At 69.8% G+C, this 55,797-nt stretch carries 52 protein-coding genes (2 of these 52 cut by a window edge); 17 read left to right on the plus strand and 35 right to left on the minus strand.

Features of this window, described 5'->3' with window-relative positions:
• Together K8640_RS08615 and K8640_RS08620 are read right to left on the minus strand one after the other, a co-directional pair.
• Positions 1-174, minus strand: the start of a protein-coding gene (locus K8640_RS08615) for a TlpA disulfide reductase family protein (protein WP_223746629.1). It extends 342 nt beyond the left edge of the window; 174 of the gene's 516 nt are visible here — the first part of the coding sequence; its start codon is at positions 172-174; the stop codon falls past the left edge of the window.
• A 208-nt stretch (positions 175-382) separates the two neighbouring features.
• Positions 383-1,054, minus strand: a complete 672-nt coding sequence (locus K8640_RS08620) for a hypothetical protein (protein WP_223746630.1) — start codon at positions 1,052-1,054, stop codon at positions 383-385.
• Between the two features lie 96 nt (positions 1,055-1,150).
• Between K8640_RS08620 and K8640_RS08625 the strand changes: the two genes are divergently transcribed.
• Complete coding sequence (locus K8640_RS08625; protein ID WP_141323050.1) at positions 1,151-1,807, plus strand: MBL fold metallo-hydrolase; 657 nt, start codon at positions 1,151-1,153, stop codon at positions 1,805-1,807.
• Between the two features lie 67 nt (positions 1,808-1,874).
• Here K8640_RS08625 and K8640_RS08630 read toward each other — a convergent pair whose 3' ends face one another.
• Positions 1,875-2,597, minus strand: a complete 723-nt coding sequence (locus K8640_RS08630; RefSeq protein ID WP_223746631.1) for a hypothetical protein — start codon at positions 2,595-2,597, stop codon at positions 1,875-1,877.
• Positions 2,598-3,188: 591 nt separating this feature from the next.
• A complete protein-coding gene (locus K8640_RS08635; protein ID WP_046712749.1) occupies positions 3,189-3,926 on the minus strand; it encodes a M50 family metallopeptidase in 738 nt (245 codons plus the stop codon).
• A gap of 140 nt (positions 3,927-4,066) precedes the next feature.
• Between K8640_RS08635 and K8640_RS08640 the strand changes: the two genes are divergently transcribed.
• Both K8640_RS08640 and K8640_RS08645 read left to right on the plus strand, forming a co-directional pair.
• Positions 4,067-6,244, plus strand: a complete 2,178-nt coding sequence (locus K8640_RS08640) for a S46 family peptidase (protein ID WP_223746632.1) — start codon at positions 4,067-4,069, stop codon at positions 6,242-6,244.
• A complete protein-coding gene (locus tag K8640_RS08645; RefSeq protein WP_223746633.1) occupies positions 6,244-6,906 on the plus strand; it encodes a high-potential iron-sulfur protein in 663 nt (220 codons plus the stop codon). The genes K8640_RS08640 and K8640_RS08645 overlap by 1 nt, the downstream gene beginning before the upstream one ends.
• 5 nt (positions 6,907-6,911) lie before the next feature.
• Here the strand turns inward: K8640_RS08645 and K8640_RS08650 are convergent, their stop codons facing one another.
• Positions 6,912-7,421 (minus strand): RNA polymerase sigma factor, encoded by a 510-nt coding sequence (locus K8640_RS08650; protein ID WP_141323075.1) that lies wholly within the window; start codon positions 7,419-7,421, stop codon positions 6,912-6,914.
• A 135-nt stretch (positions 7,422-7,556) separates the two neighbouring features.
• On the opposite strand from K8640_RS08650, the gene K8640_RS08655 reads away from it, so the two are divergent.
• A complete protein-coding gene (locus tag K8640_RS08655) occupies positions 7,557-8,003 on the plus strand; it encodes a hypothetical protein (protein ID WP_223746634.1) in 447 nt (148 codons plus the stop codon).
• A 53-nt stretch (positions 8,004-8,056) separates the two neighbouring features.
• Here the strand turns inward: K8640_RS08655 and K8640_RS08660 are convergent, their stop codons facing one another.
• The 19 genes from K8640_RS08660 to K8640_RS08750 all read right to left on the minus strand — a co-directional run bounded on the left by K8640_RS08660 (position 8,057) and on the right by K8640_RS08750 (position 30,014).
• Positions 8,057-9,697, minus strand: coding sequence for a sigma 54-interacting transcriptional regulator (locus K8640_RS08660; RefSeq protein WP_223746635.1), 1,641 nt, complete (start codon positions 9,695-9,697; stop codon positions 8,057-8,059).
• 93 nt (positions 9,698-9,790) lie between these two features.
• Positions 9,791-10,762: a type II secretion system protein GspN gene (gene gspN, locus K8640_RS08665; protein WP_046712754.1), complete on the minus strand. Its 972-nt coding sequence runs from the start codon at positions 10,760-10,762 to the stop codon at positions 9,791-9,793.
• Between the two features lie 4 nt (positions 10,763-10,766).
• Positions 10,767-11,321, minus strand: coding sequence for a type II secretion system protein GspM (gene gspM / locus K8640_RS08670; RefSeq protein ID WP_223746636.1), 555 nt, complete (start codon positions 11,319-11,321; stop codon positions 10,767-10,769).
• Between the two features lie 2 nt (positions 11,322-11,323).
• Entirely contained in the window at positions 11,324-12,928 is a 1,605-nt protein-coding gene (gene pilM / locus K8640_RS08675; protein ID WP_223746637.1) for a pilus assembly protein PilM, read from the minus strand.
• Between the two features lies 1 nt (position 12,929).
• Positions 12,930-14,315 (minus strand): general secretion pathway protein GspK, encoded by a 1,386-nt coding sequence (locus tag K8640_RS08680; RefSeq protein ID WP_223746638.1) that lies wholly within the window; start codon positions 14,313-14,315, stop codon positions 12,930-12,932.
• Entirely contained in the window at positions 14,315-14,986 is a 672-nt protein-coding gene (locus tag K8640_RS08685; RefSeq protein WP_223746639.1) for a type II secretion system protein GspJ, read from the minus strand. The genes K8640_RS08680 and K8640_RS08685 overlap by 1 nt, the downstream gene beginning before the upstream one ends.
• Positions 14,983-15,897, minus strand: a complete 915-nt coding sequence (locus K8640_RS08690) for a prepilin-type N-terminal cleavage/methylation domain-containing protein (protein WP_223746640.1) — start codon at positions 15,895-15,897, stop codon at positions 14,983-14,985. The genes K8640_RS08685 and K8640_RS08690 overlap by 4 nt, the downstream gene beginning before the upstream one ends.
• Entirely contained in the window at positions 15,894-16,622 is a 729-nt protein-coding gene (locus tag K8640_RS08695) for a prepilin-type N-terminal cleavage/methylation domain-containing protein (RefSeq protein WP_223746641.1), read from the minus strand. The genes K8640_RS08690 and K8640_RS08695 overlap by 4 nt, the downstream gene beginning before the upstream one ends.
• The gene (locus K8640_RS08700) at positions 16,619-17,065 is read right to left on the minus strand and encodes a type II secretion system protein GspG (protein WP_223746642.1); all 447 of its coding nucleotides are present in this window, start codon (positions 17,063-17,065) and stop codon (positions 16,619-16,621) included. Before K8640_RS08700 ends, K8640_RS08695 begins: the two co-directional genes overlap by 4 nt.
• A gap of 37 nt (positions 17,066-17,102) precedes the next feature.
• Positions 17,103-17,531, minus strand: coding sequence for a type II secretion system major pseudopilin GspG (gene gspG / locus K8640_RS08705; RefSeq protein WP_223746643.1), 429 nt, complete (start codon positions 17,529-17,531; stop codon positions 17,103-17,105).
• A 58-nt stretch (positions 17,532-17,589) separates the two neighbouring features.
• Positions 17,590-17,745: a hypothetical protein gene (locus K8640_RS08710; protein ID WP_170300454.1), complete on the minus strand. Its 156-nt coding sequence runs from the start codon at positions 17,743-17,745 to the stop codon at positions 17,590-17,592.
• A gap of 12 nt (positions 17,746-17,757) precedes the next feature.
• Positions 17,758-19,014, minus strand: coding sequence for a type II secretion system inner membrane protein GspF (gene gspF, locus K8640_RS08715; protein ID WP_223746644.1), 1,257 nt, complete (start codon positions 19,012-19,014; stop codon positions 17,758-17,760).
• Positions 19,015-19,054: 40 nt separating this feature from the next.
• Complete coding sequence (gene gspE, locus K8640_RS08720) at positions 19,055-20,869, minus strand: type II secretion system ATPase GspE (RefSeq protein WP_223746645.1); 1,815 nt, start codon at positions 20,867-20,869, stop codon at positions 19,055-19,057.
• 5 nt (positions 20,870-20,874) lie between these two features.
• Entirely contained in the window at positions 20,875-23,487 is a 2,613-nt protein-coding gene (gspD, locus tag K8640_RS08725) for a type II secretion system secretin GspD (RefSeq protein ID WP_223746646.1), read from the minus strand.
• A gap of 24 nt (positions 23,488-23,511) precedes the next feature.
• Complete coding sequence (gene gspC, locus K8640_RS08730) at positions 23,512-24,414, minus strand: type II secretion system protein GspC (protein ID WP_046712766.1); 903 nt, start codon at positions 24,412-24,414, stop codon at positions 23,512-23,514.
• A 195-nt stretch (positions 24,415-24,609) separates the two neighbouring features.
• Positions 24,610-26,001, minus strand: a complete 1,392-nt coding sequence (locus K8640_RS08735; protein WP_141323066.1) for a sigma-54 dependent transcriptional regulator — start codon at positions 25,999-26,001, stop codon at positions 24,610-24,612.
• A gap of 33 nt (positions 26,002-26,034) precedes the next feature.
• A complete protein-coding gene (locus K8640_RS08740) occupies positions 26,035-27,045 on the minus strand; it encodes a ParB N-terminal domain-containing protein (RefSeq protein ID WP_223746647.1) in 1,011 nt (336 codons plus the stop codon).
• Between the two features lie 125 nt (positions 27,046-27,170).
• Positions 27,171-28,517: a TldD/PmbA family protein gene (locus tag K8640_RS08745; protein ID WP_223746648.1), complete on the minus strand. Its 1,347-nt coding sequence runs from the start codon at positions 28,515-28,517 to the stop codon at positions 27,171-27,173.
• 18 nt (positions 28,518-28,535) lie between these two features.
• Positions 28,536-30,014 carry a TldD/PmbA family protein gene (locus K8640_RS08750; protein WP_223746649.1) on the minus strand — a complete coding sequence of 493 codons (1,479 nt, stop codon included), beginning with the start codon at positions 30,012-30,014 and terminating at the stop codon, positions 28,536-28,538.
• 254 nt (positions 30,015-30,268) lie between these two features.
• Here K8640_RS08750 and K8640_RS08755 point away from each other — a divergent pair, with 254 nt between their 5' ends.
• Genes K8640_RS08755 through K8640_RS08765 form a run of 3 tightly spaced genes read left to right on the plus strand, consistent with a single transcriptional unit; the run spans position 30,269 to position 34,158 of the window.
• Positions 30,269-32,287: an FHA domain-containing protein gene (locus K8640_RS08755; protein WP_223746650.1), complete on the plus strand. Its 2,019-nt coding sequence runs from the start codon at positions 30,269-30,271 to the stop codon at positions 32,285-32,287.
• A gap of 37 nt (positions 32,288-32,324) precedes the next feature.
• The gene (locus tag K8640_RS08760) at positions 32,325-33,656 is read left to right on the plus strand and encodes a cyclic nucleotide-binding domain-containing protein (RefSeq protein WP_223746651.1); all 1,332 of its coding nucleotides are present in this window, start codon (positions 32,325-32,327) and stop codon (positions 33,654-33,656) included.
• Positions 33,657-33,663: 7 nt separating this feature from the next.
• Positions 33,664-34,158, plus strand: coding sequence for a hypothetical protein (locus K8640_RS08765; protein WP_046712773.1), 495 nt, complete (start codon positions 33,664-33,666; stop codon positions 34,156-34,158).
• Positions 34,159-34,176: 18 nt separating this feature from the next.
• Here K8640_RS08765 and K8640_RS08770 read toward each other — a convergent pair whose 3' ends face one another.
• The gene (locus K8640_RS08770) at positions 34,177-35,757 is read right to left on the minus strand and encodes a tetratricopeptide repeat protein (protein ID WP_223746652.1); all 1,581 of its coding nucleotides are present in this window, start codon (positions 35,755-35,757) and stop codon (positions 34,177-34,179) included.
• 92 nt (positions 35,758-35,849) lie between these two features.
• Here K8640_RS08770 and K8640_RS08775 point away from each other — a divergent pair, with 92 nt between their 5' ends.
• Positions 35,850-36,821, plus strand: a complete 972-nt coding sequence (locus tag K8640_RS08775) for a homoserine kinase (protein WP_223746653.1) — start codon at positions 35,850-35,852, stop codon at positions 36,819-36,821.
• Between the two features lie 4 nt (positions 36,822-36,825).
• Here K8640_RS08775 and K8640_RS08780 read toward each other — a convergent pair whose 3' ends face one another.
• The 3 genes from K8640_RS08780 to K8640_RS08790 all read right to left on the minus strand — a co-directional run bounded on the left by K8640_RS08780 (position 36,826) and on the right by K8640_RS08790 (position 40,319).
• The gene (locus tag K8640_RS08780) at positions 36,826-37,293 is read right to left on the minus strand and encodes a nuclear transport factor 2 family protein (RefSeq protein WP_141332359.1); all 468 of its coding nucleotides are present in this window, start codon (positions 37,291-37,293) and stop codon (positions 36,826-36,828) included.
• A 72-nt stretch (positions 37,294-37,365) separates the two neighbouring features.
• Positions 37,366-37,893 carry a hypothetical protein gene (locus K8640_RS08785; RefSeq protein ID WP_223746654.1) on the minus strand — a complete coding sequence of 176 codons (528 nt, stop codon included), beginning with the start codon at positions 37,891-37,893 and terminating at the stop codon, positions 37,366-37,368.
• A 65-nt stretch (positions 37,894-37,958) separates the two neighbouring features.
• Positions 37,959-40,319: a hypothetical protein gene (locus tag K8640_RS08790; RefSeq protein ID WP_223746655.1), complete on the minus strand. Its 2,361-nt coding sequence runs from the start codon at positions 40,317-40,319 to the stop codon at positions 37,959-37,961.
• A gap of 25 nt (positions 40,320-40,344) precedes the next feature.
• Here K8640_RS08790 and plpQ point away from each other — a divergent pair, with 25 nt between their 5' ends.
• The 4 genes from plpQ (at position 40,345) to K8640_RS08810 (ending at position 43,515) form a co-directional block, all read left to right on the plus strand.
• Entirely contained in the window at positions 40,345-40,746 is a 402-nt protein-coding gene (gene plpQ, locus K8640_RS08795) for a motility regulator PlpA (RefSeq protein WP_046712779.1), read from the plus strand.
• Positions 40,743-41,297 carry a DUF192 domain-containing protein gene (locus K8640_RS08800; protein ID WP_223746656.1) on the plus strand — a complete coding sequence of 185 codons (555 nt, stop codon included), beginning with the start codon at positions 40,743-40,745 and terminating at the stop codon, positions 41,295-41,297. The genes plpQ and K8640_RS08800 overlap by 4 nt, the downstream gene beginning before the upstream one ends.
• An 851-nt stretch (positions 41,298-42,148) precedes the next feature.
• Entirely contained in the window at positions 42,149-42,304 is a 156-nt protein-coding gene (locus tag K8640_RS08805) for a DUF839 domain-containing protein (RefSeq protein ID WP_223746657.1), read from the plus strand.
• A 416-nt stretch (positions 42,305-42,720) separates the two neighbouring features.
• On the plus strand, positions 42,721-43,515 hold the full coding sequence (locus K8640_RS08810) for a hypothetical protein (RefSeq protein ID WP_223746658.1): 795 nt from the start codon (positions 42,721-42,723) through the stop codon (positions 43,513-43,515).
• Positions 43,516-43,796: 281 nt separating this feature from the next.
• Here K8640_RS08810 and K8640_RS08815 read toward each other — a convergent pair whose 3' ends face one another.
• Positions 43,797-44,999: an EAL domain-containing protein gene (locus K8640_RS08815; RefSeq protein ID WP_223746659.1), complete on the minus strand. Its 1,203-nt coding sequence runs from the start codon at positions 44,997-44,999 to the stop codon at positions 43,797-43,799.
• Between the two features lie 135 nt (positions 45,000-45,134).
• Positions 45,135-46,340, minus strand: a complete 1,206-nt coding sequence (locus K8640_RS08820) for a hypothetical protein (protein WP_223746660.1) — start codon at positions 46,338-46,340, stop codon at positions 45,135-45,137.
• Positions 46,341-46,413: 73 nt separating this feature from the next.
• Between K8640_RS08820 and K8640_RS08825 the strand changes: the two genes are divergently transcribed.
• Positions 46,414-47,442: a zinc-binding dehydrogenase gene (locus tag K8640_RS08825; RefSeq protein ID WP_174816724.1), complete on the plus strand. Its 1,029-nt coding sequence runs from the start codon at positions 46,414-46,416 to the stop codon at positions 47,440-47,442.
• 13 nt (positions 47,443-47,455) lie between these two features.
• On the opposite strand, the gene ybaK is transcribed toward K8640_RS08825, so the two are convergent.
• Genes ybaK through purE form a run of 3 tightly spaced genes read right to left on the minus strand, consistent with a single transcriptional unit; the run spans position 47,456 to position 49,573 of the window.
• A complete protein-coding gene (ybaK, locus tag K8640_RS08830; RefSeq protein ID WP_223746661.1) occupies positions 47,456-47,932 on the minus strand; it encodes a Cys-tRNA(Pro) deacylase in 477 nt (158 codons plus the stop codon).
• 4 nt (positions 47,933-47,936) lie between these two features.
• On the minus strand, positions 47,937-49,079 hold the full coding sequence (gene purK / locus K8640_RS08835) for a 5-(carboxyamino)imidazole ribonucleotide synthase (RefSeq protein ID WP_223746662.1): 1,143 nt from the start codon (positions 49,077-49,079) through the stop codon (positions 47,937-47,939).
• Positions 49,076-49,573 (minus strand): 5-(carboxyamino)imidazole ribonucleotide mutase, encoded by a 498-nt coding sequence (gene purE / locus K8640_RS08840; protein ID WP_046712787.1) that lies wholly within the window; start codon positions 49,571-49,573, stop codon positions 49,076-49,078. The genes purK and purE overlap by 4 nt, the downstream gene beginning before the upstream one ends.
• Before the next feature lie 318 nt (positions 49,574-49,891).
• Here purE and K8640_RS08845 point away from each other — a divergent pair, with 318 nt between their 5' ends.
• On the plus strand, positions 49,892-50,998 hold the full coding sequence (locus K8640_RS08845) for a hypothetical protein (RefSeq protein ID WP_223746663.1): 1,107 nt from the start codon (positions 49,892-49,894) through the stop codon (positions 50,996-50,998).
• Positions 50,999-51,090: 92 nt separating this feature from the next.
• Here the strand turns inward: K8640_RS08845 and K8640_RS08850 are convergent, their stop codons facing one another.
• Both K8640_RS08850 and cglC read right to left on the minus strand, forming a co-directional pair.
• Positions 51,091-52,506 (minus strand): VWA domain-containing protein, encoded by a 1,416-nt coding sequence (locus tag K8640_RS08850; RefSeq protein WP_223746664.1) that lies wholly within the window; start codon positions 52,504-52,506, stop codon positions 51,091-51,093.
• Positions 52,507-52,593: 87 nt separating this feature from the next.
• Complete coding sequence (gene cglC / locus K8640_RS08855; protein WP_141332137.1) at positions 52,594-53,127, minus strand: adventurous gliding motility lipoprotein CglC; 534 nt, start codon at positions 53,125-53,127, stop codon at positions 52,594-52,596.
• A 265-nt stretch (positions 53,128-53,392) separates the two neighbouring features.
• On the opposite strand from cglC, the gene K8640_RS08860 reads away from it, so the two are divergent.
• The 3 genes in view from K8640_RS08860 to gltC are tightly spaced (each overlapping or abutting the next) and all read left to right on the plus strand, a layout consistent with a single transcriptional unit that may run on beyond the window.
• Positions 53,393-54,217: an outer membrane beta-barrel domain-containing protein gene (locus K8640_RS08860; RefSeq protein WP_141333108.1), complete on the plus strand. Its 825-nt coding sequence runs from the start codon at positions 53,393-53,395 to the stop codon at positions 54,215-54,217.
• Positions 54,214-54,996 (plus strand): outer membrane beta-barrel domain-containing protein, encoded by a 783-nt coding sequence (locus K8640_RS08865; protein ID WP_223746665.1) that lies wholly within the window; start codon positions 54,214-54,216, stop codon positions 54,994-54,996. The genes K8640_RS08860 and K8640_RS08865 overlap by 4 nt, the downstream gene beginning before the upstream one ends.
• A protein-coding gene (gene gltC / locus K8640_RS08870) for an adventurous gliding motility protein GltC (RefSeq protein WP_370640327.1) crosses the window boundary here: on the plus strand, positions 54,993-55,797 show its 5' portion. It continues 1,268 nt past the right edge of the window; 805 of the gene's 2,073 nt are visible here — the first part of the coding sequence; it begins with the start codon at positions 54,993-54,995; its stop codon lies off the right edge, out of view. Before K8640_RS08865 ends, gltC begins: the two co-directional genes overlap by 4 nt.

Genomic DNA, 55,797 nt, shown 5'->3' on the forward strand with positions numbered 1-55,797 from the left:
CCACGTGGCCCAGAAGACCACCAGCAGGGCCCGCGAGTCGGGGACCTCCGCGAGCCGTGGGGCCGGCCCTTCGACCCGGAGATAGCTCGGAGGTGGTGGCTCCGTCCGACACGCGGTGAGCGGCGACGAGAGGAGCAGTGCGGCGACACCGGCACCGAAGCGGGAGCCGCGCACCCGAACTCGAAGGTGCGACGGACCCGTGTGAAGCCGCGAGTACTGGGAGCCTCGCGCGAGCACCTTCACCGCGCACCTCCGGAGGCGATGACGTGATGGCCCCCCGGCACCCGCCGCTCGATGGCCCCACCCCCGGACGGGCCCCGACGCACGCGCCCTGCGAGCCCATCGCGGGCCCGAGGACGCGACACGTGTGGGGACGGGAACGTCAGGGGTCGGCCTTGGGCGCCTTGCCCCAGTTGCCGTCCTTGAAGATCTTCACGTTGCCCTTGGAGCCGCCTCCGCCAATCAGGCCCGTCACGTTGGCCTGGATGGGCTTGCCACCGGGCGGCTGGTAGACGACGCGCGCCTTGCGGCCGGCGGGGATGGACGGGTGGGTGCTGTCGATGAGCAGGTAGACGGTCTTCCCATCGGACTGGATGCGGTCGGTGTCGTGCTTGTGGCTCAGCTCGGCGAGCAGCTCGCCGTCGTCCACGCTGCTCGCCTCGTTGTTGAGCAGGCGCACCTTGACGCGCAGCCAGTTCTTGGCGCCCTTGCCGCTCTCCGTCGCGTACTCCCGCACGCCCTGGATGATGACGGCCAGGTCGGCGCCGTTGCCTGGCGCCCCCGCCGCGAGCTTCAGGCCCGTCTGTTTGCTGGAGTCCGCGTCGATGAGCAGCGTGGCATTGGCACAGCGGTTCTTGCATTCCTCGCCCCACGGCTCCTTGTCGAAGCGCAGGCGCATGGCGAAGTCGCTGCCCTGGGGTGCGATGACGGCGTCGACGATGACCGGACGCTCGCCGTCCGGAGGCGCGGTGTACTTGAAAGTGGACCGTTCCTTGGCGACGACGCTCGAGCCGGCGAGGAGGGTACAGGCGAGCAACGGCAGAGAGCGCTTCACGGGGTGTGGACCTCCAGGGAAAAGACGTCCATTCAAGTGGGAAGCGCCCGTGCCTTCAAGTCTTGGGCGTTAGAGTCTCCCCGGGAGGTGTGAGAGATGCGGAATCCCTACGTACGTCAGCTCAAGTTGGGCCCCATGGACAACTTCGTCTACCTCGTCGGCGCGGCGGACTCGCCCGACGTCGTGGTGGTGGACCCGGCGTGGGACGTGGATGCGATTGAACGGGCAGTGGAAGAGGACGGCAAGCGCCTGGCGGGCGCGTTCGTCTCGCACTGCCACTTCGACCACATCAACGGCCTGCCGGACCTGCTCTCCCGACACGACGTGCCTGTCTACGCGCAGCGGGCGGAGGTGGAGTTCTCCGCGGAGCTGCGCGAGCTCTCGGGCGCGCTGCGCCTGCTCGGGCCCGGAGACGCGGTGCCGGTGGGCGCCGAGACGTTCCATGCGCTGCACACGCCCGGACACACCCCGGGCTCGCACTGCCTGCTCGCCGGAGACGCGCTCGTGTCCGGGGACACGCTGTTCATCAACGGGTGCGGGCGGTGCGACATGAACGGCGGCGACCCGGAGGCGATGTACCGCTCCTTGTCGCAGGTGCTGTTGAAGGTCCCGGACTCCACGCGCCTGTGGCCGGGGCACGACTACGCGGATGTCCCGGTGGCGGCGCTGGGCGAGGTGCGCCAGAAGAACCCGTACTTCTCCTTCCCGGACGTCGCCTCGTTCGTCGCGTTCCGCATGCGCCCGAGGAAGTGAGCGCCTGGGCCGACGCGGGACCGGAGGCGCGAGGACACGCCTCCGGCCCGCTCACGTCACGACGGGACTACCAATAGACGGCGACCGACGAGACGCGGTCGTTCCACGAGTGCCAGCGGCGGAACGGCCAGAAGCCCGTGTACCAGCCGTAGCTGCCCATGTTTCCGATGGCCCACGCACGGCCGACCCACAGCACGTGGCCGCCGAAGTAGGAGTGCTCCGTCATCAGCGTCCAGCGGCCGCACTGGGTGCTCCACATGGAGGAGATGCGGTCATTCCACCAGCCCAGCGTGTTGTAGCCCCAGCCCGGGTAGACGGAGAACGCCGCCCCGCCGTACCACGAGTGCTCGAAGAAGACCGACCAGGGGTTGCACGGCGCCATGCCCGTGGTGGGCTGCTCGGAGGGGAACTGGTGGGTCTGCTGGAAGTACTTCGTCAGGTCCGCGGTGGTGCGGAAGCCCTGCACCACGGCCATCGCCGCGGAGTTGCCGTCGAGCACGTAGTGGGAGAGGTGGATGTCCCGCTCCTGGAGCTGCTGTGCCGTGTAGCGCACGCCGTCGACCAGGATGGGCAGCTCCGGCAGGAAGCCCTCGACCGGCGCCTGCTCGATGTCCTCACGCGGCGCGTCCCGCAGGACCTTGCTCAACGGGATGCGCGCCAGCTCACCTTCCTTGTTGGGGAGGTCGCCCGTGTTGTGCTCGGGCACCGGCTCGATGTTCTGCGCGAACGCCGCGCCCGTCGACAGCAGCGACGCCAAAACCAGTGAACCCATCACTGACTTGAGATTCATTGCCTGCTCCTGGGGTGTGGGGATGACCGCGGCCCATCCCGGCCGCGTCGCCCGCACTCATAGCGTGTCTGTTTTGTGGCAGACAAATCAGTGAATTTTTGTTTAGCGGTTAGTTCGTGACTCACGTTCCACTGGACCTGGGGCGCGGCTGTCGCGGCGCCGAGCGCGTACATCCGCGTCGGCGCGACACGTGCCCGTGCGCGTCTGGAGAATGCCTGTCGTGTTGGAAGGGGAGGCCCGTCGCTCCCAGGGTCGATTCAGGCGGAGATGGAAGAATCCAGCCTGTCTTGCCTCATGGGAGCTGCGGGCCTGTAACCGGTTACATTCGTTGCTGGGCGGGCATCCAGTCCCAGAACGCCTGCGTGCCGTACGACTGGGACCCGCCGGTGTGTGCGCTGCCCGTCAGGACGAGGTGAGCGTGTCACCCTGTGCGCCGATGCTGGTGGCGAACGGGGCGATGGCCGCCACTTCGTGGTGATGGTGAACAGCTCCGACTCCGTCGTCGCCCGGCCCAGTTCCCCCATTCCGTTGAGGTGGATGAGGGTGGGGTAGCGCTGCGTCGACGTCAGGTCGTCGGGGAGGGCCGCTCCGTCACGCCCTCCGGGCCCGGGAGCCCACGGGGGGCATCTGCAGGCCCTGGGGCCTTGCGTGGAGCGAGCGGTAGGCGGCGATGGAGAGCAGGCCCACCGCGAGCAGCGTCCACAGGGCGGCCCAGACGACGGCGGGCACGTAGGTGAGGTCCGCGAGCAGGGCCGCGTCGCTGCGCGAGCGCACGGCGCTGTTCCACAGGTCGTCGCGCAAGTCGAACACGGCGTACAGCGCGGTGAAGGCGGCGATGAACAGGTTGACGAAGTCCACCGCGCCGTCCGGCAGCCACTTCGCGCCGATGCCCATGACCGCGGCGGTGCCCACGCAGAAGGCCAGGGTGAAGGCGTCCCCCGCGTAGAGCAGGCCCATCACGACCAGCCACACACACGCGGCCCCCAGCACCCACCGGCGCAGCCGGAAGCGGAAGGTGGCGAGCAGGAGGCCCGCGCCGGCCACCGCGCTGCCCAGGTAGCCGCCCGAGTACACGGCGATCTGCCGCAGCATGCCCGGCGGCAGGCGCGACAGGCAGGAGCCCGACTCGTCGGCCGCGAGGTGGATGCGGTCCACGGAGCCCCCCACCAACAGGGTGGCGAGCGCGTGCCCGCTCTCGTGCATCATCACCACCAGCAGCTTCAGGGGCCAGAAGACGGGCGAGTACCAGAAGTACCAGCCGACCCCCAGCATGACGAGCAGGAGGGCCAGGCGGCCGAAATCGAGCTGTGCACCGCTGGCGGTCTTCATCGGTACCGGGGCCTCCCCACCATGGGACACCCCAACACTTAAGTCGGGTCCCTCTTCCCGGGAAACTCCTGGCTTGCCGCGGGGCGTCGTGACCTCAGGCGGATGTCGCCTGCGGGCGCCGGACGGGGTAGGGATGGGGCATGAAGAAGACGCTCCTCCTGCTCTCGCTCGTGGCTGCCCCGGCGCTCGCCGGGGAAGGGAAGTGGACCCCCCAGCAGGTCCTGGAACTGGACCCGGCCTGGCTGCGCGCCCAGGGCCTCCAGGTGCCCCCCAAGAAGTTGTGGGACCCCAAGCGCGGCACCGGCCTGCTCGCGGGCGCCGTGAATGTGGGCGGGTGCACCGGCGCCTTCATCTCCGACACGGGCCTGGTCATCACCAACCACCACTGTGCCTTCGGCATCATCCAGGAGCACAGCACCCCCCAGCGCGACCTCATCACCCAGGGCTTCCTGGCCACGGAGCGCAAGGACGAATTGCCCGGCAAGGGCGCCCGGGTGCAGGTCCCCCGCAGCTTCACGGACGTGACGGCGCAGGTGCTGGCGGCGGTGCCCGAGGGCGCGGATGACACGGCCCGCTTCAAGGCCATCGAGCGCAAGCAGAAGGAGCTGGTGGCCGAGTGCGAGAAGCGCCCCGCCACCCGCTGCCAGGTGTCCACGTTCGACGGCGGCGTGAACTACACGCTGGTGGACGCGGTGGAGCTGCAGGACTCGCGGCTCGTCTACGCCCCGCCGCGCGCGGTGGGTGAGTACGGCGGCGAGGAGGATAACTGGATGTGGCCGCGCCACACCGGCGACTTCGCCATCCTCCGGGCGTACACCGCGCCGGACGGGACGTCGGCGGCGTACAGCGAGAAGAACGTGCCCTACAAGGCGGAGTTCTTCTTCCCGCTGTCCCCCGAGGGCGTGAAGCCCGGTGACTTCGTGATGGTGCTGGGCTACCCGGGCCGCACCTACCGCGCGCTGCTCGCGGAGGAGATGGCGGAGCGCCAGTCGCGGCTCTACCCGCGCATGCGCGACGTGTTCGGCGAGGCCATCCGCATCCTCGAGGAGGAGGGAGAGAAGGACCCGGCCGGGAAGATCGCCGTGGCCTCCACGCTCAAGGGCCTGCACAACGTGCACAAGAACGCGGGCGGGCAACTGGCGGGGCTCAAGCGCGGGCGCATCGTGGAGAAGCAGCGCGAGGCCGAGGCGGCCGTGGCGGCCTGGGCGACGAAGAACAGCGCGAAGTGGGGTGGGGCGCTGAAGGCCCGCGAGGCCCTGCTCGCCGAGCAGAAGGCCACCTCGAAGGTGTTCGAGCGCGAGTTCCTGCTCGGCGCCACGGGCCGGCTCGCCCGGGGGCCGTCGCTGGCGGTGACGCTGGCGCGGCTGGCCACCGAGCGCGCGAAGCCCGATTTGGAGCGCCGCCCGGCGTACATGGAGCGCGAGCAGGTGCGCATCAAGGACCGCCTGGAGCGCGAGCAGAAGAACGTGTTCCTGCCCGCGGAGAAGCGGCTCCTGACGGCCTTCGTGCGGCGCGCACAGGCGCTGGGCGCGGACGAGCGCATCGCCGCGGTGGACAAGCACTTCGGCAAGACGTTCGTGGAGAAGGACGTGGCGGCGAAGGTGGACGCGATGTACGCGGCCACGCAGGTGCTCACGCTGGCCGAGCGGATGAAGATGGGCACGGAGACGCTCGCGCAGCTTCAGGCTCGCAAGGACCCGCTCCTGGCGTTCGGCCTGGACCTGGCGCGTGAGCAGGAGGTGCTGGACGAGGCGCAGGACCGGCGCGACGGCGCCTCGTCGCGGCTGCGGCCCGACTGGCGCAAGGCGGTGCTGGCGCATGCGGGCAAGCCCGTGGCGCCGGACGCCAACGGGACGCTGCGGGTGACGTTCGCCAAGGTGCAGGGCTACTCGCCGCGGGATGGCGCGGTGTACACGCCGCAGACGACGCTGTCGGGCATGCTGGCCAAGCACACGGGGGAGGAGCCCTTCGACGTGCCCGAGCGCGTCTCGAAGGTGGCCGAGGCGAAGCGTTATGGTGCGTGGGCGGACAAGAAGCTCAAGGAGGTGCCGGTGAACTTCCTGTCGGACGCGGATACGACGGGTGGCAACTCGGGCAGCCCCACGGTGAACGGCCGGGGACAGCTGGTGGGCGTGAACTTCGACCGCGTCTGGGAGAACGTGGCCAACGATTTCGGCTACAACCCGGAGGTGGCGCGCAACGTCAACGTGGACGTGCGCTACGTGCTGTGGATGTTGGACCAGGTGGAGAACGCGGACGCCCTGCTGCGGGAGCTGGGCGTGCGCAAGGGCCCGCCGGTGGCGGGGGAGACGCGCTGATGACCGAGCCGGCGGACACCTCGTTGGCACTGCCTGTCTTCCGGCCGGAAGAGCAGGTGTGTGGCAACTGCAAGTTGTGGAGCCCTCACTCGGTGGATGAGCGCCGGGGGTGGGTGGGGCCCTGCCGGCTCCAGTCGTCTCGGGGGATGTTTCCGCCGTCCGCCCCCATCTGTGACAAGTACGCGCCCCGGGGTACGGCCGTGGCCCCGGCGGCGCAGTCCCCCTCGCGCGAGCGCGCCGCCCGGAGCGTGGCCCCGGTGGTGATTCGCCGGCGGGTGGCGGACCCCAACGAAGTCATCGACCTGGAAGGGCTGAGCATGACGCGTGAAGAGCTGATGGACATCTTCCGGGAGGCGTCGGGCCTCGCCGAGGCGCCGCCGCTCGCGGGCAAGTGGGAGGGCGGCACGGTGCGCCTGGTCCCCGGCAACCCGGAGCTGCAGGCGAAGGATTTGCCCATCGACAACCTGTTCCACAAGGTCGTCATGGTGCGCGACCGGCTGCGCGTGCTCGAGCAGAAGCTCAACGCGCACCCGAAGCTGTCCGATGCGGAGAAGGTGGAGATGCAGAGCTACATCACCCGCGTGTACGGCTCGCTCACCAGCTTCAACGTCCTCTTCAAGGACAAGGGCGACCAATTCGTCGGCGCCAAGGGCGACGAGTAGGTGGCTCAGGGGCGCTGGCCGCGCTCCTCGAGCAGCTCGAAGGTGCGCTGCCGGGCGCGGTGGAGGGTGCTCTTCACGGTGCCCTCGGGGATGCGCAAGAGGCGCGCGATTTCGGGGTACGTCAGGCCGCGGACCTCGCGCAGGTAGAGGACCTGGCGCTGCTGCTCGTTGATGTCCTCGAGCGCGGCGGTGAAGTGCCGTTCCATCTGCGTGCCCATGGCCTGCCGCTCGGGAGAGAGGGGCTCGGCGGGCTCGTGGCTCAGGCGCTCGCGGCGCTTGCGTGCGCGCAGCCAGTTGATGCTGCTGTTGACCATGACGCGGTGGAGCCACGTGGTCCACGCGGCGCGCCCGCCGTAGCCGGGCGACTTCCAGGCGAGCCGGGCGAAGACGTCCTGCACGACGTCCTCGGCGTCATCCGCGTCACCGACGATGCGGCGGGCGATGGCGAGCGCGCGGGCGCGGTGCTCGTTGTAGAGCTGCGTGAGGGGCGGAAGGTCGATGGCGGCGGCGTGCATCACGGGTGGGCTCCTGGACACCCCAGCGGGGACCTCCCTTGGAACGAACCACCCGCGAAAAGGGTCTACGCGCCTGCCTGACGGTTTTTTCTCACCGGACGCGACGAACCTCGCCCTTCAGGGCAGGGTGGCGCCATGGCCCATTTCGAGGACCTCTCGCCGTGCGCGTATTTTCCAGGCGGGGACGACCGGCTGGTGGCGGTGGGGTGGCTGGAGCACGGGCATTCCTTCCCGCGAGGTGAAGTGGAGGCGGACTTCTTCGCGGCGCTCGTCCGCCTGTGCGTGGACCCGTGGCAGCCGGTGGTCTTCGCCGGGCGGCACGCGTGCTCGTTGTGTCGCTTCTCGGGGGGCCCAGGGGCGCTCGCGTATGACTCCCTGACGGTGTCACTCGGCAGCGCGAACGTCTTCGTCCCGGATGGGACGCGTGTCTTCGTCGCGCCCACGACGGTGCTGCACTACCTTGATGCGCACGGGTACGCGCCTCCACGCGAGTTCCAGGAGGCGGTGCTGCGGTGTCCTCCGATGCGCTCGATGCCGTACCTCCGGGCGCTCAAGGAGAGCGGACTCCCGTTCCGGAGGTGAGGCGGGCTCCCCGTGCCCCGCGCGAGGTCCGCGAGGCACGGAGGAGGGGACGCCTACTCCTGCTCGTCCTGCTTCGTCAGGCCCCAGTCCTTCAGGCGCTTGAACAAGGTGGAGCGGGCCACGCCCAGCTCGCGGGCCACGCGCTCGCGGTTGTTGTTGTACCGGCGCAGCGCCGCCTCGACGATCTGCCGCTCGAGCTTCTCCAACATCTGCTCCAGCGTCATCCCCGGAGGCAGCTCGGGCACCGCGATGCCCGTCTCCTTGTTCATCTCCTGGTCGAACGTCAAATCGTTCGCGTCGACGACCGGCCCCTTGCGCAACAGCAGCGCCCGGTGCACCACGTTGCGCAGCTCGCGGATGTTGCCCGGCCACGTGTGGTTCTGGAGCCGGTCCATCGCGGACGCGGACAGCTTCACCGTCTGCCCTCGCGGCGAGTACAGCTTCACGAAGTGGTCCGCCAGCGCCGGCAGGTCCCCCTTGCGGCTGCGCAGCGGCGGCAGGTGCAACGGAATCACGCAGAGGCGGTAGTACAGGTCCTCGCGGAACTTGCCCTCGCGCGCCGCTGCCAGCAGGTCCAGGTTCGTCGCCGCCACCACCCGCACGTCCACGTGCATCGGCCGGCTGGCGCCCACCCGCTTGATCTCGCCGCTCTCCAGCGCACGCAGCAGCTTCGCCTGCAAGTCCAGCGGCAACTCGCCAATCTCATCCAGGAACAGCGTGCCGCCGTCCGCCTCCTCGAAGGCGCCCTTGCGCGCATTCGCCGCGCCCGTGAACGAGCCCTTCTCGTGGCCGAACAGCTCGCTCTCGATGAGCTCCTTGGAGATGGCCGCGCAGTTGACGGGGATGAGCGGCCGGTTGGCCCGCTGCGAGCACTGGTGGATGGCCCGCGCCACCAGCTCCTTGCCCGTTCCGGACTCGCCGAGAATCGTCACCGCCGCCGTGGAGGGCGCCACCCGCTCGATGAGGTCCGACAGCCCCTTCACCGCGTTGTCGCTCCCGATGATGCCGTGGAACGACGTCGGCTCCTTGCGGTTGCCCGTCGCCGCCGCCTCGAGCACCAGCTCCGTCTCGCCCACCCTCAGCGTGGTGGGCAACGACACCTCCGCCTCGAACACGCGCACCGGCCCCAGCCACGTGCCGTTCGTCGAGCGCAGGTCCACGACGTGGAACGTCCCGTCCCGCCGCGTCACCTTCAGGTGCTTGCTGGACGCGAACCGGTCCTGGAGCACCAGGTCGCACCCCGCGTCCTTGCCCGCCGTGAAGCTGTCCCCCGAGAACCGATGCACCGTCTCGTTGGGGCCCTGCTTCACGCGCACCTGCGCCGGCTGCCAGCGCAGCGACTGCGCGTCACGGGCCTGGATGGACGTGGTGTGCCCCACCTCGGTGGCCACCTCCGCGCCCTCGCCGCCGCCGCTCAGCCGGAACACCGCGCGCCACTGCCCCAGCGCCAGGTCCGCGCCGTCCGGCAACGCCGCCTCGGTGATCGACGTGCCGGACACCGTGGTGCCCTTGCCCGACAGGTCCTGCACCCGGCACTCCACGCCGTCCCACAGCAGCGCCACCTGCTGACGGCTCACCTCCGGGTCCGGGATGGCGACGTCGCTCTGCTCGCCGCGACCGAGCACCAACCTCGCCCGGTCCACCCCCACCCTCAACACCTCCTCGCCACGACGGAAAAACACCAGCTCCGGCATCCACGGCCCTCCTGTGCGCCCGCGCTTTACACGTCCCGGCGCGCTGACTTCAACCACCACGCCCCGGGAAGGGCGCACCCGAGCCGTTGCCCGCTACCGCCGGGGCAGGAACGTCGGCCGGTTCAGGAACCCGCCGAGCCTGGCCGCCCGGAAGCTCGGGTCCTTCTTGTCCGGAGGGAAGATGGTGATGCCCGCCGCCAGCAGGCCCAGGCGCTTCTGCGCCTCCGGGTCCAACCGCAGGTTCACATCCATCGCCGGCTCGCTGTACTCCAGCCGCTTGCCCAGCTTCAGCGTGCCCGTGGCCAGCGCCTCGATGTCCTCGCCCTTGAGCTTGAGCTCCTTCACCGTGCCCAGGCCCTTGTCGAAGTCGATACGGCCCACCAGCGCGCCGAGCGCCACCTGCGGCAGGTCCATGGGCATGGAGTTGCCACCGCCCATCGGAATGGAGGCCTTGCCACCCTTGATGATGAGCCCCTGCGTGTCGAGCAGCAGCTCCCCGTTCGCCAGGGACAGGTCTGGCTCCGGGCTCTTCCCCTTGGGCAGCGTCAGGGCCAGCGTGCCGTTGATGACGCCGTCCAGGTCCACGCCGAGGAAGCCCGGCAGGTTGCCGCCGCTGACCTTGAGCCCGTCGATGTCCGCGCGCACCTTCGAGTCACCCAGCAACCCCACCGACGCCGTCACCGTCCCGCCCATCGCGTTGGCGCGCACCGCCACGCCCGGAGGGAAGAGGGTGGGGCGCACCGCCAGGCTGTCGATGATGACCGCCTCGCCCAGCTCCGCCGCGCCCGGCAGGCCCTCGCCGCTGATGAGCTTGCCGAGCAGGTCCGCGCTCAACGGCTGGGGCGGCTTGCTCACCCGCACGTTGGTGGCCGTGACGCCGGACAGCCCCGGCCGCAGCGAGCCGATGCGCACCGCCAGCCCCGCCTGCGCCGCCTCGTTGATGATGCGCGCGCGCACCGTCTCGTACGGGAAGGTGAGCAGCAGGCAGAGGATGAAGGCCACGAGCGCGAACGCGCCGTAGCCCAGGATGACCTTCCAACGAGCGGGCTTGGAGTCAGAGGACATAGGGCTATTGCTTCATCCGGTAGGTGGCCACCGTCGTCCACGCCGTCAGCGTGTCGTTGGGCCTCGGTTCGATGCGCAGGTACTTCACCTTCACCACGCCCGGCCCGCTCTCCACCGTGCGCATGAAGTCCGTCAGCTTGCGGAGGTCCACGTCGGAGAACGTCAGCTCCACCGAGCTCTCCATGATCTTCCCGTCGCCGATGCCCACGTCGCCCTTGGGCGTCATGTTGGGCACCTGCAGCCCGGCCGCCGTGGCCTTGTCCTCGATGTAGGTGATCAGCTGCACGTTGCTGGACGTCAGCTGCGTCTCCACGGCCTGCCGCGACGCCTGGGCCTCGCGATAGCTGGCCGCCAGCGCCTGCACCTCCTGGAGCTTGCCCAGCTTGTCCTCGGTGCGCTTGCGGTAGCCGGACGCGCTGTTGGCGAACGTCATCAGCACCACGAACACCACGAACACCGCCACCGCCGTGCCGGCGATGGCCACCATGCGCCGCTCACGCTCGCTGAGCCGCTCGAACCACGTCTGCAACGGCGCGAGTGCTTCCTGAAGTCTGGCCATGACTAGCTCTCCCCGCCTTCCGCCCCGGGGCACTGCACCTGGACGTCCAGACGGAACGTCACCTTCTGTCCGTCCCGCGTGCGCTCCACCTTCCCCTGCTTCACTTCCTTGAAGCAGGCGTGGTTCCTGAGCGCGTTGGACAGCGTGTCCACCTGCTTGGAGGAGTCCGTCTCCCCCTGGAGGATGACGCGCTCGGTATCAATCTGGATGCGGTCGAACTTCACCGGGATTTCCTTGGGGACGTGCTCGGTGACCTCCGCCAGGAGGTTGACCGCGGACATGCGCGGCAGCGCCGCCGCGGGGCTCTCCACGCCCTTGAGCATGTTGAGCGCGCGGTTGTAGTCCTTCTCGCACCGCCCCAGGATCCGCTGCGTCGTCTCGCACAGCGCCGCGTCCACCTGCGCCTCGCGCCGCGACAGCACCGAGTTGCGCACCACGCCGAACGCGATGAGCAGCAAGAGCAGCGTCGCCGCGAAGGACGCCAGGAGGCCCAGCTTGTCCTTCACGTAGTCGAAGTCACCCTTGAAGGCGAGCTCGCCCCGGCGGTAGTTGAAGCGCGGCGCGCGCGCGCCCGTCGCGTTGCCTCGCAGCGCGAGCGCGTACGCCTGCGCCGCCGTCGGCTGCTCGTCGGCGGCGATGGCCTCCGTCGTGTCCGCCGGCAGCGCCAGCACGCGCACCGGCAGGTTCAAGTCCCGCGAGAGCTGCTCCGCGAGCCCCGGCATCCGCGCGGTGCCGCCACACAGCACCAGCGCGCCCACCTGCTGGCGGGTGCGCGCGGTGAAGGACTTCAGCGTGGGCCGCAGCTCGCGCAACACCGGCTGGAGCCCCCGGGTGAAGGCCGCCGCCGCGCGCTCCGCGTCCGGCCCCTTCGCCGCGCTGGCCAGCGCCCCGTGCTGCTCCTTCCAGTGGTGCGCCTCCGCCAATGACGTCTGGAACTCCGTGGCCAGGGCCTTGCTCAGGTCCTTGCCACCGCCGGCGAACGTGCGCGCGAAGCGGACGCCCGTGCCCGGCGTGCCGATGGCCACCGACGTGCGCTCGTGGCCCAGGTCCACGATGGCCACCGCGCCGCCCTCGTTCGCGCCCTCGAAGAGCCCCGCCGCCTGCTGGAGCAGGTTCTGGTAGGCGAGGCCGGGGTGCGTGACGACGCGCGGGTCCACCTTCAGCTCCGCCAGCACCTCCAGCAGCGCCTTGAGCTCCTCGGTGCGCACCACGCCGACGAGCAGGTCGCTCGCCCTCTCCTTGCCCTCCAGGTCCTTGTGGCCGACGACCTGGTAGTCGTAGACGACCTCGGAGATGTCGAACGGGAGCTGGCTGCCGATTTCGAACGGCAGCGTCGCGTCGATGCGCTTGCTGTCGGAGAACGGCAAGGTCAGCGTGTGGGTGATGAGCGCGGGGCCGGGCAGGGACACCACCACCTGGTCGGCGTGGCCCGGCGGCAGCTTGCCGAGCAGCTCCGTCACCGCGGCGCGCAGCGTGTCGGCGCGCTCGCCTTCCTGAGCACGGCGCACCTCCACGTAGCTCCGGGTGGCGTGTCCCTTCGTCCGCGCCTCCAGCACCACGCCCTTCACGGCGTGGCTGCCCAAATCGAGGCCAAGAATGCGGGCCATGCTATTCCTCTCTCCAGTACAGGAGCTTGCCCAGCGTGTCGTCCAGCCGGACCACCGCGGTCAGCGTCTTCTGCACGCTGCCCGCCTCTCCCACGGATTTGATGGTGAACGTCTGACTCTTGTCGCCGATGAGGCGGTTGCCCGCCACGTTGGACTTCACGGCCGGATTCACCACGATGCCGGCGCTCTCCACCACCGCCACGAAGTCCTGCACCGCCATGCCGAAGAAGCTGAACATGCGCGCCGAGCGGATGCGGGTGATGAGCTCGTTGAGGAACACCGGGTCCCTCAAGCGCGGGTCCGGCCGGGCCGGGTCCGCCACCGACATGATGGCCAGCCCCATCATCACCGGGTCATCCGTGTTGATGTTGGGCCGTGAGTTGATGTCCGGATACACCGTGAGCCTGTCACGGAAGGCCGACATGAACTGGTCATTCACCCCGTGCACCCGGTACAGCTCGTCGACGCTGTCGAACCGCGCGTTCTTCGGCTCGTAGCTCGGCTCGTACCGGCTGTAGGGCGAGCCCTCGTCGGAGAAGCCGGACGGCATGGGGTTGACCGGGTCATTGCGGTTGATGGCCGAGCCCGTCTCATCGTCGTCCGCGTAGTCCTTGATGGCCAGCATCACGTCCTGCGGATTGCTGCGGACCTTGTTCGCGTCGTCGCGCTCCCACAGGAACTCGAAGCGCTTGTCCTCGAGCATGTCCAGCATGCGCAGCGCGGTGGGCAGCGCGTCGCCGGCGCCCGCCATCAGCCGGTGGACGTTGAGCTTCTCCTCCTCGTCGGAGATGGTGGACAGGAAGCAGCCCTCGAAGCCGCCGAACGAGCGGCGCGTCATCTGCGCCGACATCTCCTTCGACGCCGGGTCCTCCTCGCCGTCCATGCGGAAGTTCCCGTCGTCCTCGTCCACCGGGTCCAGGGGCGGCGCGTCCTCCTTGCCGTTCTCCAGGCCCTCGCTCTTCACCAGGCCCTTGAGCATGTGGCAGTCCACGCGCGCCATCCGCCACAGCTGGAGGTTCAGGCTGGAGGGCTGGGGCGTGTTGCCCTGCGCGCCCACGTTGCCGCCCAGAAAGCCGCTGAGCAGCGACGCGGGGTTGGGGATGGGCGTCGCGTCCACCTGCTTCTGGAAGCGCAGAAGCAGCCGCGACAGCGCCACGCCCGAGCGCGCCATGTAGTACGCGCGGACCTCGTCGCGCTGGTTGGCGGCGAGCTGCAGGTCCACGCGGCTGTTGTAGGCGAACTCGGTGGCGATGATGGTGAGCAGCGCGATGGACACCACCGCGATGATGAGCGCCACGCCGCGCGAGCGCCGCTCGTTCGCGGCCGCCGAGCGCGGGGCGGGCCTGGGACGTCGCCGGGACGTCTGCTTGGGGAAGGGCAGGGGCATCAGTACCTCGGCAGCTCCGTGTTCAACATGATGCGCGTCTGGGTGCTGTAGCGCGCTTCCTTTCCCGTCTCGTCCACCGCCGTCACCGTCACCCGCACGCGTGTGGGCAGGATGCTCTTCTGCTCGGGGCGCCGGGTGTCCCACTCGTCATCCCACTCCTTCTTCTCGGAGTTCCAGTACTCGAACTCCAGCTTCTTCACGCCCTCCAGCAGCACGTCCGTCGTGCCGCCCCGGTCCATGCGGTCGTCCACGTTCGGGTTGACCCGGCGCTTGAGGTCCTGCCGCCCGCGCGCCGTCTTGTCCTCGGACGCGTCCACGAAGTACTCCACCACCGCCTGGTCGGACTCCTTCACGTCCGTGTACAGCCGCTGGTGCGCGAACGTGGTGAACAGGAGCCGGTCGCTCTCCCCGACGAAGTTGCTGGGCCGGTCCTGCTGGTCCCGGAAGCGCTTCAGGTCGAACCGGTCACTGACGTACGCGGAGCCGATCTCCCGCGACATGCGGTTCATCGCCACCCGCAGCTGCCGGTAGCGGTCCGCGTCCGCCTCCACCGTCTCCTTCGCCGTCAGGCCCGTCTGGAAGGCCATGGCCACCACCGTGCCCATCAGGGCGGTGATGGCCACCGCCACCATGACCTCCATCAGCGTGAAGCCGCGCGCGCGCCGGGTCATCGGTCGTTCCTCATCAGGCCGCCGCCCAGGTTCGGAATCTGCGGCCGCCCGCCGCCCATGCCGGGCGGGAGGATGCCGCCCGCGCCACGGCCGCCCTGCTGGCCGCCGTTGGCGCGGTTGAGCCACTCCGAGCGGCGCATCAGCGGCTTGCGCGTCTGCGGATGCAGCATGACGCCGTTGGGGCCGGGGATGGGGTTCTGGACGATCATCCCGGGGCTGTCGGGGTCCACCCACTGGTTGTCCGCGCCCGGCGTCTGGCCACCGGCGTTGGGCGTGAAGCCGCCGTTCCTGTCCGAGCCCGGCCCGAGCGACACCACGTGCGTCACCAGGTCGATGCTCTCCAGCTGCGTGCCCTCCTGCCAGTACACCGTGAGGTGCACCTCGCGCACCGTCTGGGTGAGCTGCTGCACCATCTGCGTGAACATGGGCTGCGCCATGCCCATGGCCGCGCCGCCCAGGCCGCCGCCCGCGGGCTGCGGTCCGCTGGAGCCGCCCTTGCCATCCTTGTCGCCGCCGCCACCGCCGCCGAAGAGGCTGGCGATGCCGCTCATCGGGTCGCTCGAGTCCCCGCCGATGGGCAGGTTGAAGAGCGCGCCGATGAGCTGGTCGGGTGACACGCCGTCCAGCTTGGGCGCGATGATGCGCGCCTTCCACTTGAACTGGGGCCAGCCCTCGTCGGAGAAGTCGCCCGACTCCTCGTCGTCGTCGGGCGTGAAGCCGTCGTCGTAGAGCTGCTGCTCCACGTCCGTCATCTTCGAGCGCGCCAGCAGCGAGGCCACCGTGAGGCGCTTGGTGTAGACGTGGTTGGCCACCGCGCCCGCGTTGAGGTCGAAGATGGCCATCAGCGCGAGGCCGAGGATGGCGAGCGCCACGACGACCTCCAGCAGCGTGAAGCCCCGGGCCTGTCTCATCGCGGCACCTCCAGCGCCTCGCCCACGATGTTCACCTTGCCGGTGAGCGGGGACACGTCCAGGGTCCAGATGTTGTCGCCCTGGCTCAGGTAGACGTAGGCCTTCTCCGTGTAGCCCTGCGGGAAGAAGTAGAGATACGCGACGCCGCTGTCCACGGCCTCTCGCTGCTGGCGCGTCCACACCGACACGCGCACGTCCGAGGGCAGCTCGCGCGGCGGAATCTCCTCCGACGTGAAGGACGAGAAGCGCGACTGGCTCTCCACGCGCTGCTTCTCCGCCTCCATCAGGTCCTGCGCGCTGACCGTCTCCCCGGCCGAGGCCACGTAGGTGCGCCGCTCCTGCCCGTTGCCGGAGCCGCTCCGGTTGGAGCGCCGGGCCCGATCCCTCTCGGAGTTCTCGTCGCGCAGGGCGGTGTCGCGGTCCCTCGCCGTCGTCACGCCGCTCTCCGCGCACTCGGCGTGGTAGCGCGTGGCCTTCTCCTCCTTGGCCTCCGGAATCTCGAACACCAGCCGGCACGTCTTGCCGCGCAGCGCCGCCGAGTCGTAGAGCGAGCGGATGGTGCCGGCCAGCTCGCCGGCCGCGCCCTTGGCCTTGGCGCCGGTGAGCGAGCCGATGCCCATCACCGCCGCGGAGAACAGCATCGCGACGATGATGATGGCGATGGAGATCTCGATGAGCGTCAGGCCGCGCTCCTGGCGCCGCCGTGTCGCCGTGCTCCGCGTCATGGCTGCCCCCAGTCCGCCAGCACGCCTCCGCTGCTCAGGTCCGCGTCCAGCCCCGCGCCGCCCTGCTTGCCGTCCGCGCCAAGCGAGATGACGGCGCCGCTCTTGCCGTCCATCCAGTAGACGTACGGGTGGCCCCATGGATCACTGGGCACGCCCTCGATGAGCTTCGCCTCGATGAGCGGGGTGAAGCCCTCCTCCTTGGAGGGGAAGTGGCCCATCAGCCGGTGGTGCGCCTTGAACATGCCCTCCAGCTTGCGGATCTCCGTCCGGGCGCGCCGCTGCTCGGGCGCCAGCGTGCGGTCCTCCGTCGCGTAGACGAGGGCGAACGCCAGCACCGTGGCCACCAGGAAGATGCCGCCCAGGATGAGTTGGCCCGACCGGTTCGGACGGGCGCCCCCCGCGGGTGAGGACGTCGGGGATGTCACTGCGTTCTGCTCGTTCATACCCAAGTCCTGTCAACACACGGGGCGCGCCGGTTCTTCACTTGGTGGCGGCCCCGTCCGCGGACGAGATGTCCGCGTCGTTGCCCTCACCGCCGGCCGTGCCGTCCGCGCCGTAGGAGATGATGACGGGCTTGCCGCCCTCGTTGAGGTACACGTAGTCGTTGTTCCACGGGTCCTTCGGCATCGACTCCAGCGACTGCGTCTCCACCAGCGCGTTGAGGCCCGCCGACGTGTCCGGGTACTTGCCCTTCTTCGTGTAGTAGAGCTTCAGCGCACCCTGGATGTTCTTGATGTCCAGGGCCGCCCGGTCCCTTCGGGCCGCCTCGAGCTGGGGAATCACCGCCACGCCGACGGCGGCGGCGATGAGGCCGAGGATGGTGATGACCACCATGATTTCGATGAGCGTCATGCCCCGGCGGTTGCGGCGGCGGCGCTGCTGCTGGGTGTTCTGGTTCGTCTTGTTCATGTCTCTCACCTCGGGGTGACTTTCTGGCAAGCCACCGCTTCGTGTTCTGGACTTCCTGTCAGGGGACCCGGGGGACGTCCACCACTCCGGGAGGGGGCACGGCGGCCCGGGGGCCGTACAGCCGGGCCCCCACCGTCACCAGCGCCGCGGCGACGGCGATCATCGCCGCCAGCGTCACACGCTGAATCCAACGGTCTAACGTCTCATTCGTCATGGGCGTCGCACCTCACCGGATGGCCGAGTTCACCTGGAGGATCGGCATCAGGATGGAGAGCGCGACGAATGCAATCACCGCGCCCATCACCACGATGAGCAGGGGCTCGAGCAGCGAGGTGAGGGCGCCGATGCGCACGTTCACCTGCGTCTCGTAGTTGTCCGCCACGTTGGTGAGCATCTCCTCGAGCTGACCGGAGCGCTCGCCGATGGCGACCATGTGGTAGACGAGCGGCGGGAACTCCCCGGAGCGCTTGAGCGGGTTGGCGATGCTCTCGCCCTCGCGGATGGAGTCGCGGGCCTTCTCGACGACCTCCGCCAGCACGGTGTTCGTCATCACCGCCTTGACGATGTCCATGGCCGCCAGGAGCGGGACGCCGCTCTTGAGCAGCGTGGACAGCGTGCGGGCGAAGCGGGAGATGGAGAGCAGCCGCACCAGGTTGCCCACCACGGGCGCCTTGAGCGTGAAGCGGTCCCACTTGGGCTTGCCCTTGGGGCTCACCGTCCAGCGCATGAACAGCCAGCCGCACAGCACCATCACCGGGACGGCGATGAACCACCAGTCCTGGAAGAAGTTGCTCGTGGCGATGAGCATCCGCGTGCTCAATGGCAGCGTGGCCTTCATCGTCTCGAAGATCTTCGTCACCTTCGGGACGACGAACACCATCAGCGCCACCAGGATGCCGCCGCCCACCACCATCATGATGGCGGGGTAGAGCATGGTGCTGAGGATCTTCTGCTGCAGCCGGGCCTGGTTCTCCGTGAAGTCAGCCAGGCGCGTGAGCACCGCGTCCAGGGCGCCGGACGCCTCGCCCGCGCGCACCATGTTCACGTAGATGCTGGGGAAGATCTTGGGGTGCTGTCCCAGCGCGTCCGCCAGGGACGAGCCCTCGTTGACGCGCTGCTTGATGTCGGAGAGGGCGCGCTTGAAGCGCTCCTTCTCCACCTGGTCCACCAGGGCGGTGAGCGACTCCACCAGCGTGACGCCGGCGCCCAGCAGCGTGGACAGCTGCCGGGTGAAGATGGCCACGTCGTCGGTGTTGACGCGGCCCCGGCCCAGCTTGCGCAGGTCGATGTCGCGCGCCACCTGCGCGGCGTTGGCGCCCTTGGACACCGCGCCCCGGCTGCCCTCCGCCTGGGCGAGCACGTCCGTGAGGAAGATGCCGTCGGCGCGCAGCTTGGAGCGCAGCGTCTTGGGCGAGTCGGCTTCCAGCAGGCCCTTGATCTGCTTGCCCGCGGAGTTGAGACCTCTGTACTCGAAGACCGGCATGGCTCGATGACCCCGGCCCCTCCCAGGGAGGAGCTGTCGGTTACATGTCCTCCTGGGTGATGCTCAGCACCTCGGCGATGGTCGTCTCCCCCAGCGCAATCTTGCGCGCGCCGTCCTCGAGCAGGGTGATCATCCCCTTGGAGGTGGCGGACTTCTTGATGGTGGAGGCGTCCACGTTCTTCAGTACGAGCTGGCGCACGTCGTCGTCCACGGGCAGGAACTCGTAGATGCCCGTACGGCCTCGGTAGCCGTTGCGGTTGCAGGTGGGGCAGCCGACGGCCTTGTAGATGCGCTCGGTGCCGTAGCGCTCCTTGAAGGAGGCGCGCGAGTGGCCGATCTCCTTCAGCTCCGCGTCCGTGGGCTGGTAGGGCGCGCGGCAGTCCGGGCACACGCGGCGCACCAGGCGCTGGGCGAGGATGCCCGTGAGCGACGACGCCACGAGGAACGGCTCCACGCCCATGTCCACCAGACGGGTGACGGCGCCGGCCGCGTCATTGGTGTGGACCGTGGAGAGCACCAGATGGCCCGTGAGCGAGGCCTGGATGGCGATCTCCGCCGTCTCCTTGTCGCGGATCTCACCGACCATGATGACGTCCGGGTCCTGGCGCAGGAAGGAGCGCAGGCCTTGGGCGAAGGTGAGGCCGATCTTGGGGTTGATGGCCATCTGGCCAATCCCCTTGAGCTGGTACTCCACCGGGTCCTCGACGGTGAGGATGTTGAGGTCCGGGGTGTTGATCTTCGACAGCGCGCCGTAGAGCGTCGTCGTCTTGCCGGAGCCCGTGGGGCCGGTGACGAGGATGATGCCGTGCGAGCGCTTGATGACGGCTTCCATGGCGTGGAGCGTCACCTGGCTCATGCCGATCTCCGCCAGGTCCAGCAGCGTCGCCGTCTTGTCCAGCAGACGCATGACGATGCGCTCCCCGTTGGTGGTGGGGATGGTGGACAGACGGATGTCGATGTCGCGGCCGGCCAGCTTGATGCGGATGCGGCCGTCCTGCGGCAGGCGCTTCTCGGCGATGTTGAGCTGCCCCATCACCTTCACGCGGCTGACGATGGCGTTCTGGTAGCGCTTGGGCGGCTTGATGACCTCCTGCAGCACGCCGTCCACGCGGAAGCGCACGAGCAGCTCGCGCTCCATGGGCTCGATGTGGATATCGCTCGCGCGCTCCTTGGCGGCGCGGAAGAGCACCGAGTTCACCAGCCGGATGACCGGGGCCTCGTCGTCCGTGTCCAGCAGGTCCTGCGGCTCGTCCAGCTCGTGGGCGATGGCGTCCAGGTCCTGCGTCTCCATCTCGTCGACCAGCTGCTCGGCCTCGTTGATGGATCGGTCATAGACGCTGTTGATGGCGTCGGTGATGGTGGTGTCGAGCGCCAGCCGGGGGCTGATGCTCTGGCCCAGCAGCAGCCGCGCGTGGTCCAGCGCGGACGTGTCCAGCGGGTCCGCCACCGCCAGGACCACGCTGTCGTTCTCCAGCGACAGCGGGAGGATGTGCGCCTGCTTGGCGAAGTTGATGGGGATGCGCTTGACCAGCTCCGCGTCCACCTCTTCGGTGAAGATGCGCGCCAGGTAGGGCAGGTCCAGCTGGTGTCCCAGCGCCTTGGCGACGTCCTCGGCGCTGACCGCCTTGAGCCCCACCAGGACCTCACCGATGCGTCCGCCCTTCTCCTCCTGGAGGGCGAGCGCCTCGCGCAGCTTCTCCTCGGTAAGCGAGGGGACGAGCGCGCGGAGGATCTCCCCCAGCGGCCTGCCGCACAGGAAGGCCTGGCCGTGGGAGACGACCTGGGTGGAGTCGTTCCGGGCAGGGGCCGCGCCGGACGCGGCGGTGGCGAGAGTGGGGTCTGCGGTCACGTTCATGGGCTCTATTCCCCGGTCTCGGGCTGGATGCGCAGGCGCTCGGGCGACGCGTCTCCGGTGGACTCCGGAGCCGGCGCTTCGGGCGTCTGCGGCGCCGGAGTCGCGGGGGCTGACTCTTCGGAACCGGCGGGAGGCAGCGGCGCTTCCCGCACCTCGGGCTCGGGCGACACGGGGGCCGGGCCCCGCGCGGGCGGCACGCTGTTCGAGCGGCCGGCCGGCGGGGTGTTGGAGCGGGACGGCGCCGACGAGTTCGGCGAGATGACGCGCTCACCCGACACGCCCGGGCCGCCATTCTCCGCGCGCTGGCGCTCGCGCAGGACGGCCTGGTTCATCTTGGACAGCGGGCCGGGCTTGCGGCTGAAGTCCACCGCCACGTCGTAGCCGGGCACCTGGCCGTAGAACTGCTCCACGAACTGCTGACGCTCCTTCATCTTGCGCTCGAAGATGACGCGGAAGTCCTCGGGGCCCCGGATGATGTAGGGCGTCAGGAACAGGAGCAGGTTCGTCTTCGTCTTCTTGCGCGTCGTCTCGCGGAAGAAGTTGCCGATGATGGGGATGTCGCCCAGCACCGGGACCTTGGTGACGGACTCGATGGTGCGGTCCTGCATGATGCCGCCCAGCACCACCGTCTCCTGGTCCTTGGCGATGACGGTCGTCTTCGCGCTGCGCTTGCTGGTGGTCGGGCCGAGCACCGCGTCGTTGGAGGCGATCTCCTCCGTCTGCTCGGTGATGACCATGCGGATGTAGTCGCTCTCGTTGATCTGCGGCTTCACCGTCAGCTTCAGCTCCACGTTCTGACGCTGGATGGGCGCGTACAGCGAGCCCAGGCCGCCCAGCGCGCCGAGCAGCGACGTGTTCAGGCCGCCCGCACCGCCGGCGGTGCCGGTGCCCACGCCCGTGCCCAGCGACGAGGGCGAGAAGCCGGACTGGAAGGGCACGTTCTGGCCCACGGTGATCTCCGCCTCCTCGTTGTCGCTGGTGAGGATGTGCGGCGTGGACAGCACGTTCACGTCGGAGCTCTGCTGCATCGCGTGCAGCACCACGCCGAAGGCGGGGATGTCCAGGCCCAGCTTCTCCAGCGCGGGGATGACGGGGCCCTGCAGGCCCGCGAGGAAGCCGCCGAAGGACGCCAGGTTCGCCAGGCTCAGCGACGGGGGCAGGCCCGAGCCGGTGTTGTTGGTGCCGATGAGGCCGGGCACCGCGCCGTCATCCGTCTGCAGCGAGAAGCCGCTGTGCAGGTTGACGCCGTACTCGGCATTGCGGTCCAGGTTCACCTCCATGATGACGGCCTCGACGAACACCTGGCGACGGGGCGTGTCGAGCTGCTGGATGACCTGGACGATGTTCTTGTAGTCCGACTGGCTGGCGACGATGACGAGCGAGTTGGTGCCCTTGTCGGCGGAGATCTTCACCTCGCCGCTGAACAGCTCCGCGGCCTGCGTGGGTGCGTTGCCGCGCGGCATGCCCGGGGGGAGGTTGGGGGCGCCCGGCGTGCGGGGACGGTTGGCCGTGCCCTGCGCCAGCGACTGCAGCGTGCTCGCCAGCTCCTCCGCGTTGGCGTTCTCCAGGTAGTAGACGTTGATGCGGCCGCCCGTGCCGGACGGGATGTCGAGCTGGGTGACGATCTCCTGGATGCGCTCGAACGCGGCGGGGCTCGCCACGATGATGAGCTTGTTGGTGCGCTCGTCCGGGATGATCTGCGACAGCGTCACCGGGCCACCGGCGGACTCGCCGCCCTGGGAGGGCTGGGCGACAATCTCACCGCCGGGCTGACCCGCGGGCGGCACGCCCTGGGTGAAGTTGCCGGGGCGGGTGGCGCCGGGGCGCGCGCCCTTGCTCTCGAACAGCTTCTGCACCGTGCCGGCCACGTCCTGGGCGCTCGCGTACTGCACCTGGATGACGCGCAGCTCGTCGCTGGCGGCGCGCGAGTCCAGCTGGTTGATGAGCCGCTCCAGGCGGTGGATGTTGGAGCCCACGTCGTTGACGATGATGGTGTCGGGCGGGTACGGGATGGTGTCGCCGTCCTTGGACACCAGCTGCTGCAGCACGCCGCGCAGCGGCTCCACCTCCACGTTGCGGATGCGGAACAGCTTGGTCACCATCTGCTCGTTGGTGGTGTACGGCTGGCCGTCCTCGACGATGGTGGGGATGGGGTTCTGCTTCGCCGAGCGCTTGTCGACGATCTTCATGAAGCGGCCGTACTGGTAGACGGCCAGGCCGTTGGCGTCGAGCGAGGCGAGGAACGCGGAGTAGAACGCGTCCGCGTCCACCTCCACGCGGCCGTTCTCCGGGCCGATGATGGAGATCTTCCCGCGCACGTTCTCCGGGAGGATGAACGTGCGGCAGGTGGCGTCCGCCACCGTCTGCACCAGCTTCTCGATCTCCACCTTGTCGAAGTAGATGCCGTAGCGCGCGTTGCGCCGGGCCTCCTCGCACGTGGGCGTACGGCGGGGCCCTTGATTGGCCTCCTCGGCGGCGCCGGGGGACTGGGGCGTGATGGTCCGCTCACCGGGCGCGGAAGGCGCGGAGGTGCCGGGCGGGGTGGGGCGGCGCTGGGCCTGCGCGGGGACGGCGAGCGCGAGGCACAGGCAGAGCATCCAGGACGGGAGCGTCTTCATGGAGGAGCGGGCGCGACGTGGGGTTTAACGGACGTTGTAGGACTTGCGGATCGGCGCGCCGTTGCGCTCGATCTCGATTTCGATGCGGGAGGAGTCCTTCATCTTCGAGTAGACCTCGAGCGCCTTCTCGGGGCTGTTGAGGTCGAACCCGTTGATGCGGCGGATGACGTCGCCGTTCTGGACGCCGATCTTCGAGTAGATGGAATCCGGGCGGATGGAGAAGAGCTTGAACCCCACCGCCTGACCGTCCTTGAAGGCCGGAACGATGCGCGCCTGCATGGCCACGTCGTTGAGGTTGTTGAGCGTCTTGTCGATCTCCGCGCGCGGCACTTCGTACTCGTTGTCGCTGACGGCGCGGATGCCGCTGGGGGACGCGGTGTTGGTCTGCGCCACCGGAGGCGTCGGCGGGGTGAAGGCCTGGGCGCCGTCACCCGGGTTGCCGTCGATGAACTCCTTGCGGCCCCCGTTGAGGATGATGACGCGCTCACGCTCGATTTCGAGCACGGTGGCGCCCTGCAGGGCGTTGCCCACCATGTACGTCTGCGAGCGCTGCGTCACCATGTCCTGGACCGACGCGAAGGACCAGTCCGGGTTGCTCGCGACGAGCGTGCCGAGCAGCTTCACCCTGAGGCCGCTCTTCACCGGGGCGGCGTTGGGGTCCACCTCCGGCGTCGTGGGCTCCCTCACCGCGACTTCCGGCTCGGGAATCTTGATGCCCGTCACCCGCGACAGGCCCTCCATGTCCGGCAGCGCGAGCGCCGCCTGCGCGGGCCGGTTCGTCGGCGCACGCGCGGTGGCCCCCGAGGACGGCACGGGGGAGATGGAGGATTCGACGAACAGGTTCACCGTCTTCGCCGCCAGCAGCGCGACGAGGAGGATGAACAGCAGGTTCACCGTCCAGAAGTATTTGCGAAAGAAGAGTTCCATCACGCTTCCGAGAAGAAAGCCGGACCCGGGAAGAGCAAGGCAGGTGCCACCCTCGGGTCAGACGGGCCATCCCAAGGGGACGGCCAAGCACGCGTAATTATTCCGAAAAGGGCGGGCACCCCAGGCAGGGGAGCGGGCTGCTCCAGGGCTTGGGACAAATTGTCAAAGCAGGGTGGGGGCCTTTGTGACGGCCTGTCAGTCGTCGCTTCCGGCGGAGGGCTCGCCGCCGGAGGACTGCTCGCGCTCCAGCTTGCGGTAGATGGTGCGGGCGGCGATGCCCAGCAGCCGGGCGGCCAGCGTCTTGTCGCCCTTGGTGTGGCGCAGCGTCTCGTGGATCACCCGGCGCTCCACCTCCTCCATGGGCGTGCCGATGGGGATGACCAGCTGGGTGGCGGCGCCGAGCGGGCCCTTGCGCACCGACTCGGGCAGGTCGCTGGCCTCCAGCACCTCGCCCCGCGCCAGCACCACCGCGCGCTCGACGGCGTGCTCCAACTCCCGCACGTTGCCGGGCCAGGCGTAGTTCTCCAGCGTCTGCAGCGCCTCCGGCGAGAAGCCGCGCAGCGCCTTGCCGTTCTTCGCGGCGAAGCGGCGCAGGAACGCGTCCGCCAAGAGCGGGATGTCCTCGCGGCGCGAGGCCAGCGCGGGCACGCGGATCTCCACCACGTTGAGCCGGTAGTAGAGGTCCTCGCGGAAGCGGCCCTCGGCCACCTCCTTCTGCAAATCCTTGTTGGTGGCGGCCACCAGCCGCACGTCCACCTTCACCGTCTGGGTGCCGCCCAGCCGCTCGATTTCGCCCTCGGCCAGCGCGCGCAGCAGCTTCACCTGCGCGGGCAGCGGCATCTCGCCGACTTCGTCCAGGAAGAGGGTGCCGCCGTGGGCGCGCTCGAAGCGGCCCTCGCGCCGGGCCACCGCGCCGGTGAAGGCGCCGCGCTCCACGCCGAACAGCTCCGCCTCCAGGATGTTCTCCGGCAGCGCGCCGCAGTTGACGGCGACGAACGCGCCCTTGGCGCGGCTGGAGTACTCGTGCACCGAGCGCGCCGCCAGCTCCTTGCCCGTGCCCGACTCACCCAGCAGCAGCACCGTGGCGGTGGAGGGCGCGGCCTGGCGGATGGTGTCCAGCATGGCGCGGAAGGCGGGGGACTGGCCCACCATGCTGCGCCCGCCCTGGGCGCTCATCTCCGCCAGCTTCGCCTTGAGCGTCTGGTTCTCCGAGACGAGCGCGCGCTTCTCCAGCGCCTTCTGCACCGCCTTCACCAGCGAGTGGCGCTTGAGCGGCTTGGTGATGAAGTCGTAGGCGCCGTCCTTCATCGCCGCCACGGCCGTCTCCACCGTGCCGTAGGCGGTCATCAGCACCACCTCCACGTCGGGGCGGATGGTGCGCGCGGCGCGCAAGAGCTCCTGCCCGTCCATGCCGGGCATCATCAGGTCCGTCACCATCACCGTGACTTCGGGGCGGCGCAAAAGCTCCAGGGCCTCCGTGCCGTTGGCCGCGGAGAGCGTGGCCATGTTCTCCCGCTGGAAGATGCGCGTCACGGAGTCGAGGTTGGCGCGGTCGTCGTCGACGACGAGGACGGTGGAGGTGGTCATGGTGGGGGCCGCACTATGCAATACCCGTTCCCGTCAGGCGTGCTCCTCGTCCGCCTCCACGGGGCCTCCGCCCATGCGGCCGATGTCCTCGCGCTTGACGGAGTCGACGTTGAACTTGCGCGCGCTGGCGAGCATCCGGTCCACGGTGTCGTCGAAGTCGGGCTTGCCGCCGTTCTTCTTGAAGCGCAGGAAGTTGATGCGCGCGACCACGAAGTTCTTGAGGTAGGGGCTCTGCAGTCCCTTGGCCTTGAGGGAGTCGACGACGGCGACGACGGCGTCATCGAGCTCCAGCAGGCGGTCCGCGCGGGCGTCGCGCACCTTCAGCGCGTCCTCCAGCGGCACGTCCATGAAGTCCTCCACCGCCTTGACGAAGGGGTGGTAGGCGCCCGCGGAGTAGCGGGGGCGCTTCTCGTACGCGGCGCCGAGCGTGATGAAGGCGGGCTCCTCGAACAGGTGCGCGAAGGCGGACTCCTTGCCCGCGCGGCCCGCGCCCACGAGCCCCCGGTACATGCGCACCACCTCGAGCGAGCGCTCCTTGAGGTTGTGGGCCTTCTCCGTGTTGAGCGCGAGGATTTGATAGGCCACGTCCTCGTCGGGCAGCAGCAGCGCGACGATGGCCTTGGCGCCCAGCAGCTTGCTCGCGTGCAGGCGGTGGTTGCCGTTGGGCGTCCAGTAGCGGCCCTCCTTGCGCACGGCGATGACGGGGTCCAGGAAGCGGTCCAGCCGCTCCATGGCGCTGGCGAGCCGCTTCACGTGGGGCTCGGACAAATCACGCTGGTAGGGGGTGGGCTCCACCTTGTCGATGGGCAGCACCGCGAGCACCACCGGATGTCCGCCCAAGGGGTCGCGATAGACGCCGAGCACCTCGCCGCCGTCGGTGCGCACCGCCTCGAGAATCTCCGTGGGGTACTCCACCGAGTCGCTGGCCACGTCCTGGGGAGACAGGCCGCGCGACTTCGGTTCCGCCTTCTTGCGGCGGGGCTTCCTGGGGGCGGCGGCGGGCTTCTTCGCTGCGGCGCTCTTGCGTGCGGACTTCGCTGCCATGGGTGCGTCCTCCTCGCGCTGCGGACGAGTGATGTAGCAGCAGACCCTGACACGTCCTCCCCCAGCGAGTGGGGGAGGAGGAGCGCTCGGGCGTCGCCCACGCTAGGGGGACGCGGCAGGTAGGGCTACCCTCCCGACAGGGTGAGCTGTCGGAAGCGGACAGTGGGCGCGCCCACCGTGCCTCCGCGGAACTGGAGGTCGTTCCCCACGCCGTCCAGGTCCTGGAGCATCTTCAGCACGTTGCCCGCCACGGTGACCTCCTGCACCGCGTGCGTCAGCTCGCCGTTCTCAATCCACAGGCCGTTGGCTCCCGCGGACAGCTCGCCCGTGACGGGGTTGGCGCCGTGGCCGAGCAGGGACGTGACGTAGAAGCCCCGGTCCACGCCCTTGATGAGCTCCTCGGGCGAGGCCGTGCCCGCCTCCAGGTAGAGGTTGGTGGTGCCGATGCTCGGCAGCGCGTTGTAGCCGCGCTTGGCGTTGCCCGTGGGCCGCGCCTTCGCCTTGCGCGCGGTGAACGCGTCGTAGAGGAAGCTCGACATGACGCCCCGGTCGATGATGGGTGTGCGCCGCGTGGGCACGCCTTCACCGTCGAAGGGCGCGGTGGCGAGGCCTCGGGGCAGCAGGCCGTTGTCCACCAGCGTGACGTGCTCGGAGGCCAGGCGCTTGCCCTTGAGCGAGGCCAGCATGCTGGCCTGCTGGTGCACGGCGTTGCCGCTGGCGGCCTTGGCCACGCCGGACATGAAGGACGCGGTGACGAGCGGGTCGAACAGCACCGGCACCTGCTGCGTCTTCACGCGCCTGGCGCCCAGCATCCGCACCGCGCGACGCGTCGCCTCGCGGCCGATGGACTCGGGCGACTCCAGGTCACCCAGGAAGCGCTTGTAGTCGAGCCAGTAGCCCTTCTGGAGCTGCCCGTCCGCGGCGGCCACGGGCATGGCGTACATGAACACGTACGTGCCCGAGTAGCCTCCGGCCATGCCTTCCGACGACGCGACGTAGACCTCCGACACGAAGTCCCCGGCGCCCACCGCGTTGAAGGTGCTGACGCGCGAGTCCTCCGCGCGGCCCGCCTTCTCCATCTCCAGCGCGGCCTTCACCTTCCAGTCGCCGGGCAGGTTGGCCACGGCCTCGTCGTACAGCGCGCCGGTGTCGCCGAAGCGGCCCAGGTCCCGCGCGCCGGGCAGGCCGTTGAGCTTGTTGGGCGCGGCGGCCTCGGCCAGCTTCAGGGACTGGTCCACGAGCAGGTCGATGCCCGAGGGCTCGAAGTCCGACGTGAAGGCGAACCCGAGCCGGTCCTTCGTCACCACGCGCAGGCCCACGCCCTTGGCGGTGGACTGGGTGAGGTCCTCGATCTGCCCTTCGCGCACGCGCACGGTGCTCTGGCGGCTGACCTCGATGAAGGCCTCGGCCTGGCGGGCGCCCTTCTTGGTGGCGCGCTGGACGATTCGCTTCGCGAGCTTCTGGTAGTCCATGGTGTCGGTGCTCTCTCTTCAGACCTGGGTTCCGCCGACGGTGACGTTGTCGATGCGCACGGTGGGCAGGCCCACGCCCACGGGCATCGACTGGCCGTTCTTTCCGCACACGCCCATGCCCGGGTCCGGCTGCGGGTCGCACCCCACGCGGGACACGTTCTTGAGCACCTCCGGCCCCACGCCGATGAGGATGGCGTTCTTCACCGGACGGCCCAGCTTGCCGTCCTCGATTTGATACGCCTCGCTCACCTCGAACACGAAGTTGCCGTTGCTGATGTCCACCTGACCGCCGCCGAACGTGGCGCAGTACAGCCCGCGCTTCACCTCCTTGAGGATGTCCTCGGGGTGGTGGTTGCCCGGCGCGAGGAAGGTGTTCGTCATGCGCGGAATGGGCAGGTGCTTGAAGGACTCTCGCCGCCCGCTGCCGGTGGAGCGCTGGCCCATCAGCTTCGCGTTGAGGCTGTCGTAGAGGTAGCCCTTGAGCACGCCGTTCTCGATGAGGACCTTGCGCTCACCGGGCGTGCCCTCGTCGTCGATGTTGATGGAGCCGCGCCCGCTGGACACCGTGCCGTCGTCGATGACCGTCACCAGCTCCGAGGCGACCTTCTGCCCCAGCTTGCCGGCGAACAGCGACGTGCCCTTGCGGATGAAGTCCGCCTCCAGGCCATGGCCCACCGCCTCGTGCAGCAGGATTCCGCTCCAGCCCGGCGCCAGCACCACCGTCTGCGGGCCCGCCGCGCAGTCCACCGCGCCCAGCGTGGCCACCGCCTGCCTCGCGGCCTCGCGGCCCACGTCCTCGGGAGGGAACGTCGCCCAGTGGGTGAAGGGCACCCGGCCTCCGCCGCCGTACGAGCCCGTGCGCCGCTCGTTCTTCTTGCCCTGCGCCACGACCTGGATGGACATGCGGCACAAATCCTGGGTGTCCTCGGTGTAGCGGCCCTCGGTGTTGGCCACGGCGATGCGGCGCGTCTGGTCCACGTAGGCGCCGTTGACCTGGGTCACCCGCGAGTCGAACGCGCGGGCGGCCTTGTCCGCGCGGGTCAGCAGGGAGGCCTTGAGGGACACCTCCACGTCGGCCAGCGGGGTGGGGACGCGGTAGTGGCTGGGCACGGCGATGCGTGAGACGGGGAAGGCCCGCTCGGAGCCGGTTCCCTGGGCGATCATCGCCGCGGTGGAGGCGGCCCGCAGCAGCGCGGGCTCGTCCCAGTCGTCGGAGAAGGCGTAGCCCACCTTGCCCCCGGAGATGACCCGCACGCCCACGCCCTGGATGAGGCCCGTCTGGGCGCTCTTGATGCGCGACTCCTCCAGCACGACGCTGGTGCTGTGGGTGCGCTCCACGTAGACCTCGGCGAAGTCTCCGCCGCGCTCCATGGCCACGGCCAGCAGCCGCTCGAGCAGCGCCTGGGGCAGCAGGGGGGCGGGCGCGACGAGGCGGGCCGCCAGGGGGGCGAGCTGGGAGGTGGAGGCACGCCGGGCCGGCGCGGACACTCGGGGCATTTTGCGGGACTCCCTCGGTGAATCGTTGGGGGTGTGGGAACCTACATAGGAGGGGGAAACGTCCTGAGCAACGGACAATGGCCCCGCTTCTTTCCCCAAGGGCGGGCTTGTCGCATTCCCACCGTGGTGGCGCCGCTTTAAGATGCCGGACGTTTCGGAGACCTGGACCCGACCCCATGCCTGCTCGTCCTCCATCCCCCCCTCGCCCTGGTGCCGGAGGTAAGCCCTCATCCCGGGGCCGCCCTCCGCGCGAGGTGTCCTCCGACGAGGACTTCGCCGCGCCACCCTCCGGAGACGAGGGCCAGCCCGACGGCCCCGCCAACCCGGAGCTCTACGGGGACGCCGAGCCGCCGCGCTCGCGCACGGACGAGACGCGGGTGGCCTCGGTGTCCGACGTGCGCGAGGAGTCCCGGCGTCGCCAGGAGGAGGAGGACGACAACGCGGACGCCACGCGCGCCGGGCCGCCGGTGCAGATGCTGGTGCTGGCGGGGCCGGACCGCGGGCGCAAGAAGCGCTTCCAGGGCGTGCGCATGGTGGTGGGGCGCGGCAAGGACTGCGACTTCGTGCTGGATGACCAGTCCGTGTCGCGCCGGCACCTGGAGCTCATCTACGGCCAGGGCGGCGTGGCGATGCGAGACCTGGGCAGCATCTCCGGCACCCAGGTGAATGATCAGCGCGTGGACGAGTGCACCCTGAAGCACGGGGATGAGATCGCCATCGGCAAGACGCGCCTTCGCTTCGTGGACGAGGCGGAGCAGATCAAGGAGCTGCGCGCGCAGGCGGAGGCCCGCGAGGCGGAGGAGAAGCGCGAGCGCGAGGAGGCCGCGAAGGACCGCGACGAGGCGCGCAAGGCGGCGGGTGCGTCCCGGGGCACCGACGTGGACCCGAATGATCCGCGGCTCAACGAGGCGACCAACGCCAACTACCGGATGCCGGACGAGCTGAAGGAGAAGAACCGCGACGCCAGCGGCGTGAAGAAGGGCAAGGGCGCCATCGCGATTCCCCGGCCGCGTCCGCCTCCGCGCAGCGCCGTCACCGGCGGCGGAGGGAACTCGAAGGCGAAGCTGCTCATCGGCGTGGGCGGTGGCGTGGTGGTGCTGCTCATGCTGGGGCTGATGCTCATCCCCTCGGGACCGCCGCCCCCGCCTCCGGTGGACCCCAACGTGGAGCGCTCGAAGCTCCTGATGCAGAAGGCGCGCGAGGCGGTGCGCTCGGACGACTTCGCTGGCGCGGTGAAGCTGGTGGAGGAGGCGGAGAAGCTGCGCCCGGGCGCGGACGACGAAGGCCTGGGCAAGGCGGCGGCGAAGGAGCTGCTCGTGCAGCAGTCCTTCCAGGCCGTGCGCGAGCTCATCGACGCCAACGACTTCGAGGGGGCCCGCCAGAAGCTGTCCGAGACGCCCCAGGGCACCGCCAAGACGGACGACGTGCGGCGCAAGCTGGAGCAGGAGGTCAAGACGAAGGACGAGCTGTGGCGCATCCAGAAGATGGAGGAGGCGCTCGCGGCGCGTGACGTCGCCACGGCCCAGTCGCTGCTGGAGCAGGTGCCGGAGCTCAACCGGCCCGCGTACTCGCAGAAGCTGCAGGACCTGCAGGCGGAGCTGGCCAAGGAGGCCCGGGACAGCGCGGTGCGGGACAGGGCCAGCCGGGAGCGCAACGAGGAGCGGGCCAAGGAGGAGCGCAAGCGCTTCATCGCGGAGGCCTTCACGGACGTGGAGCGGCGCTTCAACGGCGGCGACTACCAGCGCGCGGTGCTCGAGTGCGACCGCGTGGTGGAGAAGTACAAGGCGGACAAGGACGTGAAGGACCGCTCGCGCCAGCTCAAGACGTTGATTCCCCAGTTCCAGCGCGCGCTGGACGACGCGCAGAAGAAGCTCGCGTCCAATGCGCTGGAGTCCGCGTCCAAGCCCCTGCGCCGCGCGGCGGAGCTGTACCGTCAGATCGGCTTCGACGGCTCGCTGGGGCGCACGCTGGACGAGCAGCTCGCGTCGGCGGCGCTGGCGGCGGGGCAGGCGGCGCTGAAGAAGGGCGACCTGGCGGCGGCGGGCAGCAACTTCCGCGAGGCCCTGCGCCTCAACCCGGGAGATCGTCGGGCGCGGGATGGCCTGGACGACCTGAGCAAGAAGGTGGAGGAGCTGTACATGCGCGCGTATATCGAGCGCGACCGGGACCCTCGCTCCGCCGCGGAGAAGTTCAAGGTCGTCATCGAGACGGCGGCCGAGGGTTCGGATACGAAGCGCAAGGCCGAGATGTACCTGAGCGAGATACAGCCGTGAGGCGCTCGCCAACAACGTTCGTACGTGGGGAGATGGGATGAGCGAGTCGTCGCTGCGTGAGCTCGGGATGGACCTCATCGAGGAGCGCCAGTTCGAGCGCGCCCTCGCCGTGTTCGCGGAGGCGGTGCGCCGGGTTCCCGCCGACCACCGCTCCCGGATGATGGCGTCCCGGTGTCTGGCCGAGCTGGGTGAGCGCGAGCGCGCCGTCACGTCGTACCACGCGACGGCCGAGGGCCTCTTGCGTCGTGACTACCTGCTGTCCGCGATGGCCGCGTGCAAGCTGGGGTTGGACCTGGCGCCCAACGAGCGACGGTTGAAGGAGACGCTGATCCGCGTCCACTCGCGCGCGGTGCGCAGCGCGCCGGGTCGCGCCGTGGTGCCGCCGCCCCTGCCGCCCGAGACGCTGTATGACGGGAAGGTGGAGACGGACCTGATGGGGCTGGCTGGAGAGGAGCTCTCCAACCGCGCCATCGAGGTGCTGGCCGCTCCGGATCCGGGTGGCTCCGCGGACCCGAACAGCCGTCCTCCGCTGCCGTTGTTCGCGGACCTGGACCGGGACGCGTTCATCGACCTGGTGGGCCGCATGGCGTGGCGCCGGGTGCGTCCCGAGGAGGTGGTGAGTCGCGAGGGCGAGCCCGCCGACCACCTCTACGTGCTCGTCGCCGGCAAGGCGGAGGTGACGCGGCAGATGGAGGGTGAGGCGCGCACGCTGGGCTTCCTCGGCGGCGGCTCCATCTTCGGGGAGATTGCTCTTTTGACGGGCGCGCCGCCGACGGCGACGGTGTCCGCGGTGTCCGACACGGAGGTCTTCGAGATCCGCCGCGAGCACCTCAACGCGGTGGCCAAGAGCCACCCGGCGGTGCCTCAGGTTCTGGCGGACTTCGCGCAGCAGCGCATGGCGCGGAACCTGATGGCCACCTCGCCCATGTTCCAGACGCTGCCGGAGTCGGAGCGGGGCGCGCTGCTGCAGCGCTTCACCTTCCGCGCGCTGCAGGGACACGAGAAGGTGCTGGTGGAGGGCGAGCACTCGCCGGGGCTGTTCCTGGTGCTGGCCGGTGAGCTGGTGGTGCAGAAGGAGGACCCGGCGGGCGGCACGGTGACGCTGGGCGTGCTGCGCGAGGGTGATGTGGCGGGGGAGATTTCGCTGCTGACGGGGCTGCGCGCCTCGGCGACGGTGGTGGCCACGCGCAAGACGGCGGCGGCGTTCCTGGAGCGCAACGCGTTCCATGCGCTGGTGCAGGCCTTCCCGCACATCCGGACGTACCTGGAGCAGCTCTCGGACCGGCGGCTGAAGCAGATTGGCGAGGCGCTGCGGCCCGCCGAGATCATCGACGCGGACGAGCTGGTGCTCGAGCCCGAGGCGGCGTGAGGAGCACATGGTGACGTTGTCGCGTTCGCGGGTGGTGGGCGTGGCGCTGGCGTTGGTGGCGGCCGGAGCGGTGCTCTATTTCTGGCCGCGCCACGAGCCCGGTGTCCCGGAGGCCGTCACGCGTCAGGTCATCACGATGACGCGGGCCGCGGAGGCCAAGGACATCAGCAAGGTGATGGAGGGCGTGTCCGAGCGCTTCAAGACGGACGGCGGCATGGACTCGCGGCAGGTGCGCGGCATCCTCACCGGGCAGGTGCTGCGCGGTCAGTGGGTCCGCATCTTCACCACGAACCTGGAGGTCCACGAGGTCTCGCCCACGCAGGGTGACTTCCAGGCGCGCTTCATCTTCGGCCGCTCGCAGGCGGAGAGCGTCAAGGACCTGGCGGCCGACAGCGTGCTGAACGCGTACCTCATCGAGGGGACATTCGAGAAGGAAGCCGACGGCGAGTGGCGCGTGGTTCGCGCGAAGTACCGGCCGCTCGAGGCGACGGAGTTGCTGTAGCCGCTCGCAGCGGGCGCTTCACTGGAGCAGGGCGCCCGTCTCGTTCAGCCAGGCCTTGGCCATGGCGCCCTGGCCCGCGGACTCCAGGCCCTTCTTCACTGTGTCGATGCGCGAGGCCAGCTCCTCGCGAGGCATGCCCTGCGCCCGCGCGCGCACCAGCCCGAAGTAGTAGTGCTGGCAGCCCGCCGCGTACGCGCTCTGCGCGAAGAGCAGGTCGCCCATGGCGCTGTACGCCTCCGGCAACGAGCCCGCGCCTGTGTCCGGCGCGATCACCGCGAGCAGCGCCTTCGCGCCCTCGTAGTCCTTGCGCCGCACCAGCAGCGCGCCCTTGGCGTACTGCGCCTTTGCCAGCCCCACGCCCTTGGCTGCAATCGCCTTGTCGTAGGCGACGAGCGCATCGTCCTGCCGCTCCGCTGCCTCCAGCAGCCCGCCGCGCGCCAGCCAGTAGCGGCCGTCCTGCTCCAGCAGCGGGACCTTCTTCCCGTCCGCGGACGCCACCTGGATGGCCCCGAACGCGCCCTCATACGCATCCAGCAGCGCCAGCGCGCCCGTGGTGTCACCCGAGGCCTGCAAGCTGCGAGCGCCGTCCAGGTAGAGCAGGGGCGCCGTCTTGCGCTTCGCCACCGCGGCCTCGAACGCGCCCCGCGCCTCGGGCACCTTGCGCGCGGCCAGCGCTCGCGCTCGTGCGAAGAGCGCATGTACGTCATCCGGCACGGCCTTCAGCGCCGCATCCGCCTCCTGGAGCGCCTGGTCCGCGGCGCCACGCGACAACGCCAGCTCCGCCTTCAGCGCCCCCGCGCGCGACGTCAGCGCGGGCGTCAGCTCCGCCTGCTTCTCCCGCGCCGTGGCGAGCGCGCGCTCGGCCTCCTCCAGCTTCTTGCCCTGATACGCGTGCGCCAGCCCCATGCCCAGCCGCGCCATCAGGTGGTCCGGGTTCACGCTCGTCGCCTTCTCGAACGCCTCCACCGCCTGGGCGGGCTGTCCCTCGTCCAGCAGCGCCTCCCCGTACGCCGTGGTGAAGCGTGGGTCCCGATACGCGTTCTCCGCCGCGCGGGCGAAGGCCTGACGCGCGCCGGGCAGGTCCCCCTTCGCCTGCAGCGTGAACGCCTGCGCCAGCGTGAGCCGGGGGCTGTTGGCCCCTTGCGTCTGCAGGTCCGCCAGGTACTTCTCCGCCTCGGCCGTCTTGCCCTCCGCGAGCAGATGCAGCGCGCGAGCCCCATGCCGCTCACCGGAGCGCGAGTCGAGCGCCTCGGCCCGGGCCAGGTACTCACGGGCCCGCGCATCCGCGCCGGGCTGATGGTGCTCCAGCCACAGCACCGTCTGGATGTCGGCGGCCAGCGCCTGCGCGTCGCGGGCGTCGGAGTCCAACTGGAAGAGCTTCTCCAGCTCCGCCATGGCGCGCGTCAAGTCGGACGGATTGCCTCGCAGCGCGGCGGCGCGGGCCGCGCGCAGGTGCTCCTCCGTCTCCTTTCGCACCGTTCCCCGGTGGACGAAGTAGGCCACGGCGCCCGCGAGCACCACCGCCACCACCGCCACCTGCGTCAGCGCGCTCTTCCAACTCTCGCGTCGCTTCCAGTCGCCGTGACCTTCGGTGCTCATGGACCTGTCTCCCCGCGCTGGAGTTGGATGCTATTAGGTACGCCCCTCGCGGGTGTCAATGGACGGAGCCCGGAGCACGGGAGGAGTGAGCAATGGCGGTCCACACGGTGCTGTCCCCCGACGTCTTCACGCGCATCGCAGAGACCTTCGGGCTGGGAAACGTGCTCGGCGTGACGCCCATCCCCCAGGGCTCCATCAACACCAACCACCGGTTGGAGACCGACACCGGCCGCTACTTCGTCCGCCACACGACGGTGCGCTCCTCGGACGACCTGCGCTTCGAGTCCGCCCTGCTCGCGCACCTGGCCGCGCACCGCTTCCCCTCGCCCGTGCAGCTCACCACGCGCGAGGGCGCCACCTTCGTCGAGCTCGCGGGCGGCCGCGTGAGCGTCTTCCGCTGGCTCCCCGGTGAGGAGAAGCGCCACCCGGGCCTCACCGCCGAGCACCTGGAGCGGCTGGGCACCGAGCTGGGCAAGCTGCACCGCGACACCCAGTCCTTCGGCGGCAGCCGCGAGAACCCGTACTCTCCCCAGGTGGTGCGCGGGTGGCTGGTGGAGCTGGCGCGCCACCCGGACCCGACGCTGTCATCGCTCTCAGGGGAGCTGGAGGGGATGCTCACCCACGCGGAGTCACGGCGACAGGGCCTGGAGCCGCTCGGCGTCATCCACGCGGACCTCTTCACCGACAACGTGAAGTGGCTGGGCGACAGCGTGGGCGCCTTCTTCGACTTCGAGATGGCCTGCCGCGAGGCCTATGGCCTGGACCTGGTCATCACGTTGAACGCCTGGTGCTTCGACGGCGGGCAGTACCTGCCGGAGCTGTGTCGCGCGCTGGTGCGCGGCTACCAGGATGTCCGCCCGCTGGCCCCGGTGGAGCGCGAGAGCCTCTTCGGCCACGCGCTCTTCGGGGCGGTGCGCTTCACCGCGAGCCGCATCCGGGACTACCACCTGTCCGCGCTGCCCGCGGACAAGCTGGTGCGCAAGGACTACCGCACCTACCTGACCCGGGCCCGCGCGCTCACGGCCATGGGCCCCCAGGGCTACGCGGCGCTCCTGGGGCTGTGAGGCCTCAGATGCCGGTGAGGATCTTCCACTGGTTGCCCTCGAGCCGGAACACCATCTGCTCCAGCTCCGCCTCCTTCTGCGGGCGCGAGGTGAGGCCGGGCATCCGGAAGTTCAGCTTCCAGTAGTAGATGGCCGTGGCGATGTCCTTGCCCACCTGGACCTTGCGCACCTCCATCTCCACCTTGGGCGACTGGAGCTGCGGGAAGAGCGTCTCCAGGTACGGGCCCAGGTTCGCCGCGGTGAGGTCGTCCTCGGGATCACTCGGCGTGCCGGCGTCCTCGCGGAAGTCCTTCGACACCAGCGCCTGGATGGCGTGGGCGTCGCGTGCCTCGATGGCAGACCGATAGGCCTCCATCACTGCCAAAATGGCGCGGGTCTCGTCGGTGTCGTCGATTTCAGTGCCGGGGATGCGCTTCGGAGCGCAGGCGGCCAGGAGGGACAGGGCGCAGATGGCGAGGAAGCGGTAGAGCATGGCGGGGCCTTACGAAGACAATGCGGAGGAAGTCAACCCATTCCCCACGGCCCCGCCTGCACTTCGCGTGCCTCAGCCCTTGCGGATGACCTCGGAGATGAAGCGGTTGAGGACGGGAATCTCGTTGTCGAGGATCTTCAGGCCCTCGCCCTGGATGACCTTCTCGCCGATGAGCGCCAGGGGCTTCATCAGGAAGGGCAGCTTGAGGGAGATTTCACCGTCCAGCGAGCGCTCCGTCTGGCCCGCGCCCAAATCACGGAAGCGCAGCGTGCCCGTGTTCACCAGCATCTTGGAGATGGTGTGGGACGTGGGCACGTTGGTGAACGTGAGCTCCTTGCGGCGCTTGTCGTAGGTGGACGACTCGATGAAGGCGAACCACTCGGGGGGCACGCGCTTGGGGCCGATGCTCTCGATGACGGGCTTGGGGCGGTAGCGCACCCGGCGGCGGACCACGTCACCCTCGGCCTTCACCTCGAGCGGCTGGAGCTCCAGCAGCACGCCATGGTGCTTGAGCAGGAACTCGAAGTACCGCTCGTCGAGGAGCGCGCGCTCCACCTCGTCCACCGTCCCCTGGATTCGCTGCCTCGTCTCGAACCGCATCGCTTCCCTCCTGATGACCTGGCTCGTCGCCGCTGTGTGGGCTGCCTGCCTAGCGGAAAGCGCGGCTAGCGGAAAGCCTGTCGTGGCACGAGCACGCCCCGGAAGGTCTTCTCCTCGAAATCACACCGCTCCACCCACTCCAGGGCGGTGGCCTTGAAGGCCGTGCCGAAGTCCGGGAGGACACCCACCTCGTGGCGCACCGCGCCGCAGTCGCCCGAGAGATAGGAAGCCTCCACCTTCAGGCGCAAGGCCTCGCGGCGCAGGGGCAGGGGCAGCGAATCGTCCGACAGCGCACGTTGCAGCGACTCGCCGGCCAGGACGGGGGAGCCCACCTGCTGCAGCCTGCGGCCCAGCAGGTAGTTGAGGTACGGGTCCGAGGGCAGGGCCTGCAGGGCGCGCGACAGGAGCAGGAGCCGCAGCTCCTCCTTGGGCGCCAGGAAGTACGCGTCGATGCCGGCGCGGCGCGCCGTGGACTCCAGCGCGGCGAGCTTCACCTGGGCGGTGCGCGTCAAATCGGGCGTGGCGTCCAGGGTCAGCACCGTGTCCAGGTGGGCGCGGGCCTGCTCGGGACGCTCGCGCCGGGTCTCCACGTCGGCCAGCGCCATGGCCACCTCGGCCTCGGAGACCGTCTGGCCCTTCACCTTGCCCGCGAGCGTGGTGAGCACGGTGGTGGCCTCGTCGTAGCGCTCCAGCGCGGAGAGGGCGGCGGCCTCGCCCAGGCGGTAGGCGGGCTCCTCGGGCTGGAGGGTGGCGGCGCGGGTGTAGCGCTCCAGCGCATCCGACGGGTCCGTCACGAGCGAGGCGCGGGCGGGCTCGGTGAGGCGGGCCACCTCGCGCGCACAGGCGCGGCTGAAGAGGCTGCCAGCGCGGAAGCGCGCGAAGGCGCGGGCCACGGCGGCGTCGTCCAGGGGCAGGGCGTCGACATGTCGCTCCCACTCGCCGACGAGCTCGTCGAGGGGCCGCCCATAGGCCTCCTGGAAGTCCGCGTGCGCGTAGAGCGCGCGCAGCCTGTCGGAGCCGTAGGTGTCAGCGAGGTACAGGAGGAAGGAGCCCGCGACGGTGTACGCGCGCGCGGGGGCGGATTGGTAGAAGCCCTCCGGCCCCATCAGCTTGCGCATGTCGGGCGCCAGCTTCTGACGGCGCATGCCCGCGGCCCACTGGTGCAGCGTGAGGTCCCCCTGCGCGGGGCCGTCCGCGGCGACGGCGAACCCCTCGATGACGCCCATGAGGGGCCACAGGCCCAGGCGCGTGGTGACGCGGAAGGGACCGCTGCCAGCGGGCGCGGCCATGACGTGGGCCAGCTCGTGGTGCAGCGTGGAGTGGGGGAAGGGCTTGTCCTGGATGTGCAGCTCGTGGCGCCAGGGCTTCGCGTACTGCGTGCGGCCGGCGCCCACCAGCCGCTGCTTCTCCTCCTCGTTGCGATACAGCCACACGCGGATGCGCTCGGTGGGGGCCACGCCCAGGAAGCGCTGGACCTGCGTCCAGCGGAACTCCATGTCGCGGGCCATCCGGTCCACGTCCTCGCGCGACTTGCCCCGGGGGTAGTGCAGCCGGAAGTGCTCCGTGTCGCGCACGCCGCCCAGCGTCTCGGCCAGGTACGCGTCCGTCATCCGGGTGCGCAGCTGGGGCCCCTTCACCTCCAGGAAGCCGATGGCCACGGCGGGCAGCAGCAGCCCCACCAGGACGCCCACGCGCGGGGCGGCTCTCGACAGGTGCCCCGAGTCCACCTGGAGGAACGCGGCGGCGAGGCCCGCGAGGACCCAGGCCCACAGGAGCGTCTCCAGCCGGAACCAGCCGAGCGCGGGCGTCATCACCAGCGCCTCGTCGTAGAGGGGGCCGGGGAGATGTCCCAGGTAGTGGTTGAAGGCGAAGACCTGGGGCCCGGCGACGATGGGCCACACCGTGGGCACCAGCGACAGCAGGACCAGGAGCACATGCATCCCCACGCCCCGGGAGGGACGGCGGGCCCCCAGGCCACACAGCACCCCCGAGGCCGAGGCCAGCACGGCCGAGGGGAGGGTGAGCATGGGATAGAAACCCACCAGCTCGAATGGATCACACGCCGTGCGTAGCCACGCGAAGACGGTGGAGGTGAGGAAGGGGGGCACCAGCGCCGCCACGTTGAGGACCAGGGCCGCACCCAGGGCGCGGGTCACGGCGGTGCCGGGGGCGTCCGGGCGGAGGGCGCCGGGGGGGCGGGGCTCCTGGCCGAGGAGGATCCGACGCTCCTGGGCGGCGGCGGCCACGCCCGTCCCCCCGCCGAGCAGCCCCACGGCGATGGCCAGGGCCAGGCCCAGCTCGAAGCCGGGGACGCCGAAGAGGGGGAGGAGGACGAGCGTCGAGCCTCCGCCCGCCAGGAGGAGCAGGGGGGCCAGGACGGCCGGGCGACGCATCAAGGCGCGGGCACGGGTGAGGACTTGCTCCATGGCCTCCCCTATACTCCCGGGCCGCATGTCCGAACAGAAGACAGGTCCCGAGCACCGCCAGCACGGGCGCGCGCCCATCGAGCTGAAGGTCGACTACAAGAAGCTCAACTCGTTCTTCGCGGACTACACGAAGAACATCAGCAAGGGCGGCACGTTCATCAAGACGAAGAAGCCGCTGCCCATCGGCACGCGCTTCCTCTTCAAGTTGACGGTGCCCCACCGGGAGGCGCCGTTCGAGTTGCTGGGCGAGGTCGTCTGGTCCAAGGCGGACGGCGACGAGCCGGGCATGGGCATCCGGTTCATCTACAGCAGCGACACGCAGCGGGTGGAGTTCGAGACCGTGGTGGAGCGGCTGATGTCCGACAGCCTGGGGCCCGAGCTGACCGAGAAGCTGCTCAACAAGCCGCTGCACCCCCAGCACCCATGAAGACCTCCCGTCGGCTCGGCCTGGTCCTCCTGTCGCTCGCGCTCTGCGCCTGTCAGCAGGAGGCGCAGGGCCGGCAGCCCTCGTCCACGCCTCCCGCGCCCGTGAAGCCTCTCGTCACCGACGTCACCGCGAAGGACTACGTGGGCCCCACGCTGCCGCGCGCGCACGTGCGGCTCAAGGACGCCTTCGGTGGGGTGCATCGGGTGGAGGTGGAGGTGGCCGCCACGCGCGACTCGCGAGAGCGCGGGATGATGTGGCGCACGGAGTTCGCCGAGGGCAAGGGGATGCTGTTCCTGTTCCCCCAGGAGTCGATGCAGGGCTTCTGGATGCGCAACACGCTCATCCCGCTGGACATCATCTTCATCACCGCGGACCTGCGCATCGCGGGCATCGTGTCGCGCGCGGTGCCCAGGTCGATGGAGACGCGCTCGGTGGGCGCGCCCAGCCAGTACGTGCTGGAGGTTCCGGGCGGCTGGGCGGAGAAGGTCGGCTTGCGCAAGGGCTCGCCGGTGGAGTTCGAGGGCGTGTCGAACCTCCGCATCGACCCGTGACGCGCGCGACGTTGGTCGCGCGTGACGTCATGGGGCCGTGACGTGATGAAGAAGTGACGCACTGAACAAGCCGTCGCCACACAGCCTCCTCAGGATGCGCTCGCGTCCGTTCGCCCGCATGCGAGCGCGACGCGAACCCCTGGAGGAAGTGGCTCATGTCTTCTCGTCTGTTGCGGCTCGCGACCGGTGCGGTGCTTCTGGGCAGCTCGTTGTCCTTCGTCGCCTGTGAGGGGGACACGGGCCCCGCTGGCGCGAACGGGCAGGATGGTCAGGATGGCGCGCCCGGCGAGGATGGAGCCCCGGGGGGTGACGGTGGACCGCAACGCGTGGCCGATTCGATGGCCGCTTGGCTGTAAACCCGCTACCAACTCTCCCTCGTCGAGACAGGCGGCTGAGGCGGAGTGTTGGCGCTCCCCGGCAATGGGACTCACGGGCTGAAGATTCATCAACTTCGGGCGATGTTCTTCAACCGCTTCGCATGGTCGCTCGGCGAAATTGCATTCCGATGCAGCGGGTCCCCGTGCCACAGCGGAGTCGGCAACTCTCGCCGGGGCGACGGAGATGGTCGGTTGTCAACGGCCCCACCCATTCGGTATCCCATACGAAAGGCGCTGACAAATGTACGGGCAGAATCGTATGCGAGCCGACCGATACCGTACGCGATCAAGATGCCGGTGGTAGCGGTGAGAGCAACAACGCCGAAAGCGATGGCTTCGATGAGCCCCCATGGGTCGTTACCGCTCACCCGATACGCTGCGACAAAGCCAGCCGCAATTGATGGCAGACCAACGAGTACCCACCGCATGGCGACATGGTGAGTGCTCCATCCCACTGGAGTCAAGATGGTGGGCATGCGGCTGTCTATCGTGGACACCGATGACTTCGGTGCGCCCTTGCCCGAGGGCTTGGTGTTGGGCACGCACTCCAACGACTCGGGTGGACAGACGCCATGGGTCACCATCTTCACGGGCGAGAAGGACGTGCAGGGTGTCTACGGCGACCCCTGAGGGATTGTGGACGTCGAAGAACAACTGGGTCCCCACCGTGCCCGGCATGCAGGCCGGTGCGCCGCGTGCGCTCGACTTCGCGTCGCCCGCGCCCGGCGACATGGTCAGCTTGGACACGCGCTCCACGCACCACAAGGATGGCCACGGCTTCTTCCTCCCGGACGCGTTCCGTCGCGATGCGGGAGGACAGCCGTCGCGCGAGGTGTATCGGCTCAACCTGGCCATCCTGGAAGCGGCGATGACGGTGGACCCGGCGCTGCTGGATGCGACGAAGTCTCGACGCCGGGTGGAGCCGGTGGACGAGCGCTCGGGTGGGGTGGACCTGGATGGAGACGGAGTGCTCGTCCGGGGCGTCGAGGTCGTGCATGGACTGCCGCCGCACTACGCGGGGGCCGCCGCGAAAGTGAAGGTGCGGCGTGACTTCTATCCGCGGCGTCGAGTTCCTGCACACCGTGCGGTACGTGGACCCGGATGCGCCCGCGCTGTTGTCCGCGCGGATGAAGGAGGTCCGCTACTCGCGCAAGGACGAGGAGTACGCCGGCGACCAGGTGATGGCGTTCTACGGCGCGGAGCAGGAGAAGAAGATGCGCAACCGGCTGCCCGCGTTCCCGGGCACGCCGGAGCTGGGGCTCATCAACGAGTTCGGCTGGCGTCTGCAGGGCTTCATCGAGGATTCGAAGGGCCGGCTGCGCGTGCAGACGATGGAGGAGCACGTGTTCTGCATGGGCTGTCACACGAACCTGGGGGTGACGGTGGACCAGACCTTCGGCTTCCCGCGCAAGGTGCCGGGGAGGGAAGGGTGGCGGCACCAGGACCTGCGTGGCATCGCGGACGTGCCGCAGGCGGGGCACGCGAAGCCGGAGGTGATCACGTACTTCGAGCGGGTGAAGGGCGGCGACGAGTTCCGCGCCAACGAGGAGTTGCTCGCGCGCTTCTTCGCGGACGGGAAGGTGGATGAGACCTCCGTGCGTCGGGCCTCGGTGGGGGGAGACAAGGACCTGGCGTGGCTGCTGACGCCGTCGCGTGAGCGGGCGCTGGCGCTGGGGCGGGCGTACATGGCGCTGGTTCGCGAGCAGGGCTTCACGAAGGGGCGCGACACGTTGCTGTCGCCGCCGACGAACGTGCTGCCCTCGGTGGAGAACGGCTCCACGGGGCTCGAGGACGCGGGCCTCATCTTCGAGGACGGCCGGCTGCACCTCGCGTGGGAGTAAGTCGGGGGGCTCGTGGCCTCACGCGTGAGCGTCATCGGCGAAGGCGGGTGACGCTCACGCGGACGGAGGTCCTTCACCTCGGCGGAGCGTAGGGGCTCCATCGAGTTCGTGACCGCTGAACTCCGAAGACGCGCCGAGGCGCGAACACGCGCCGGTGCTACCGAGGGTCGAGCATCTGGTTTCAGGTGGTGACGCCTCGCGAGCGGCGTCGCCTTGTCGCGCTGCGACGCGCGGTCGCGGCTTTGGCGCGTCGGACTCCGTGTGTCCGCGCAGTCCCGCTGCTACTTCGCGGCGGGGCGCTCGGCGAGCTCCGTAGCGCGCAGCAGCAACTGCTTCATCGTCACGGTGCCCAGGAACTGTCCCTGCGCATCCGTGACGACCACCGGCTCGTAGACTGCCTCCGGAGGCCGCGCCATCGCGAGACCCACGAGCGCCGTCACCGCCACCTGGTCCTCGATGACGAGCGAGGGCGCGTGCGCCGTGCTTCCAGGACTCCATGACGCGAGATTGCGCCGCGTCACCAGCGCGCGGGGACGTGAGCCCTCGAGCACCACCACATGGTCCGCCTGCGGCGCATCGCGGAACACGTCGTTCACCGTGTCCACTGTCGCGGACACATCCACCGTCGCGCGCCGGATGACCAGTCCTCCGACCGTCGTGTCATCCGCGCGCTCACGCAGGAGCAGGGCGCGCATCGCCTCGCGCCGCCGCGACTCGAACGCCTCGGCCGGACGCATGGGGCTCGGCGTCGGACGCGCGAGCAGGTAGCCCTGCGCGTGACGGATGCCCAGCCGCAGCAGCACCGTCATCTCCTCCCACGTCTCCACGCCCTCGGCGATGAGGATGGCGTCCACGCTCGACGAGAAGTCCACCAGCGACTTCACCAGGTGCTGCCGGTACGCGTGCAGATGGATGTCCCGCACCAGCGCCTGGTCCAGCTTGATGAAGCGCGGTACGCAGTGCACCAGCGTCACCAGCCCCGAGTGCCCCGCGCCGAAGTCATCCAGCGCGAGCCCGAAGCCCTGCGCCGCGCACTCCCGCGTCAGCCGCTGCAACAGCGCGCCATCCTCGATGACCGCCTTCTCGGTGATCTCCAGCACCAGATGCCGAGGCCCCAACCCATGCCGCTCCAACAGCGCCAGCGTCGAGCCATCCCCGAAGCGAGGATCACTCAGCACATCCGGGCTCACGTTGAAGAAGAACGGCGCGCGACGCTGGTCCTCCGGCAGCTTCGAGATGCAGCGCAGCGCCGATGTCCAGCACGCGCGCTCCAGCTCCCACGTGTAGCCGGAGACCCGCGCGTGCGTGAACAGCTCGTGCGGTGACTCGAGCGAGCCCTGTCCGCGCGACAGCACCTCGTACCCGATGACCTCTCCCGTGCGCAGATCCACGATGGGCTGGAACGCGGAGGTCACCCCAGGCTCGGTGCCGTTCCACAACCAGAGGGGAATCAGACCGGGCTGTCGGACGAGGGGGTGGGTCATGACGGGGCAAATGTTACCTGACGCTACCCACGTCTACAGTTCATGCCTGCGAACCACCACCACAACCATCACTCAGCGTGCGAGACAGCGCCCGTTCCCCCCTCTACCCGTGTTCGATATCCGGGAATTCCACGCTCAGGACGTACGAATCCGAGCGGTTCGGGCCTCCGAAGGAGCCTCCTCCCCGACAGGTTGGACGGGTTCCGGGACATGCGCGAGGGTGGCCTGCGAGGCCACGGCGTCCAGTCCCTGCCCCTCTTCCCACTGCACGGAGGACAGCGCGCGGAAGCGTCGCGCGAGGGATGACAGCTCCGCGGCCTTGAGCTGCGCCTGTCCGCTGCGCAGCGACAACAGCGCCACGCGCGCGCGCTCCAGCAACGCCACTTCGGAGCGCAGCCTCGCGAGGATTCGCTCACGCCGCACCTTCAGCTCCCCCAGCCGCTCCACCTCCTCCGCGAGCGACGCGGCGGCCGCCTCCAGCTGCCTGCGGGCCACCGCGTCCGTGGTGGCGCGCGCGGCGCGCTCCAGCTCCTCACGCTCGGCCCGCAGCTCCGCCTGCGCGCGCTCCTCGAGCTGGGACTCCACGCCCGCCCACTCGGAGGCCAGCTCCACCGCGTCGCGGGTGATGCGCGCCAGCGTGCGGGCCAGCTCCTCGCGCGCGGGCTCTCGCGGCAACAACGCGAGCGACTGCCCGCACTGGCGATACAGCGCGAGCGCCCGCTCGCACTGCGTCCGGAAGTCCCCCGCGAGCCGAGGAATCAGCTCCTCCGCGCGCGCCTCCACCGGGTCCGCCGTGAGCGCCAGGTGCGCGGCCACCGAGCTCAGTCCCACGAAGAGCCCCAGGATGGCGCCCGTCGCCCCCGCCGCGAGCAGCGCGGGCGTGGCCAGGTCCGCCAGCCGCGCGGAGAACACCCGGGCAATCTCCGAGCCCGCGAGCGTGAGCCCCGCGCCCAACAGCGCCCCCAGGCCCAGGTGCACGAGGGTGGGGCGCGCCTCCGCCACCTGTCCCTCCACGCCCTTCTCGCTCAGCCGCGCACGCACCAGCAGCGAGCCTGCCGCCGCCGCGCTGCAGGCCACCGTCCACGCGGGCGCCATCCCCAGCGCATACGGCACCGACGTCAGCAACACGCCCAGTCCTCCCAACAGCACGCGGTCCCACTTGTCGCCCTGCGCGCACGCCAGCACCACGGCCGCCGGCACCAGCCACGCCAACGGCAACGGCACCCCCAGCCTCGCCGTGACGAGCTGCACCAGCCCCGCGCCCGCGCCCGCGGCCAGCGCCCTCGTCACGGTCCGCTCGAAGGCTTCGCGGTGGTGCAACTGCAAAATGGTGGCGTTCATCGACACTCCGAGCGTGGGGGCAGGGCAAGGGGCTCCCCCTTTCACGCACGGCCGAATTAAAAGGTCTGCCGCAATGAGAACCCCCCCGGTCCCCGTGGCGATGCGCGCGCTGGTCCTCCACGCCTATGACGGGCGCCCCGAGTCCCTCCAGGTCCAGACCCGCGCCGTGCCGCGTCCCACCGCGGGGCAGGTGCTGGTGCGCATGGCCGCCTCGCCCATCAACCCCGCGGACCTCCAGTTCGTGCGGGGCCAGTACGGCGTGCGCAACGCGCTGCCCGTGGTGCCGGGCTTCGAGGGCAGCGGCACCGTGGTGTCCGCGGGGAGCCTCGCGGGGCAGCTGCTGGTGGGGCGCCGCGTGGCGTGCGTGGCCCCGGTGGGCGGGGATGGCCTGTGGGCCGAGTACGCCGTGGTTCCGCTGCAGCAGTGCATCCCGCTGCGCGCCCACATCTCCGTGGAGCAGGGCGCGAGCCTCTTCGTCAACCCCTTCACCGCGTGGGTGCTGATGGAGCGCGCGAAGGAGGGCGGCCACGTGGCGCTCGCGCAGACGGGCGCGGCGAGCAGCGTGGGTCGGATGCTGGGCTCGCTGGCCCGTCGTCGGAACGTGGCCATGGTGCACGTGGTGCGGCGAAAGGAGCAGGTGGAGCTCCTTCGCGGCCTGGGCGTCGAGCACGTGCTGAGCAGCGACGAGCCCGAGTTCCAGGAGCGACTGCGGCTCATGTGTCACGAGCTCAAGGTGACGCTCGCCTTCGACGCGGTGGCGGGGCGACTGACGGGGCAACTGCTGAGCGCGTTGCCCGAGGGCGGGCACGTCACGGTGTACGGCGCGCTGTCGGAGCAGGAGTGCCGGTTCGACCCGGGCGACGTCATCTTCGGACGCAAGACGGTGGACGGCTTCGCGCTGTCGGAGTGGGCGCGCCGGGGCTTCGGCCGCGAGCAGCTCAAGGCGCTGATGGGCGTGCCCGCGCTGGTGGGCCGCGAGCTGGAGACGCCCGTGCGCGCGCGGCTGCCGCTCGAGTCCGCGGGCGAGGCGGTGAAGATTGCCTCCGCGGACATGACGTCCGGCAAGGTGCTCTTCATGCCCGCGCAGGGCTCGCTGACCTGACGAAGGCCCGCGCTCAGGCCTTGTCGCGCGAGATGGGGCCGACCTTGCCCTTCGTCACGCGCAGGTAGTCGGCCGGGGCCAGCACGAGCTGCGTGCCTCGCACGCCCGCGGAGACGGCCACCTCGTCGAACAGCTCCAGCGTCTCGTCGACGAAGACCGGGTAGTCCTTCTTGCCGCCGATGGCCGTACAGCCGCCGCGCACGTAGCCGGTGAGCGGCTGCAGCTCCTTGAGCGGCACCGTGTCCACCTTGCGGTCCCCGCTCAGCCGGGCCAGCGCCTTCAGGTCCAGCTCCGCGTTGCCGGGCACCACCGCCATCAACACGCCGGTGCGGTCTCCTCTCGCGACGAGCGTCTTGAAGACCTGCTCGGCGGGCATGCCCACCTTGGCGGCCACGGTCTCCGCGGAGAGGTCCTCCGGGTCGACCTCGTAGTCGCGCAGCGAGTACTTCACGCCCAGCGAGTCGAGCAGCCGGGCGGCGTTCGTCTTCATCGCGTCACACCCCGAGAACGGCGGCCGCGGCCTTCACCCGGGCGAGGGCATCCTCGGGCGTGGTGCCCACCGCGGACAGGTGCCCCATCTTGCGTCCCTTGCGCGCCTCGCGCTTGCCATACAGGTGCAGCCGCACGCCGGGCAGCGCCAGCGCGTCCTCGAAGCGCGGCCCGCCCTCGCGCAGCCACAGGTCGCCCAGCAGGTTGACGATGGCCGCCGGGCGCACCACCTCCACCGAGCCCAGGGGCAGGTTGCACGCCGCGCGCACCGCCTGCTCGAACTGCGAGGTGAGGCACGCGACCTCCGTGGAGTGGAAGCTGTTGTGCGGCCGCGGCGCCAGCTCGTTGACGAGCACCGTGCCGTCGCGCAGCAGGAACAGCTCCAGCACCAACAGGCCCTCCACCTGCAGCGCGTCGGTGATGGCGCGCGCCAGCTCCGTGGCCTTTGTGGAGACCTTCTCCGGCAGGGGGCCCGGCAGCAGCGACCACGCGAGGATGCGCTCCTCGTGGTGGTTGAAGGCCGGCGGGTACACCGCGAGCTCGCCCTTGGGGCTGCGCGCCACCAGCACGGACAGCTCCGACTCCAAATCCAACGCGGCCTCGACGACGACGGAGCGCTCACCCAGCTCACGCCACGCGGAGGCGGCCTCACCCGCGGTCTTCACCTCCACCTGCCCGCGCCCGTCGTAGCCGCCCTCGCTGGACTTCACGAAGCACCGCCCGCCCAGCGCCTGGATGGCCTGGGCCAGCTCTTCGGCGGAGTGCGCCTCGCGCCACGGCCCCACGGGGAAGCCGCCCCTGGCGAGCCAGCCCTTCTGCCGGCCGCGGTGCTGGATGATGTTCAGCACGGACGCGCCCGGCCGCATGGGCGCATGGCGCGCCACCGCCTCCAGCGTGGCGAGCGGCACCTTCTCGATTTCGAGCGTCACCGTGTCGCAGCCCTTCGCCAGCTCCTCCGCGGCGGCGATGTCCCCGAAGGACGCGGTGAGGCAGCGGTCCACCACGGAGCGCGAGGGGCACGCCGGGTCCGGGTCCAACGCCTGCACCTGGAAGCCGAGCGTGCGCGCGGCCAGCGCCATCATCCGCCCCAGCTGCCCTCCGCCGAGGATGCCAATCGTCCCACCAGGGAGCACCACGCGCGGGCTCATGACAGCTCCCGGTGCGCGAGCACCTCGTCGGTGCGCGCCTTGCGCCACGCGGCCAGCCGCTCGCGCAGCTCCGGGTACTTCAGCGCCAGGATGGACGCGGCGTGCAGCGCGGCGTTGGCGGCGCCCGGCTTGCCGATGGCCTGCGTCCCCACCGGCACGCCCTTGGGCATCTGCACGATGGAGAGCAGCGCGTCGATGCCGTTGAGCAGCGTGGTGGGCATGGGCACGCCGATGACCGGCAGGAGCGTCTTCGCGGACACCATGCCCGGCAGGTGCGCCGCGCCCCCCGCGGCGGCGATGATGAGCGACAGCCCGCGTGACTCGGCCGTGGACGCGTACTCCATCATCCAGTCCGGCGTGCGGTGCGCGGAGACCACCCGCACCTCGTGGGGGATGCCCAGCTCCTTCAACACGTCGATGCCCGGCTGCAGGTACTCCAGGTCGCTCTTGCCGCCCATGATGACCCCGACCCAGGGGGTGTTGCCGCTCGCCATTCGGTCCACGCCTCCATGCGCTCTCCGGCCGAAGGCTGGAGGAACGCGGAGATAGGGCCGGGCGATTCCGACGGTCAACCTGGAACTGACCCGGCCACGCCCGTGCGCACGGTGGGTGCGCTCGCTCGCTTCGTTCCGTCCCAAGTCTCCGACTGGCCACCTGTAATACAGGCATGTCAGATTATTCTGATGAAAAGAGCCTTGCATCGCGTGCTGGTTCATCGAGCGTTCGCTCTCGGACTTCTCTGTGTCTGGTTGGGCCCGGGGTGTCAGGCGGGGCGTGGAGAACCCGAGCCGTCGGCGCCCGCAGAGCGCTCGGTGGGCTCGCCCCTGACCTCCGGGTTCACGAGCTTCCACGGCGTGGTCTTCAGCGCGAGTGGCCCCATCGCCGGGATGCACTGCCTGCGCATCGCCGCGACCTTCGACCCGCACGGCTGGGACGACAACTACCTGTGCTCTCCGACGGACCTCGGGTTCTTCTGGTACGACGGGGACACGACGTTCCCCTGGCCGGACCTGCGTTGCATCGAGATGACCGAGCGAGGGGACCCCGCTCTTTGGTTCGACAAGCGCCTGTGCGTCCCCCACGACTCGCCGCTCACCATGACCTGGTCGAGCACGGGGCCGCTGCCGGGCAAGGAGTGCATCCGCTTCCACGAGCCCGAGGACCCCTACGGGTGGAGCGACAACTACCTCTGCCTGGAGGCGCCGCTGGTGATGGCGTTCAGCGCGTCGGGCCCCATCGCGGGGATGAGCTGCACGTCGATGAACGAGCCGGCCGACGCCGCGGGAGGATGGACGGACAACCACCTGTGCACGAACAAGGACATCGGCCTGCGCTGGAGCATCAACGGCGAGCTGCCCGGCATGCGCTGCACCCAGATCCACGAGTCCGCGGAGCCGGCGTACAACGCGTGGCACGACAACTACCTGTGCGTGCCCCCGGAGGCGGAAGCGATGTTCTCCTATTCGTCGGCGGGCCCGCTGCCGGGGCGCCTGTGCACCCAGCTGCTGGAGGCGGACGACCCCTATACCTGGGACGACAACTACCTCTGCTACCACGAGGTGCCGGTGAACCTGGAGTTCTCCTCCGCGGGGCAGATGCCGGGGAAGGTCTGCACGGCGCTCACGGAGACGTCCGACGTGGCGGGCACGTGGCTCGACAACTACCTGTGCGCCCAGCGCGACGTCGGGATTCGCTGGAGCCTGGGCGGGCCCATCTCGGGCATGCGCTGCACGCGCATCTGGATGAACGGGGAGGGCGTGGCGACGGGGTGGAACGACAACTACCTCTGCCTGCCGCCGACCTCCGCCCTGAACTTCGTCTGGTCGCCGATGGGCCGCTGCGCCAACAAGATCTCCGTGCCCTTCGACGAGAGCGCGGACCCGCACGCCCACTGGGTGGACTCGTACCTCTGCTACTGAGTCCATCGCCCTGAAGCGACACACCCCGCCTCGCCACGTGCGCGCGGCGGGACGGGGTGGGGTGCTTGCCCGGGTGGCGATGCGTGGGCCCTTCAGTACGTGGAGCCCACCTTGCCGAAGCCCTTCAGGGCCTTCACCTTGGACTTCTTCACCGCCGAGCGCAGCTCCTCCTCGCTGCCGGCGCTGCTGTACTCGTCCAGCGTGGCCTGCTGCTCGGCCAGGTCCGCGGCCACCGCGGCGGGGCTGGCCACCGCGCCGGCCTCCTGCAGCATCACCTGGTTCTGCTGGATGTAGCCCTTGGCCTCCTCGCGGCGGCCGTCACGCAGGGCCTCGGCGGCCTTCTGGAGGTTCGCCGCGCTGCGTGCCCGCACCGCGTACACCGTGGCGTCCTTGTCCTGGCGCGCGAGGACCTCCTCCTGCCGGTCCGTCACCACCGCGGACAGCGCGGCGTTGTCCTCCACCGGCGCCTGGCGGATGAGGTCCGAGTAGCTCAGGGACACGTCCGTCACGCGCACGGTGCTGCCCACGGCCTGGCCCGTCGTCACCAGCCTGACGACGACACGCTCCAGCTGGCCGGCGGAGAAGTCCGGCAGCGACACCGTCACCTGGTTGCCGGACTGCCGCGCGTTGTAGCCCATCACCTCGCCCAGCGACGTGCCGGACGGCAGCGTGAAGGTGAGCGTCACGCCGCGCGCCACCGTCGTGGAGGCCTGCTGCAAATCCTTCTGGAAGAGGGCGGCCAGCTGGCTTGCGTCCTCGAGGAAGCCGTACGCGCCCGCGCCGTACTCGGCGAAGGCCTGCATCAGGTCCTCGTTGAAGTCGGTGCCCACGCCGATGGCGCTCACCGTGATTCCGGACGCGCGCAGCTCCTGCACCTGGCGCTCGAGGCCCTCGTCGTCGGTGATTCCCTCCGTGGGCTGCCCGTCGCTCATCAGGATGAGGCGGTTGACGCGGAACGAGGACTGCGCGGTGGACAACTGGAAGCGGCCCGCGGACAGGCCCGCGGCGATGTTGGTGCCGCCGTCATCCCAGATGCCGTCCACGTACTGGAGCATCCGCTCGCGCTGAGCGGGCGTGGCGAGCGCCGCCGGCAGGCTCTTCACGTCCGAGCCGTAGTGGACGATGGCCAGCCGGTCCTCCTCCCGCATCAGCCCGATGAGGTGCCGCGCGGCCTGCTTGGCCTGCGCCAGCTTGTAGCCGCTCATGGAGCCCGACCGGTCGATGACCAGCGCCAGGTTCACCGGGCTGCGCTTCGCCCCCGGCACCTCCGCGCCCATCAGGTCCACCGTGGCGAACAGCTCCGAGCTGCCCGCGGGGACGTACGGGTGCGACAGGCGGCTGGTCATCGTCAGCGAGCCGGGCGCGCCCGTCAGGGGAGGGGGCCTGGGCGGCGGCTCCACCACCACCACGGGCTGCGTCTTCGGAGCGCCCACCTGGGGAAGGCCCAACACCAGCGCGGTGAGGGCCAGGACTCCGGCCAGGGAGAGGAAGAGGACCGTTCGATTCATGTGGCAGGGCTCCTGGGCGTTGAGGACGCGGGCCCTGCCTTTACGAACCAGCGCGGGGAAAAGGTCTATCCCCCGCGCCGGAAAGTGTCACCCACCCTGCGAGGTGCCCAGGCGCCCGGCGCAGAAGAAGGGCGAGTTGTTCTCGCCGAAGGTGTTCCGATAGAAGTCCTCGTCCGCGGAGCGCAGCGCCTCCAGCGTCTCCTGGTCCAGCAGCAGCGAGCGGCACGTCATGCGCTTGGGGAGGTTGGGCTCCACGTCCGTGGTGTCCTTCACCTCACACGCGCTGGCGCTCGCCCCGTCGATGCAGGGCTTGCTGCAGTAGCCGCGCGCCGGCGCCGTCAGGTTCACTTCACCTTCCTCCGTGCGGGCTCGCGGGTACTCCTGATCCCGCACGCAGATGAGGTCCTCGCACTCCACGGAGCCGAAGGAGATGAAGTCCTGGCGATCCGCCACCTCGCTCTCCAGTACCGGCACCGCACCCGTCGGATACTCGGCCTCCTCCTGCGGCGTGGCCGCCTTGCGCACCAGGGTGCAGGGCTTGCCGATTTCGCTGCTGACCTTGCATCCCGCCAGCACGAACACGGTGGTCGCGAGGAACGCGGCTCGGACGGACATCTTCATGAGACCTCTTCAAAAGGGGGGGAGGGGCGTGGAGGGGCCACGCTCAGCGCTCCCCAGGGTAGCACAGCACCTCCCCGTGCCAACGACCCTCGAGTCGCACTGTCCGCCCTGGAATTGTGCAGGAATACCGGAGAGATACAGGGCAGACAGGCATCACAAGGGCGGTTGCCGCTCGGGAATACGACCGATAGGATGGCGAAGCAGAAAGAGTCGCGCTGAACCCCCCGGTGGAGTCTTTCCCCCCCTCCCCCACGGAGCCCCCGGTTTGAATCGCCACACGTTGCTGCTCGCGCTGTGCCTGGTGCCTGGTCTGGCATCCGCGCAGAGCCAGGAGGGCATGGGACTCGACCTCACGGAAGAGACCCAGCCCAAGTCGGAAGAGTCCACCACGCCACCGCCGGCGGAGGAGGCCGCGCCCGCGAGCACGGCCACGCGCCCCGTCGAGGAGGAGGCTCCGCCTCCCGAGGCCTTGATGCCGCTGACGGACATCACCCAGGAGGACCGGGTGAAGAGCGTCCAGCGCAAGGTGTACCGGAAGAAGGGCCGGTTCGAGCTGACGCCGCTCATCAGCATCTCCGTCAACGATCCGTTCTATTCGAAGGTGGGCGCGTCGGTGCGAGGCGCGTACTACCTGGCGGACACGCTGGCCATCTCCGCGCGCGGCTCGGTGATGCAGGTGGTGCCGTCCGACGACGTGCGCACCGCCAAGCGCACCTTCAACAGCAAGATCTACAACTCGGTGCCCCAGTGGTCCGCCATGGGCGACGTGGAGTGGAGCCCGCTGTACGGCAAGGTGGCGTTCCTCAACTCCATCCTCCACTTCGACGGCTACCTGCTGGCGGGCGCGGGCGTGGTGAACACGGAGACCTCGTCCCTGCCGGGCCGCGGGCTCAACCCGGCCGCGGACCTGGGCCTGGGCATGCGCTTCGTCGCCCAGGACTGGATCGCGGTGAACGTGGCGCTCATCAACACCTCCTATGTGGATCAGCCCCTGGGTAGCGCCAAGGGCGCCGTGCAGAACGTCATGACCCTCAACGCCGGCATCTCGCTGTTCCTGCCCTTCCGTTCGACGGGGAGGGACGCGGAATGAAGCCCGTCTTCCGTTGGCTGCTCGCGCTGTGTCTGACGGCGCCGGTGCTCGCGCACGCGCAGGCCTCCGAGGAGGAGGAGGCCGGCGACGTGTCGGAAGTGGACAAGGACCGCCTGGGGCCCCTGCGTGAGCGGGTGCGTCCGGTGTCCGGCCACGTGTTCCTGAAGAAGGGGCGCTTCGAGTTCAGCCCGTCCGCGACGGTGTCGCTGCGCGACGCCTTCTTCACCAAGTACATCTTCGGCGGCACGCTCACCTACCACCCCATGGAGACGCTCGGCGTCAGCCTGCGGCTGGGCTACGCGTTGACGTCGGTGGCGGGCGCGGCGCAGATCTGCACCTTCTCCGACGGCACGGACGGCTCCACGCGGGGCTGCTCGTCTCCGACGATGAAGGACCTGGACGGTCAGGCGCCCGGGCAGCTCAAGCTCATGGGGGGCGTGGACCTCCAGTGGGCGCCCATCTACGGCAAGCTGTCGCTGCTCGCCGAGAAGTTCGTCCACTTCGACCTCTACGGCGTCGTCGGCGCGTCCGTCGTCCAGTACCGGGGCCCGGACCTGGATGACACCACGGGCCTCTTGGCGAAGGACTACCTGACGCCCGGCGGCAACGTGGGCGTGGGCCTGCGCTTCTTCTTCAACCGCTGGGTGTCGCTGCGCACCGAGGTGCGCGACCTCATCTACGTGGAGAAGAGCCGCACCTCCGACAGCTACCTGCGCAACCAGCTGATGTTCGAGCTGGGTGTGTCCTTCTTCTTCCCCTCGTCCAACCCCGAGTCATGATGCGTTCCTTCAGGCTCATCCGTCTCGCCGTCCTCGGGCTCGCGCTCGCGTGGACGGCTCCATCCTACGCCCAGAGCTTCGAGGGTCTGGACCTGGGCGGTCAGTCCAAGTCCAAGAAGAAGAAGAAGGGCGCGACCTCCTCCAAGTCCGCCAAGGGCTCCAAGTCCGCCAAGGGCAAGAAGAAGAACGGGCGCGGCAAGACCGCTCCCGCGTTGGTGGAGGCTCCCGAGGACGAGCCGATCCCCGCGCCGGTGGAGGCCGCTCCCTCGGCCGTCACGGCTCCGGCGGCGGCGACGCCCGCCGCGACGACCTCCACGCCCGCGACGCCGCCTCCGGCGCCCACCCCCGCGGCCCCCCCGGCGCAGGACAGCGCCGGTGGCTTCGGGCTGGACCTGACGCAGCAGGAGGCTCCCAAGGCTCCGGCGCCCACCATGTCGTTCGACGCGGTGGACGTGTCGGGCAAGACGGCGGACCGTCAGCGCCTGGACGTGGCGGTCAGCCTCTTCAAGAACGACGAGTACGAGAAGGCCTCCATGGCGGCCCACGAGCTGCTGGCGGACCCGAAGCTGGCGGGGCTGCACACCGAGGCGCGCTACGTGCTGGCCAAGTCGCTCTACCGCATGGGCATGTACCACTCGTCGCTCGGCGAGTTCTCGAAGATCCTCTCGCTGGGGCCCTCGACCAAGTTCTTCAAGACGAGCCTGGAGTGGCTGTTCTTCATCAGCCGCAAGACGAAGAACGAGACGGTCATCCTCGATGAGATTGCCCGGCACGCGAACCAGGAGTTCCCGGAGAAGTACC

Origin of the sequence: Myxococcus sp. XM-1-1-1 (assembly GCF_020037095.1) — a bacterium.
In the GTDB taxonomy this organism is placed as follows: domain Bacteria; phylum Myxococcota; class Myxococcia; order Myxococcales; family Myxococcaceae; genus Myxococcus; species Myxococcus fulvus.

Coding starts and splice junctions, on each gene's coding strand:
- K8640_RS08625 (WP_141323050.1), top strand. CDS start 1,151: ATGCGGAATCCCTACGTACGTCAGCTCAAGTTGGGCCCCATGGACAAC.
- K8640_RS08630 (WP_223746631.1), bottom strand. CDS start 2,597: ATGAATCTCAAGTCAGTGATGGGTTCACTGGTTTTGGCGTCGCTGCTG.
- K8640_RS08635 (WP_046712749.1), bottom strand. CDS start 3,926: ATGAAGACCGCCAGCGGTGCACAGCTCGATTTCGGCCGCCTGGCCCTC.
- K8640_RS08640 (WP_223746632.1), top strand. CDS start 4,067: ATGAAGAAGACGCTCCTCCTGCTCTCGCTCGTGGCTGCCCCGGCGCTC.
- K8640_RS08645 (WP_223746633.1), top strand. CDS start 6,244: ATGACCGAGCCGGCGGACACCTCGTTGGCACTGCCTGTCTTCCGGCCG.
- K8640_RS08650 (WP_141323075.1), bottom strand. CDS start 7,421: ATGCACGCCGCCGCCATCGACCTTCCGCCCCTCACGCAGCTCTACAAC.
- K8640_RS08655 (WP_223746634.1), top strand. CDS start 7,557: ATGGCCCATTTCGAGGACCTCTCGCCGTGCGCGTATTTTCCAGGCGGG.
- K8640_RS08660 (WP_223746635.1), bottom strand. CDS start 9,697: ATGCCGGAGCTGGTGTTTTTCCGTCGTGGCGAGGAGGTGTTGAGGGTG.
- gspN (WP_046712754.1), bottom strand. CDS start 10,762: ATGTCCTCTGACTCCAAGCCCGCTCGTTGGAAGGTCATCCTGGGCTAC.
- gspM (WP_223746636.1), bottom strand. CDS start 11,321: ATGGCCAGACTTCAGGAAGCACTCGCGCCGTTGCAGACGTGGTTCGAG.
- pilM (WP_223746637.1), bottom strand. CDS start 12,928: ATGGCCCGCATTCTTGGCCTCGATTTGGGCAGCCACGCCGTGAAGGGC.
- K8640_RS08680 (WP_223746638.1), bottom strand. CDS start 14,315: ATGCCCCTGCCCTTCCCCAAGCAGACGTCCCGGCGACGTCCCAGGCCC.
- K8640_RS08685 (WP_223746639.1), bottom strand. CDS start 14,986: ATGACCCGGCGCGCGCGCGGCTTCACGCTGATGGAGGTCATGGTGGCG.
- K8640_RS08690 (WP_223746640.1), bottom strand. CDS start 15,897: ATGAGACAGGCCCGGGGCTTCACGCTGCTGGAGGTCGTCGTGGCGCTC.
- K8640_RS08695 (WP_223746641.1), bottom strand. CDS start 16,622: ATGACGCGGAGCACGGCGACACGGCGGCGCCAGGAGCGCGGCCTGACG.
- K8640_RS08700 (WP_223746642.1), bottom strand. CDS start 17,065: ATGAACGAGCAGAACGCAGTGACATCCCCGACGTCCTCACCCGCGGGG.
- gspG (WP_223746643.1), bottom strand. CDS start 17,531: ATGAACAAGACGAACCAGAACACCCAGCAGCAGCGCCGCCGCCGCAAC.
- K8640_RS08710 (WP_170300454.1), bottom strand. CDS start 17,745: ATGACGAATGAGACGTTAGACCGTTGGATTCAGCGTGTGACGCTGGCG.
- gspF (WP_223746644.1), bottom strand. CDS start 19,014: ATGCCGGTCTTCGAGTACAGAGGTCTCAACTCCGCGGGCAAGCAGATC.
- gspE (WP_223746645.1), bottom strand. CDS start 20,869: ATGAACGTGACCGCAGACCCCACTCTCGCCACCGCCGCGTCCGGCGCG.
- gspD (WP_223746646.1), bottom strand. CDS start 23,487: ATGAAGACGCTCCCGTCCTGGATGCTCTGCCTGTGCCTCGCGCTCGCC.
- gspC (WP_046712766.1), bottom strand. CDS start 24,414: ATGGAACTCTTCTTTCGCAAATACTTCTGGACGGTGAACCTGCTGTTC.
- K8640_RS08735 (WP_141323066.1), bottom strand. CDS start 26,001: ATGACCACCTCCACCGTCCTCGTCGTCGACGACGACCGCGCCAACCTC.
- K8640_RS08740 (WP_223746647.1), bottom strand. CDS start 27,045: ATGGCAGCGAAGTCCGCACGCAAGAGCGCCGCAGCGAAGAAGCCCGCC.
- K8640_RS08745 (WP_223746648.1), bottom strand. CDS start 28,517: ATGGACTACCAGAAGCTCGCGAAGCGAATCGTCCAGCGCGCCACCAAG.
- K8640_RS08750 (WP_223746649.1), bottom strand. CDS start 30,014: ATGCCCCGAGTGTCCGCGCCGGCCCGGCGTGCCTCCACCTCCCAGCTC.
- K8640_RS08760 (WP_223746651.1), top strand. CDS start 32,325: ATGAGCGAGTCGTCGCTGCGTGAGCTCGGGATGGACCTCATCGAGGAG.
- K8640_RS08765 (WP_046712773.1), top strand. CDS start 33,664: ATGGTGACGTTGTCGCGTTCGCGGGTGGTGGGCGTGGCGCTGGCGTTG.
- K8640_RS08770 (WP_223746652.1), bottom strand. CDS start 35,757: ATGAGCACCGAAGGTCACGGCGACTGGAAGCGACGCGAGAGTTGGAAG.
- K8640_RS08775 (WP_223746653.1), top strand. CDS start 35,850: ATGGCGGTCCACACGGTGCTGTCCCCCGACGTCTTCACGCGCATCGCA.
- K8640_RS08780 (WP_141332359.1), bottom strand. CDS start 37,293: ATGCTCTACCGCTTCCTCGCCATCTGCGCCCTGTCCCTCCTGGCCGCC.
- K8640_RS08785 (WP_223746654.1), bottom strand. CDS start 37,893: ATGCGGTTCGAGACGAGGCAGCGAATCCAGGGGACGGTGGACGAGGTG.
- K8640_RS08790 (WP_223746655.1), bottom strand. CDS start 40,319: ATGGAGCAAGTCCTCACCCGTGCCCGCGCCTTGATGCGTCGCCCGGCC.
- plpQ (WP_046712779.1), top strand. CDS start 40,345: ATGTCCGAACAGAAGACAGGTCCCGAGCACCGCCAGCACGGGCGCGCG.
- K8640_RS08800 (WP_223746656.1), top strand. CDS start 40,743: ATGAAGACCTCCCGTCGGCTCGGCCTGGTCCTCCTGTCGCTCGCGCTC.
- K8640_RS08805 (WP_223746657.1), top strand. CDS start 42,149: ATGCGGCTGTCTATCGTGGACACCGATGACTTCGGTGCGCCCTTGCCC.
- K8640_RS08815 (WP_223746659.1), bottom strand. CDS start 44,999: ATGACCCACCCCCTCGTCCGACAGCCCGGTCTGATTCCCCTCTGGTTG.
- K8640_RS08820 (WP_223746660.1), bottom strand. CDS start 46,340: ATGAACGCCACCATTTTGCAGTTGCACCACCGCGAAGCCTTCGAGCGG.
- K8640_RS08825 (WP_174816724.1), top strand. CDS start 46,414: ATGAGAACCCCCCCGGTCCCCGTGGCGATGCGCGCGCTGGTCCTCCAC.
- ybaK (WP_223746661.1), bottom strand. CDS start 47,932: ATGAAGACGAACGCCGCCCGGCTGCTCGACTCGCTGGGCGTGAAGTAC.
- purK (WP_223746662.1), bottom strand. CDS start 49,079: ATGAGCCCGCGCGTGGTGCTCCCTGGTGGGACGATTGGCATCCTCGGC.
- purE (WP_046712787.1), bottom strand. CDS start 49,573: ATGGCGAGCGGCAACACCCCCTGGGTCGGGGTCATCATGGGCGGCAAG.
- K8640_RS08850 (WP_223746664.1), bottom strand. CDS start 52,506: ATGAATCGAACGGTCCTCTTCCTCTCCCTGGCCGGAGTCCTGGCCCTC.
- cglC (WP_141332137.1), bottom strand. CDS start 53,127: ATGAAGATGTCCGTCCGAGCCGCGTTCCTCGCGACCACCGTGTTCGTG.
- K8640_RS08865 (WP_223746665.1), top strand. CDS start 54,214: ATGAAGCCCGTCTTCCGTTGGCTGCTCGCGCTGTGTCTGACGGCGCCG.